Here is a 57,671-nt window from a genome sequence, read left to right as displayed (position 1 = left end):
TTCTTCCAGGAAAACTGCTGACACCAAGCGGGAAAATCGAATTGTATTCTGAAAAAATGAAGCAGGATGGCTTTCCACCATTGCCTACTTATGTACCGATTAAGCAAGATGAAAAGCTTCCCTATGTATTCATTCCGGCGCCGAATCATAACTTTTTAAATTCGACGTTTTCCAATAATGAAAAACATGTCCAGCTTGAAAAAGAAGCCCGGTTATACATGAATGCAGAAGATGCCAAAGCATCCGGGATTGAAGACGGAGAACAAGTACGCGTTTGGAATTCGCGCGGAGAATGCCGCCTTACTGTATCGGTCGGCAGCGGGGTGCTGCCGGGTGTGGTCGTATCCCAAGGACTGTGGGCAGATGCACCGGGAACCAAACAGCTCGTCAACTCCATGACACCCGACCGCTTGTCGGATATGGGCGGAGGAGCAGTCTTTTTTTCCGGTCGTGTGAATGTAGCAAAAGAATAAAGTATTAAAGCGAATTTGAGCTTTAAAAATAATTCATGACAAATGCTGTTTGTGGTACAAAGACAGTTGACAGTTACACGAGAAAGCAGGCTTTACAACGAAGAAGGATGTTCTGAAACATGTATTTTAGGAAGGAGAAGATAATCTGCCTAGTACTTAAAAGATAAAACACGTAAAAACCCTTGATTATCAAGGGTTTTTGTTTATACAGCTTAACCCTGACCTATTTTGCCCGCCAACCGCCAAAACATAGTGGTTTTTAAGGTATTATCGGACGGTAGAATCTGTTTCAATTTATTCTTAAAAGGTATATAAGATCTAATTATTTCTCCTCCCTTTGTCTGTCTGCAGAAGAAAACAAAAATAATCGTAGCCACAAGCCCCAGTAGTGACTGATCATAAAGAATATTTGAATCATATAGGCCACTAGCTGAATGCAAGATAATATTTATCTTTAAAAATAGACTATTGTGCAACCAAAATTTCCATTTGTTACATAGAGTAGTATGAGGATAATTTTAAACAGGTAGCCACTTTTCATTTCTACCTCATGATTACCTCAACAAAATTTAATGTGAAAGGAGGGAGATGTAACATGCCTAAACACATGCCTAAACACAAAAAAGAAGATCGGAAAGGAAAAGACTGGGAAGAAAAAGACGAGAAAGAAAAAGACAAGAAAGAGAAAGACGGGAAAGACAAAGACAAAGACAAGAAAGACAAAGACGGGAAAGATAAAGACAAAGACAAGAAAGACAAAGACGGGAAAGATAAAGACAAGAAAGACAAAGACGGGAAAGACAAAGATAAGAAAGACAAAGACGGGAAAGACAAAGATAAGAAAGACAAAGACGGGAAAGATAAAGACAAGAAAGACAAAGACGGGAAAGACAAAGGCAAGAAAGACAAAGACGGGAAAGATAAAGACAAGAAAGACAAAGACAAAAAAGACAAAGATAACAAAAAGAAATGACCTTGGATTTACACCCATTCTATATTCCGCTGAAGGATAACAAGCTTGTTGGTCTTAATAACAGGATTGTTATATCCTTAACAACGAATGTAACGTTATTCTCATTACTCTATTCAGTACAGTGAGTTTCTGCCTGAATTTGATCTCTCCATAGGAAAAATAACTAAAAATAAATATTTTAAACACAAATAAGCCTGTTAAAGATTAAAGATATGTTAAACGGTAATATACTTGGTATTACAAGAATACAAGTGTAGCATAACAGATATTATGTTGCATTCATAAATAAACTAAAAAGCAGGCTTCCTCCCTTGGTGATTAAGAGAGGAAGCCTGCTTTTTTTCTAAGTGCTAATAGCCAAAACGAATATAGGAAGATTAATATTATTAAGTAAATCGTCGGATGCTGGATGGGCTTGATTAAGAGGACAGCGGGTGTACTTGAGAAAGTATAAAGAGAAGCATAAAAAAAGCCGCGGGGGACTCCGCGGTATAAGAAACTAGGGCAAGTGGTCAATGAAAGACCATGTCTTTAATCATTTACCCGCTACGGTGAAATATAAACCATGTTCACCCAAATAAGCAGCATTAGCTAGCAGGAAATGTATTTCATGTTGGCAACGGTAACATGTAGAAGTGACATCGAAACAGTAATAGCAGCTTGACTAGAGCGCCATTTCTAAGCAGTTAAGAACCCTGGAAGAATCTTTGAAATGTCGCTCAGCCATTTAAATCAATAGCCGTAGCCGCCTTTGAATGAAGCACCAATGATGATTAAAAGAATGAACAGAACTACAATCAACGCAAAGCCGCCGTTGTAACCATAACCACTCATACCATTTCACCTCCTTTACAGAAAGGTAGTGAAGCAGTTCTATAAATCAATGTTTGTAATCGATTTATATTATTAGGATATGAGTAAAGAAGCATATTGGATTAAACATTTGTCTCTATTGTTAAACTTTTTTGCAGAGTAGAATAGTAGATTGCTTCATCTCATCGGTGAAATTGGGAAGGGGGGTATAAATCCAACCCTGTGTGAGTACGAATAACTTTTGTATGAAAGCCTCATTAATATAAAAATGGAGCTTTTTTTGTTTGGGCCTATAATTTAAAAGGAGAATGAACTTTGCATCCTGGACTCTTCCTTTTATGGATTCGGAACCTTCTTCTCCTCTGAGGCAGGCGTGGACAGATTCAGAAAGGAATTCTGTATAAAGCTTTATAAGGCAAGTTAATCGCACTAAAAAGTGGCAATATATCTTAATTTTGCTGGAAATTCATCTATTTTCACTGAATTTTCACTTTTCACAACTACAATCAATACATCACGCAATAGAAAGGGGAGATAAACAAGTGAATGAAAAAATAAAGCAAGTGCTTTTCTGGGGAACTGTAAGCGTTTCAGGGCTTGCTGGAGTCAACTTTTTTCTAAATCTCTTCGAAAGGTCTGAAGGTCATGAGCGATATGGATATGCCCACCAAATGGGGAGAGGCCATGGAGGAGGGCCAGCATTCCATGCAGACATGCATGGACCGCACCATGGCGGTGACTTTTCCTGGCTTGTAATGATGCTCCTCCTTACTGTAGCTGGGACTGCCGCGATATTCGCCTATAGGTGGTACAAGAAAAAAGACAAAGCTGATGCGTTTCAGCAATTTGTCACGAATGTCCCTGCTTCAAAAACAAGCCCTCCGATAAATCAAAGTAATGCGGACATTTTAGACAGCTGGGAGAAAGAACAAAAACTTGAGAAGGAGAATGAGTAATATGGGGATTTTTAAGAGATTAAAAACGATGGGCAGTGCTGGAATAAACGGCGTGCTCGATAGCCTGGAAAATCCTATTGCGATGTTAAACGAGTATATGAGAGAAATGGAAGGGGAGCTCAAAAAAGGGGAACAGGCATTAGCACAGCAAATTTACCTCGAAAATAAACAAAAAGCATTAATTAATGAAACAGAAAGCCTGGTTGCAAAAAGGGACAGGCAGGCAAGATTAGCTGTGGAACAAGGAGAGGACTTTATCGCAAAATTGGCCTTGCAGGAAAAATTGATTCACCAGCAGCAGCTCACTCTTTATACTGAGCAGTTGAATATTCTTCAGGGCCAAACCGAGACACTTTATGAAGAATTGAATCAACTAAAAAAAACCTATCATGAATTTCAACAAAAAAGATTAATGCTCATTTCGAGAGCCAATATAGCTCAATCGATCAAACGGATTCAAAAAACGAATGTGACATTCCATTCTGAAACGATCGCTAATGGGATGTCACGCGTAGAGGACCGTATCTTAATGATGGAAGCTGAAGCACAAGCGAGTAGACAGTTTACAGGAAGTTTAAGCACCCCTATCAAAAGATATATTGATCCAAGGTTAGAATATGAATTGGAACAAGTACTGCAAGTAGTGAAAAAGAGGTCAAATCAATAGAAGCTGCCCAGTAATCTTTTAAGATAAAAAACCCTTATTTCCATGCTTTCTTATACCTTTATTATCGCTCATTGAGTATGGGTAGCAGGGAACAACTATAATTGAATTAGCTATGTAATGTAATTAATCCCTGCCAAACTAGCTTCTTATCGGAAGCTGTTTTTTTGATTTTCTATGGTTCTACATTAAAAAGTTGAGACATATTATTTTTCGAAATTAGAAATGATAAGGAAGTGAGGGTATTTTGTTTAAAGTAAAACATATTCACGAAGATAAAATATACATGGTGTATAGTATTAGGACGATTTCGATTACTATGGAAATCGGTGAAAATATCGTTAATCATGAATTTCTGCTTTTTAAAAATGGCAAATGGTTATACGATTCTGCTGAAAACTATTTACCACTGGGTGATTAAAATATGGTCTATAGTGCCGGATCATTGCAGAATTTTTTCGAGAAAACTATTTTACAGTTCGGTTTTGTTTGACACCGTGTGTTTTGCTCACAAAAATCCCCGCTTTTCTTCCGCCATCTGGCCTGTTTGGTGAACCTCTCCACCTAAATCAAAGATTTTGATGAAGCATCCCTTATCTTGAATACGGTACAACATCAGCTGGTTAAGCTTCCTTCGGAAGCCCGAATGCATGATGGAGACTAATGAACGAAGACAAGGTCTGGGATGTCCTTATTGCCAGCTCAGGAACTTTTGCCTGAAGAGACAACCATTTCGTTTCCGAAGTGGATTTTTGAAAAGCCCGAATGAAATAACGGGCGCCGATGTTATAAGAAGCGGATAAATCCGCATGATAGACTTTGCCTGTTGAAAACGTGGCAAGGTCTTTTTTCCGGTTCCGTTCCACTTTTCCGGAGCCATCGAACGCTAAGGCGCTGGTGTTTCGCGGATTGATCCGGGAAATGCGAATACCCAGGCAGTGCGCCATTTCTTCCACTTTGTTCTGAATGGCTATTTTTCGCCACCCGTGAAGCTTAAAGCGAAGTTTCCGGGCTCCATAAAATCCTTTGGGGATTTTCATTCTGCCTAAGTACTCGAATACAATGACGTCACAGCCGTGCTTTGCTGCGAATTTTACAATATTATGGCTGGTGTGGCGGACAATATGCTGCTGGTACCCATTGATCTGCCGCCAAAAATTTGGTGCATGAATACGGCCGCTTGCCCGCTGGGCTTTCCGCAGTTTATTCGTTAACGTCTGCAGACGGTCTTTTTCTTTAGGCTGGTCAATAAATGTCCGGTCTAAGACAGTGCCCTTTGCATCGATAACCGAGCAAACCGCAGAATTCGTCAGTCCGAGATCTACCGCACACACTTTTTGCTCTTGAATAGGCGTTTTTGTTAGAGTAACTTTATTTTCATAACTGATAGAAAGGAAGAATTTCTTTCCACGCTTAATCAGCTTAGGGTTGTTCTCTTTCCATTTCCAGACACCGCGTTTATAAAGGTCCTGCTCTTTAAATTCGATATCTGTCCATACCCAGTCATTCTGGTGAAATACCTTGATTTGTGCAGTCGTATCAGACGTCCTGTTGAACATGTTTCCGCGATAAAAAACAGGGAATTCTTTATGTTCCGCCTGCAGGCGCGGAGGCTGTTTCTTAAACTTTTTTCCTTCGGAAAGAGCGTATTTCTGCTCTTCTTGCCAATTTTGATAGTTAGAGCGAAAGCTCTTTACTTTGCCAAAAGCAGAAGCAATGGCACTTCGGCGGAAGTAGGACGGAAATTTGTAAAAACGATCCTTAAACTCTTTGTATTTAGGTTGAGGGTTTGATTTGGTTGCGTGAATCAGTTTTTCTACTGCAGGTACAATTGATTTAGTTGTCAGTTCGTCGGTATTATCAAACTCTTTGTCGATCACTTGAATGATGAAAGACAGGGCATCATTATAAATATCCAGTGTAGCATTGAAGATTTCCGTCTGGTTTGTGATTTTGTGCAGCAGTGACTTCGCAACTTTCATGATCAAACCCTCCTTTCCATTTTTTAGTCCTTATAATACGTTGATCGTATCAAAATGGAAATCACTTGTAAAATAAAAAGAGAATCAGTATGAGTGGTTATAAGTAAGAACCGGCAATCGGTGTAATGAAAAAATATATAGAAGAACAGGGAAATAAAGACCTTAGCGCCTAACCCCCACTAAACCGAAGATTTTGAAGGGGAATGCGGCGCTAATTTTTTGTTCAATAAAATAGCGCTGCAAACTTTACATTTTGGTTTGCAGCACTTTAAGTTATTTAATCATTTTACGAATAGGTTTGTTCATTAGAGCGTGTCTTTCCTTAACCAGATTATTTAGTTATATTTCCATAGAATGTTTCTCTTTTTTTAATTGCGATAATGCTTCTTCTCCTGCTTTTAGCACCTCGATAATGCGGTTTACATCGTAAACGCTACCCTTCCAAGTGCCTCCGCTTACGGATTGTAAGGCTGCCCACAAGCGTGTATCGTCAGGTAGGTCTGGATCGGGCTTCATTTCTGGATGGACTTCACGCATCTCTAGAATAGCTTTCCCGTCTTCAGGGCTGTTGCCCCCATCGGAAAAACCAATCATATTCAAATGACCTTCCAGCTTTTTCGTATCAATTCGCACGTCTATAATATCCCCGGTACGAAGTTTTCCAATCGGACCGCCGGCGAGACCTTCAGGACCGATATGGCCAATGCAGGCTCCTGTAGAAACGCCGGAAAAGCGTGCATCTGTAAGGAGGGTGACATGCTTTCCGTAGGATAAATGTTTCAAGGCAGATGTAAGCTGATACGTTTCTTCCATGCCTGTACCAAGAGGTCCGCGGCCAATCACAGCCATAATATCCCCTTTATGAATCTCTCCATTTTTTATGGCACGGATCGCCTCTTTTTCGCTCGTGAACACTTTAGCTGTTCCACGATGGATGTACACACCGTTTTCATCAAGCATAGAAGGATCGATGGATGTTGACTTGATCACCGCGCCTTCAGGAGCAATGTTGCCTGTTGGAAACGTAACAGTCGATGTTAATCCTTTTTCTTTCGCTTTGGCAGGAGTCATAATGACATCGCTTGCATCGATCGAATCCGCTTCTTTTAAACGTTTTTTCATTTGTTGGCGTCTTTCAGATTGTTCCCACCAATCCAGCACGCTGCCTAATGTTTCGCCAGTCACAGTCATGACCGTTTCATCTAGAACGCCAAGGGGCCGAAGTTGAAGCATGACTTCAGGAACACCTCCTGCAAGGTACGCTCTTACAGTCGGATGGTGTACGGGTCCGTTTGGAAGGACACTGACGATTCGCGGCACTTGTTTGTTTACGTTGTTCCAGTCTTGCACGGTCGGAATATATAGTCCCGCAGCATGGGCAATGGCAGGAATATGAAGCAAAAGATTTGTAGAACCGCCGAATGCAGCATGAATCACCATCGCATTGCGAATCGCTCCGTCCGTTAAGATATCTTTTGTGGTAATCTTTTGTTCTTCCATTTTCATTACCGCTCGCGCAGATTGCTGCGCCATTTCCAGCCAGACGGACTGTCCGGATGGCGCGAGAGCCGAGTGGGGGATAGAAAGGCCAAGAGCTTCTCCAACTACCTGTGATGTGGCAGCTGTTCCAAGAAATTGGCATCCGCCTCCTGGCGTCGCACACGCACGGCAGCCTAAATCAGCTGCTTCCTGCATTGATAATTCATCATTCGCATAGCGGGCACCAATTGTTTGCACTTTTCCTGCATCTTCACCATGCGATGGTGGAAGAGTTACCCCTCCAGGAATAGCAATTGTAGGAAGGTCATGCATGCTGGCCAGCGCAATTAACATAGCAGGATGGCCTTTATCACACGTTGCAATCCCGATAACCGCTTTCCTTGTCGGAAGAGAACGAATTAACCTTCGATAGACCATGGCTGCATCGTTTCGATAAGGGAAAGAATCAAACATACCTGTCGTACCTTGAGAACGTCCGTCACATGGGTCGCTTACATAACCTGCGAAGGGAATGCCGCCGTTTTGGCTGATTTCTTCTGCTGCTGCTTTCATAAGGAGACCAACTTCCCAGTGACCTGTATGATAACCAAGCGCAATCGGCTTTCCATCCTCGCCGCGCATACCTCCTTGTGTGCTTAATAATAAGATTTGCTTTCCGTTTAATTTTCCGGGTTCCCATCCCATTCCTACGTTTTGGGACAAACCGAATAAATTTCCGCTTGGCGCTTCCCGAAGCATTTTATCAGTAAGAGGCAGGGACCCTGAAGGACCTGCTGCTTTCGTTTGGATCATAAATGTATCTTCATTTTTTTCCTTTAAAAGTTCATTCAGTGAGTTGTACATCATTTCCTCCTTTTAAAAAGTAGTTCAGAAATAGATATATTCTTTTAAGCGCTTTCATTTTTTAGCGAAAACAACTTTACATGAATATAATTCCGTTTTAAAATAATGTCAATACTATAAAACATAGTTTTATATTATAAAACAGAAAACGTTACTGAAGAGACACATTGCATATTTTTGAAATATTAGAGTTTATTAACAATTTTATTTTTAAACATTAAGATGGCATTATATTAAACAAATTAACTGAAAGCGATGAAAACATAGCCGTTTAAGCTGACGAAAACTTCATCTTTTGGCATAAAAATCTTCCGAAATAAATTTTGATAAAGGAGAGAAACACGAGAAATGAAAATTGTCGATGTTATCCCACATGTATTGTCACCCCCCTTGTCTGAACCATTTGCTTTCTCTCAAGGGTGGGTGGAAAAACGCAGTTCAATGATTGTCGAAATTGTAACGGATGAAGGAATTACCGGCTGGGGAGAATCATTGTGCCATGGACTTCAGCCGCCGGAAATTGCTGCTTCATTTGTCCAGTTCTGCTTAAAACCAATGCTCATCAGTCGTGATCCGTTCGATGTTGAAGTACTTTGGGAAGAGATGTATAACCAAACTCGTCCGTTTGGACAGCACGGGGCAGCAATTAATGCGATCAGCGGGGTAGATATTGCCTTATGGGATGTAATCGGCCGTTCTTTGAACAAACCAATACATAAACTACTGGGTGGAGCTTTTCGTACGGAAGTCCAGCCTTACGCAACGGGTTTTTACAGATTACAAGGAAAAGATCATCTTCAAGAAGGAGTCAAAGAAGCACAGCGCCACTTGTCCAAAGGATTTAAAGCAGTCAAATTGAAAGTTGGATTCGGGGTAAAGAGTGATATTGAATATATTTATGCGATTCGTGAAGCAGTAGGTCCGGATATCATGATCATGATAGATGCTAATTGTGCTTATAATTCGGCAGCTGCACGGCGTATCTTGTTAGAATGTGAACGGGCGAAAATTCATTTCTTCGAAGAACCGCTAGCCCCGGAAGATATTGAAGGATATCACAATTTACGAAATTTAACCTCCACCTATATTGCATCTGGTGAAAATATTTTTGGGAAAACAAGCTACCGTCACTGGATTTCTACTGGAGCATTAGATATTCTTCAGCCAGATCTCATGTCGGCAGGAGGATTTACCGAATGCAAAAAAATTGCTGCTATGGCACAAGCTTGGAATACAATGCTGATCCCGCATGTTTGGGGATCTGGTGTGGGACTGGCTGCATCTTTACAATTCATTTCCAATATTCTTCCTGCACCACTTTCGATGAATCCGCAGGAACCGCTGTTGGAATATGACCAGTCTGCCCATCCATTCCGAGAAGAATTAATTTACGGGGCAATCAGCATGGATAATGGAATAGTAAAAATCCCTCAAAAACCAGGCATTGGAGTGGAGGTTAACCGGGACGTGATTAAGGCTTATCGTAAAGACGTCTTTAAATAAAAGCATTGAACTACCGCCCACTTACCTAACGGTTGAAGTGGGGGATTCCTGGGCAAGAGGATGTTCGACCCCCAGTAATCAGGCTAACCCCGTATTCCAACGGTTTTATGACCAATCTTAAATAGACTGAAGTGAAAGAAGCCGAAGGGCTTCTTTTTTAATATTCAGGCTCGCATTCAGGTCCCGGTCGTGACACACACCGCAGGATGGACACTCCCACACCCGGACAGCGAGACTTTTTACATCCTTATGCTGGTGGCCACAGCCGGAACAGAGCTGGCTTGATGGGAAGAACGGATCGACTTTTATGATCGTTCGTCCGTACCACTTCGCTTTGTAGGCGAGCATTTCGTTGAACCTCGACCATGACGCATCGTGAATCCCCTTGCTTAGTTTTTTGTTTTGGACAAGATTCTTCACTGACAAATTCTCCACTGCGATCACTTGGTTTTCATGAACGAGCCTGGTCGTCAGCTTGTGAAGAAAATCTTCTCTTGTGTGTTTGATTTTTTCGTGCAGTTTAGCAATCTGGGCTTTATTTTTTTCCCACGATTTCGAACCTTCTTTTTTACGTGCAAACGCACGCTGAAGAAAGGCTAACCGTTTTTCGTATTTTTGGTAGTATTTCGGATTGGCAATGGATTCACCATTGGAGAGCACGGCAAACTCTTTTAATCCCAGATCAATGCCAACGGCATCCTTGGTGCTTGGTTTGTACGGAGAATAAGGCATCTCGCAAATGACTGAAATAGAATACCGGCCGGTACTGCTGCGGCGCACGGTGACACGCTTAATGTCACCTTCGATGTTTCGGGACTTTGAAAAACGAATCCAGCCGAGTTTCGGCAGCTGAACGCGATTGTCTACGATTTTAATATTGTGATTTGTCATTTTGGTTGTGTAACTTTGGACCGGGTTTTTCTTGCTTTTGAATGTCGGATGGCCCTTAAAGTCATACGCCGTTGGCGTATAGCCTTCTGCACATTTTTTAGCGGCTCGTTTTTTTAATTCTTTTTTCGGCTGTTCCTTATATTTTTTGAATCCTTCGTACTGGTATTCGATGCTTGCCTGAAGAGCAATACTGTCAGAACCAGACAACCATTTGAACGTTTCTTTTAGCCCAGGGAGGAGCTTTTTAGCAGCTGTTTCTGTATACCGTTTTTTTGTTTTTTCGAAACTCTTGATGTTTTCATTTAATATATAATTGTAGACAAACCGGCAGCAGCCGATCGTTTGGTTAATCAGTTGTTTTTGCTCGTCACTTGGATGGATTTTAAACCGAAAGGCTTTAAAATGAAGGTTCTTTGTTTCAACTGTTTTGGTTTTCATCATTTTCCCCACCCCCTGAACGTTTGTTCTATACCTGATTATACCATTTTAGCAATAGAGCGTTCAAGGAAAAAGAATGACTGAAAGAGCAGCGATTCATCCCCCACTTAGCAAGCTTGAAGTGGGGGTGTTCTCGCCAAAGATGATAAAAAAGATTCTGGATCCTCTTGGTAGGGTTCCGGGATTTTAAATTTTAATATTCATTGTTTCATTCTGTTCCCTCAAAAACAGTCGATTCTTCGAAAACTCCCGTAAAGGTTTTATATCTTCGGTACGAACCAGCTTGTTTAATACTGACAGCTGCATCCTAAAATCTCGAGTGCTTCCGCCGTATTAATAATGTGCTGGCTTAAAATTTGTTCAAGCTCTTTCCGACTGTTCACGTGGATCAACCTTTTTTCATTTTGAAATAACTAATACAGGGCCTGAAATTAGTGAAAAAGATAAAGAACACATTTTTAAAAGCGGCTTCTCAACTAAAAAGGCCTGACAGGGAAAAGTGAGGGACTAGGGCCTATTTATCGTTCAGGAAGTAGTAAATAGGTACGGCGGGGAAATATCAATGGATTCAAATAAAAACCAGACGGTTATGCGTGTGGAAATTCCAATAAATAAGGGGAAACTACCATCTCCCAAATGAAAGAAGCCGTATCAGTTATCATGCTGGTACGGCTTTTCACTTTATAAATATATTGTTCTTTTTGAGATTAAAAATAGCCCATTTTATAAAAGAGAGGTAGTTGAGATTTAAATTTTACTGATCTTATTTTTCCATAGCATGTTTTTTGTCTCTGGCTCTGTTAAAGGTGTCCCCTGTTAATGGGAATGTCGAAAAAGAAACATTTTTCACGTTTTTTGAATAAACTTCCGCTTTTATAGAAAAGATAGGAGTTACGGGGAACGACGTCTTTATTTTACGAGAAAACAACAAAGCAAAAATCCCTGGCATCTATTTACAGTAGGACACCTAGCACACTGCGTAAAAAAGGAGGTGCCTCTTATGAAATACGTACTTATGTTACTACTTGCGCCGGTTTTTATGGTACTAATAGGCGTTAGTGCTGGGTTAAGCTTATCCGCTATATGGGAAGAAGGATCTTATTCCAGCCTGTTTGGAAAAACCCTTGTCGCTTCTGAAAATACAGGTGGGGAGGAACCCGGTTTTTTGGGTGAACAGGCCATCAGCAAAGAAACCCTTCACTCGTTTTCCGTGACGGATTGGGACAATTTTACCCATCATGAAAAAATGCGTTTTGTTCAAACTGCGCTGCCTGCTTATGAATTAACCGGCCAGACTGTTTTAGACAAACCAGAAGGCTTTATCGGCATGATGGACGCGCGCTATGAAAGCTATCTGACCAACAAAGTCGGCCCTGACGATCATACTGACCTTTCTGAACTATCGCTTTTTCATGAAATGGAATTAGCGGGACAGCAACATGGCCGGCTTGAGCAGGGAGATGACCATTAAGCCAAGGATATGCATGCAGCCATCAAAAAAGACCTTATGGTACTTTTATTAAAAGGGGACTCACCCCATAGAGTGAGACAAATAAAAACACCTTTAAGTTGAAAAACGGGTACGGGGTCAGTCCCATGGAATACCTGAAAACAACTTAAAGGTGTTTTTTCTATGGGTACAAGAATTGGTTATCCAGCGGAAGTAAAAATGAAGGCTGTAAAAATGAGATTAGCTGGAGTGCCGATCAAAGAAGTCTTGAAGGAATTAAATATCCAAAACAGGACGGTCTTTAATAGACAAAGAACGTGAGCAATACGGACTTGAAAACGTCGTTGAAGTGACATCTAATCCTCAGCAAGCCGCTATTGATGTTCGATTCTGAAACGGGGAACAGCGGCAATTTACAGCCAAAGAAACATAACAATAAAACATAATTAACATTGTGCAAATTTCAACATCAGAAACAAAAAACAGGTAATTAAGTGATCCAATCCACTGTATACGGTGAGCCGGTTGCACAGGGTGTTTGGTGTCCTTTTTTATTTGCCGAAAGGGAGTGGGAGCAGACGAAAACAATGGAAGAGCAGATACGGCAATAGAAGAAAGTAAATGGGATGCCAACGTTGGGGAAAGAGAAGCAGAATAAGCAAAAATCAAAGAAGGACCTGCCTGCTAAAATGATAGTAATAAATTATGTCGCCCTCGAGCGGCATTTTTTATAGAGAAAAAATTCTGCGCGGGGTCATCTCAGTGGAAGGTGGGGAGCAACGATGCCTTTGCCTTCAACATGAGGAATTCCAAATGTGTTCACCTGAAGCTCAATCACTCGCTGCTCATAATAAGACTCCATTACAATCCTCTGCATTTCATCCAGTACCTGCTTATCCAGATAAAGAGGGGGCGCTTCTTTTTCTTCTTTTCGTTTCAGTTCAGCATACATTTAGATATTAAGGGGGGAGGTAGAGTAAATTTGTCTTTTGTTCTCTCGAAGGAAGTAGGTAAATATGCATATTTTAGTGGTGTTTATAATGGTAAGAAGTACGAAATTATATATAAGCGCTATGGAATAGGTGCGAACAATTATTATATTTATGATCGTTTAAATAACGTATTAGACGAATCAACAAAATTGTACAAAGAGGTCAATGAAGAATTTTTAAAGCATTGCCTCGATTTCTATAAGCTAGCGGAAAAACTCCAAAATAAAGAGTAAAGGGATCTTTAAAGAAATTTTATAAAAATGTAATAAACTAACCCGCCTGCTCATAACGAGTAGACGGGTATTTTTTATTGCCAGTGTTTTGGCCAGTTTTTGATTACTTGGCTTGGGTTCTTGGGTTTTACATTAACCGTACTATATTTGTTTTTCTTAGGATTGAAGACTAAATCACTAAAATGCCAACTGCCAGTGCTATTGTCGTATCCTGCTATTTGAAATTTATTGATAGCAATACGCTTCGCGCGTTTAGTATAACCTACATCAATCATTTTTGTTAGTACGCCATCTTTCATGTAGTACCATTGCGCAATTTCTAAATCCGAATGATCTGTCTCGGCAACGGCTAAAATATCTGGCTGCCCCTTGTACTTAGATGGGTAAACATGAACCATCTTGCGAGTAGAATTCAATTCGTAATCCTTAAAATAGAAACGTGACTTTTTGATATGGCTTGTGCCCACTTTGTGGGTGTAAAGAGTGTAGTTTCCTTTGTAAACAAGATCCCCCTCGTTGGCTCCTGCCCACACATAAGGCCACTTATCATAAGATGCATATCCCTTCTTCTCCCTTACGCCAGCAAAATAAACCTTGTATGCTACACCGTTTGCATCCTTAAGTGTATAGGTCACCCGGCTTTGACTCGGCTTGATCGGATTTGCTGCTTCTGCTGAATGGTATGTAGTTAAAAACAATGCAATAGCCGCAAACATTGTAATGAATAATTTTAACCTTATTGCCAATCAAATTCCTCCTTTTCCATTTATTATAATAAGAAGGAGAGAAGAACGTAAGGGGCTTACATTAATATTTATAAAAACTGTTTTTCATTCATGATAAATCAATCAGCAAACCGGACCGTTACAATATCTTTTATACAGTAAGAACCGTCATAAAACTTTAATCGTCCGTTCTCTGACTGCAGGCTTTGCAGCACGCAATAGCCATGTATGATAGAAGAAATACGTTTTGGAGACTAGGGGAGTTGGGGGGATTATCAGCACTCTCCATTCGTCATCAAAGGACACAAAAAATCCCTGAAACCTTGTTATTAAAGGAATCAGGGATTTTTTAAATTAATGTATCGTTTTGTGCTTACGTCCTAAGATGGAGAGCGGCTTTTTTGCGTTTTCAAAAGAAAAAAGTTCTATTATATCAATTAGGTGTCATCTTTAATTGACTTTGTGCATAGTCTATATTACATCGTGTAAAACATACTTTACATCATGTAAAAGCGAACGTACAAGGGGGGAAGTCATGACTTATCAAGAAAAGAAAAGCATTGTATCGCTGATCAGTGTTATTCTCATTTTCGGATTTTTTTGTTTATATATGTACCCGCAGCATCCCGAGGGAGGACTTCAGTCGACCGAAACATTTCGCTATTGGGGATCCTTCGTCCTTGTTTTAACTTTGGTTTCCATAGCCGCACACATCGTAATCAGCATTATTTTTAACATCCTCTTTAGGATAACGACCAGAGAAAAGGAACCAGCATTTGCGGATGAACTGGATAAGTTTATCGAATTGAAAGCACATCGAAACTCTTTTTTTGTATTTATCCTCGGCTTTCTTTTTGCAATGGGATCGCTGGTCATTTATCAGCCGTCACAGGCGATGTTTATGATCCTGATCGCTTCAGGATTTCTTTCCGATGTGACCGGCTCCGTTACGAAACTTTATCATTATCGGAAAGGAATTTAATATGGGCAAACATCTTGTCGGCAATCACATTCGAAAATTACGATTCAACCATAATGAAATGACCCAGCAGCAACTGGCTGACAAGGCAGGCGTAACAAGACAGACTATCGTAGCTCTTGAGAAGGGAAATTACTCCCCATCTTTGGAACTGGCTTTTCGCATTGCTCGCGCCTTTAACTTACCGCTGGAAGAAGTATTCTTTTATGGGGACAACTCGAAGCTGTAAGACCGATGATTGTTTCTGCTTTACCGTTTGAGAATTTGTGGAAAGAAGGAGATAGAAATGAATTCAAACAAAAAAGCAGCAAAAATTGTCGGTGTACTGTTTATACTTGCCGCTGTGACGGCGATAATTGGTGTTATTTTATATGATCCTATCCTAAATAGTCCTGATTACCTGACTAAAGGTGCTGAACAAGCCGACCAGGTGATAATGGGGGCGTTGATGGAATTAATTCTTGTCGTTTCAGCGGTTGGTACGGCAACCACCATGTTTCCAATTTTAAGAAGGTATAATGAAACGATCGCTCTTTGGCATGTCTGCTTCCGGTTTCTTGAAGCGGTTGTCATTACGGTTGGTGTCATCAGCGTGCTGTCGCTGTTGACCTTAAGCCGGGAATTTGCAGCGGCAGGAGCTCTGGATACCGCATCTTTTCAAACTTCGGGCACCGTATTAAAAGCAATACATGACTGGACATTCCTGCTTGGCCCCAATTTTATGCTCGGTATCAATACCGTGATGTACAGTTATATCTTTTATAAATCCAAGCTCGTACCGAGATTCATACCCATCCTAGGAATGACGGGGGCAGCCCTTGTTTTCCTTTGTGCCCTGTTAGTTATGTTCGGTGTTATTGAACAAGTTTCGGTTTGGGGTGCTGTTTTGGCACTGCCGGTAGCAGCTAATGAAATGATTTTAGCCGTCTGGCTGATTGCTAAAGGATTCAATGAATCTGCAATTGCCGCCATGTCTGTAAAAAAGAAGTAGGTGGGTATGTATACATTTAAATAATACGGATTACTTAAACCAACAGAAAAACCAGGCGCTATTCCTTCTCTATCAAGGAATGGAGCCTGGTTTTTTAATGCTAAATATTAAATGCATGGCTCAGAAGAAAGGATGCAGCCTTCAGTGATAAATCTCCTTCCTTATTTGAGTGATATCTCTTATCAGGTGCTGCTTACGTTTTTCTCTAGTAAATAGTCTTAACGGTAAAGAAATGCTGGTTCACCATGATTGCACAGAAGAAGTTGCTCTCAAAATGGAAGGATTAATAAAAGGGAAGAGGGGGATTATTGAATTTTCCTCAACCTTTTCCCTTCATGAATCTCTTGAATACCTTCTTCACAAACTCCATATGACCGCCAGGAACAGGTTTCACATATAACCTGAACATCAGAGGGGACCACAAACTTTCGGATACACGACTCAATATCCTTCCAGCTTAAAATTTGTCCGATTTTAAGCCCCATTTTCTCCAAAATAGCGGCATCCCTTTCATAAATACTGTTGTCCTGGCAATGGTATACACCTGAATTGGGGTATTTTTCACACAACTGATCAGGGCCATTTACAAGGTGAATGAGCGTATTAGGGTGATCTCTCAACGTTTGGTGCAAACGTGTCATATTTTCGACGTATTCTTCGGAATAGCCCATTCCCCGGTAGCCCAGAAGGCAAAAGAGGTGATGACCTCGCAGCTTATACATAGTTCTCCCTCATTTACAGGTTCAATTAAAGTTAATAGTCAACCCAAATGTATTATTTGTTAACACATATTATTCAGAATACCATATCACATCTGTTTGGTTCGGGATTTTTTATTTTATTAATCGAAGCTTTAGTTAAAAAGGGAATAAAGAAAAGAGCAAACAATGGGTCCTCTTTTACATTTAAAAAATATCAATTTGGTGGTTTAGCTGGGACTAACCATTAAAAGTATAATAACTCAAATTGTTGTTTAACAGTTCACTTAGACAGATAAGCAGCACTAATCTCAGCTAGATAGGAGTCGCCCGAATTTGTTGATTAAAAGGCTTTTTGATAACCGCCTTAAAAGAAAAGCCTGTTAAAAATATTATTGATTTTTTTGTTGAACAAATAGAACAGGTTAGTTGAAAAGGCACCAGACCGTCACTTAAGTTCTGACGTTTGATATAATAAGCGAAAAAACTTTCAAGGGGTAGGGAAATGGATACTTTCCTTTTGTTTTATAAACAGTACAAAGGTGATGTTAAGTCTATTGATTATATTAATTGGGCTTTGAAAATGTTAGAAAATGATTGTTCATCATTTTCCCTGAATATCCTCTCTACTCTAAGAGAACCACTTAATATTTTTGAGTCAGAAGATTACTTTAGAAGGGCTTTAAGTGAGTTGGATTTGCAGGAACCATCATATGAAGAGGGTGCTGTCTATTACATTCGGCATTTATCAAAAAAGATATTAGAAGATGAAGAAAATGCCTTGGATATAGCTTATCAAATATATGAAGTGGTTCATGATCTTGACTACCCTGGGGACCTAGAAGAATGGTGCTATATTAGTGATATGATAGATGATTTTCGGTATGGAGACAATCATTCAAATTTAAGCAAGGCAGCCTTAATTGTAACTATCGTGAAAGAAGCTGAGAACCAATTGAGAAGAAACAGTAAGTAATGATTCTTGTTAAATTAACAGGACAGGATCACTCAAGGAAAGGATTGTTAAAATGATAGGAGTTAACCATATGGAATTTAAAAATTATATGAAAGTCAATTTTCCAAACTTATCTCTTAGGCCTCCTTTATTTTATAGCTGGGATGTTGGTATTCGCTTTGAATTGGGTGTGAATTGGACCAAAGAGGATTGTGCTAAAGAATGTTTTTATCTCAAAGGAGTTTACGAAAGGGCCATCACCTTATTTAGATCCTTACATTCTCCAGAAGAAGAGATTTTTGTAGTAGCGAATGTAAATGATTTCGGAGATAATGGTACGTTCAAGCACAGACTAAACATTTTTTCTCTATATGTAAAGGATAAATCTGTCCTGTACAAGTTAAAGCACACGGAAATACCCTATGTTTTCCCTGAAGATGATGAAGACGGCAAGTACAAAACGCATAGATTTACTCTTAAGTGTAAAACATCAGACATTAAATATATTCCTCTGTTAAAAGCCATTTGCAACCAAGACATGGGAATAAAACCAAGCATTTTTCATGATATTTTTTTTATTAATGTTAAAAAAGAGACCATTTTTCATGTCTATGATGATAGGGGCTGTGATTTATTGGCTAAGTCAGCTGAAACAATAAAAGAGATGTATAAAAAATATAACCATTGGATACTGGAGTACGATAGAGAAGAGATTGACAAAGTATTTAAGTAAAGGTAAAGTCACTTTTTCACTACTATGCAACACTCATTTTACTAACATAATTTGCGGCGAATAGCTTGAAGATCTATCAAAGCTACGTACTGGAGGAAAGAAATGACTACATATCATGAAATGAAAGTTGAATCAAACTTTCAGGAAGACGGGCAGTATGATGTCCAAGTTAAAATTAAAAGTAAAGAAATAGAGGAGCTAGATATTTTATTGTCCGGCATAAAAGCATTAATTGACATAATCGATGTTATGTGTGAAAACGACAAACAAAAATATCAAGAGACTATGAAGAAAATTATCTATGAAGTTGCAGATGATATTGGGTTTACTACGGGAGCTTATATTGAAAAACTGGGAGCGGCGATTCAGTACAATAAGAAAAACGAGCCATTTGTTGAGGATGCCGTTAAAAAAGTACTTATTACAAAATTTTTAAATGATAGTATAGAGAACGAAATAGGTTAAAATCTACGCATAATGTTAAAAGGGGAAAGTAAATGTCAGTTATCTCGGCATCACAAGAGCATGACAGGTTTATTATAGAACCTTTTGTAGCTTGCGAAGAAGGTGTTGCGTTTAGCTGGGAGAAAGCCAGTGATTTTCATATTGGCGAGACGGTTTATTATCTAGATGGATTTAAAGACCCCGATTCTCTTTTTTCACAAAATCACCTTTCCTGGATGGTATGATCCAAGACAGAAGAAGGAAAAGAATACACAGCGAGCCAGCTTTATTTTGTGACAGGCGAGATCTGGATCAATTGAAAAACATTCTTCCAGCGATCTTTTAAGGCAAAATAGCAGCCCGTTCATAAAATATAAAAGCCTCTGGTTTTTTCCTTCTGAAGGAGAAAATCAGAGGCTTTTTTGTTTTTATAATTCTTAACTTAGATAAAAGATATAGCACTTTTTTAGCGTACTAACAAAACAGGGTAGCTGAAGAGAAGGAATGATACTATATCAGCGTCTTACGGACAAAGAGGTTTTGGCATTTTTTAAATCTTCAGCAAGCAGCTTCTCTAAATCATACGCCGGGTAATAGCTTCTCTGCAGCATAAAATCGAACGTCTTGGCGTGCAATTCGATCGCTTTTTGTAATTGTTTTTGAAAGATGACACGCAGAGCTGGAGTGGCAGTTTCCGTAATGGCGACCGCATAATTGCGTACAGCATTTTTTGCAAATATAAGTAGTTTTCTTCCATAGAAGGCGGTCAAGTTTACTCCCATCGGCTTGGGACTGAACGTTTCAAGGCTGTCTTTGAGCATCATCGGTATTGGTGCTTTTTCATAGAAAGGAAGCAGCTCAAGCGTATTTTGCTCAAGATTCCGGATCGCCTCCATATACAGGCCTCGCAGCGTCGGGTCCTGTACATTCGCAAGCTGCAATTTGAATTCAGTCAGATGATGGGCTGTCGTAGCTGCTATTTCATGCAGTTCAAGCGTCTCATGCCAGGCCAAGTGCTGGTGTACTCTTGATTTGTCGGCCAATAGGGATCCCTCCATTCTGTTCATGACATAAGTATATGCTCTGTTTTTTGAATGGAATGTTGTCCCATATAGGTATTTTCCCTAAGAAATTTTCTCTGGAGTAAATGAAATATGAGTGGAGAAGTATAAGAATCAGGAAAATGCAGATAAGGGCACTTTCATCACCGGGTTGAGACGGCAGTTACTGGGCATACTAATAAAAACTTTTTTAGATGGTGATGACATGAAAAAGAAAGTCATTTTGTTTTTAAGCATAACGTTTGTTGTCGTAATGGCAGCTGTGTTTATTCGAGACATTTCAAATGGAAATTCTTCTACCTGGCCGGATGCAATTGGCAGGGTTTTGTTCAGCTTACTGCCCGTTTTACTTTTGTTTTTAAAAAAGATCCCTTTCAACCTGTCTTTGATTATCAGCTATTATCTTTTTATATTTTGTACGTTTTTTCTGGGGGCCATCTTGAAATTTTATGACCGCTTTCGCTGGTGGGATACAATGCTTCATTTCTTTGGGAGTGTTTTTGCGGGTTTTGTGGGAATAGCTATCTATAAACTTCTTTTGCCAAACAGTGTAGAAAAAGGAATTTCGCGATGGATGATTTTTTTGTTTGTTTTAACATTCGCAGTGACGATCAGTGCTCTGTGGGAAAGTGCTGAATTTCTCGGGGCCGTTATGGGTTTCATGGAAGAAGACGATAATAAAGATACAATGACCGATATGCTGACGGGTCTAGCGGGAGCGATTGTTGTAGCCTGTTATGCTGCGCTTCGAAAAAGAGCTGTCTGAATGGAACTGCCGCCACCCACTTAACGGTTCAAGTGGGTGGTATTTTTATCATCTTCGGCGAGAACCCCTCCACTTCAAGCTTGCTAAGTGGGGGATGAATCGTTGCTCTTTTAGTCATTCTTTTTCCTTGAACGCTGTATTGCTAAAATGGTATAATTAGGTATAGAACAAATGTTCAGGGTGGTGAGAAAAATGGCAAAAACCAAAAAAGATGAAAAACAGAACCTTCATTTAAAAGCCTTTCGGTTTAAAATCCATCCAAGTGACCAGCAAAAACAACTGATTAACCAAACGATCGGCTGCTGCCGGTTTGTCTACAATTATATATTAAATGAAAACATCAAGAGTTTTGAAAAAACAAAAAAACGGTATACAGAAACAGCTGCTAAAAAGCTCCTCCCTGGGCTAAAAGAAACGTTCAAATGGTTGTCTGATTCTGACAGTATTGCTCTTCAGGCAAGCATCGAATATCAGTACGAAGGATTCAAAAAATATAAGGAACAGCCGAAAAAAGAATTAAAAAAACGAGCCGTTAAAAAATGTGCAGAAGGCTATACGCTAACGGCGTATGACTTTAAGGGCCATCCGACATTCAAAAACAAGAAAAACCCGGTCCAAAGCTACACAACCAAAATGACAAATAACAATATTAAAATCGTGGACAATCGCATTCAGCTGCCGAAACTCGGCTGGATTCGTTTTTCAAAGTCCCGAAACATCGAAGGTGACATTAAGCGTGTCACCGTGCGCCGCAGCAGTACCGGCCGTTATTCTATTTCAGTCATTTGCGAGATGCCTTATTCTCCGTACAAACCAAGCACCAAGGATGCCGTTGGCATTGATCTGGGATTAAAAGAGTTTGCCGTGCTCTCCAATGGTGAATCCATTGCCAACCCGAAATACTACCAAAAATACGAAAAACGGTTAGCCTTTCTTCAGCGTGCGTTTGCACGTAAAAAAGAAGGGTCGAAATCGTGGGAAAAAAATAAAGCCCAGATTACTAAACTGCACGAAAAAATCAAACACACAAGAGAAGATTTTCTTCACAAGCTGACGACCAGGCTCGTTCATGAAAACCAAGTGATCGCGGTGGAAAGTTTGTCAGTGAAGAATCTCGTCCAAAGTAAAAAGCGAAGCAAAGGGATGTACGATGCGTCATGGTCGAGGTTCAACGAAATGCTCGCCTACAAAGCGAAGTGGTACGGACGGACAATTATAAAAGTCGATCCGTTCTTCCCATCAAGCCAGCTTTGTTCCGGGTGTGGCCACCGGCATAAGGATGTAAAAAATCTCGCTGTCCGGGTGTGGGAGTGTCCGTCCTGCGGTGTGTGTCACGACCGGGACCTGAATGCGAGCCTGAATATTAAAAAAGAAGCCCTTCGGCTTCTTTCACTTCAGTCTATTTAAGATTGGTCATAAAACCGTTGGAATACGGGGTTAGCCTGATTACTGGGGGTCGAAGATCCTCTTGCCCAGGAATCCCCCACTTCAACCGTTAGGTAAGTGGGTGGTAGTTCAATGGAAACGATAAAGCATACGACTATGATTACTTATTCTATAGTTAACCCTTTTAACTCTTTGCCAAGAGTTAAGGGATATAGGCAAAAAAACAGCCAGAGGGGGCTCTGGCTGCACGGTGGTAACAGGGATATAAACTCAAGAGAATAGGACTGCCTTACACAAAACAGTATGGCCTTGTTCCAGCCATTTTATACAAACAAAATAAAAAAAGCTAAAAGTAAGTATTTAGCTTTAAAAATGTTATGAGCGCTGCGATTTTTACAGGCTCGACGAGGAAAAATTTGGTCGGTCATTCTCTACAAGGAAACTGGAGTTGGATATAATGGAAATAATAGGCGTATGTGCACTGAGAATATAAAGAAGTACTTTCTTTAAAGGAGAAAATAACGAGGTAAAAGGAGTCAGTAGATTAGACGAGTACCAAATATGCTGAACATCCAGAGAAAAGGAGGGGGCAAATGAATCATTCACTCAAAGAATTAACAGGGAATCATGTTTAAATTGTTCCAATGGAAAGAGGGCATATAAAAGGGCTGTGGGAAGCAGGGGGCCATGAAGATATCTGGACGCACCTGCCCCAGCACGTTAAAACGCTTCAAGAGATGTCTCAATTTGTAGAAGACGCATTAACAGCAAAAGAAACAGGTGCTGAATATCCATTTGTTGTGATTGAGCGGAAAACAGGAAAGATCATTGGCACAACACGCTTTTTGGCGATTTCACAAGCTCATAAAAGTCTGGAGATTGGCTGGACATGGTTTCATCCATCTGTATGGGGCACACCTATGAACAAAGAGTGCAAGCATTTGCTGCTCCGTTATTGCTTTCATGAGTTAGGTATCATCCGTGTCCAATTTAAAACAGATGATCGAAATATCAGGTCTCAAAAAGCGATTGAACGGCTCGGTGCAGTAAAAGAAGGTATACTTCGCAACCATATGATTCGAAGAGACGGGTCGTATCGTCTCGGTGTTTTACAGACCTTACGAGCGGAAAAGCCCACTCCTTCAGGTGTGGGATGATAGCGAGGTCGAACCGGGCATGTCTTCAGACATGTCAAAGGTTCGATTTTTTTCTTTTAATTTATCTCTCTTGTATACCAAACACTTGTTTGTTATAATTGATACAGCCTAATCTTTTGGAAAGGAGGAACGAAGTGGAAACCATTTCTTTAAAGCTGGAACTCATGAAGCCAACCCATGCAAAAGAACAGATATACTGCAAAATGACCGAATTAAACACCGACTTTTCTAATTGGCTTCTTCAATATGATGAACTTTCAAAAGCCACTTCGAAGGTCTACAAACTTTTTTCTACGGACAAATTGCCTTCGGCCATTGTTAACCAAACCATCCGGGAAGTGAAGTCACAAAAGAAAAATCAAAAAGCAAAAGCCTTCCGCCGTCTTTGGTGTACCTTTAACAACCAAAATTTAAAAGTTGAAAAAGAAAACAACTTATACAAACTCTCCTTTCCTACATTAGAGAAACGAGTCGGTGTTCCAGTTGTGGCAGAGCTCTATCAGCAGCATTGGCTTGATAAAATATTGTCCGGCGAAGCAAAATTAGGTGCCGGCAAGCTTTATGAGAAAAAAGGGAAATGGTATATGTCTGTGGCGGTTTCTTTTGAACCGAAGGTTGTTTCCTCTTCTTCTAAAGTGATGGGTATAGACGTAGGGCTAAATTATTTAGCAGTTGCTTCAATAGGGACAAATTCATTGTTTTTCAAAGGAAACGAGGCTGCTTTTATTCGAAGAACATTTTCTTCAAGAAGAAAAACCTTAGGAAGAAATAAGCTTCTTTCTGTTATTAAAGCCTCTAAACATAAAGAATCCCAATGGATGAAAAATCTGAACCATAAAATAAGCCGGCAAATCGTTCATTTTGCTGCAGAGAACGGTATTCGCTGCAGCAAAATGAACGATTTGACAGGTATTCGCCGTAAAGCCAAATCAAAAAAAGACGCAGGCAGAAATCTGCACTCCTAGGCACATTATCAGCTTCAGCAGTTTATTGAATACAAAGCCAAAATGGCAGGGATTCAAGTTGAATATGTGAATCCACATCATACCTCTCAAACATGTAAATGTGGCCATGTAGACAAAAAGAATCGAAAAAGACACACGTTTGCGTGTGTCAAATGTCAATATACGCTTCATGCTGATGCGAATGCGGCCATTAATATTTCAAAAGCTATCAGCGGCCTTTCAAAAAAGAAAAACAAGCAAGCAGCTTAACCTAGTCCTGTGGTAACAGCAGGACCGCCTGTAAGGTACATGTATGCCGAAGGCATACAAAACGAAGCAGGACGGGCTGATGACACCGCCCCTAACTGAAGGCGAGTTTTAAACAGAAATGGACTGAGAACGCGTTCGCACTTCAGAATCCCGCCCGTCTCACCGTAAGGTGAAGGGCTTGCGGCTTTAGCCGTGGGAGTGTCAAAGTATTATTGCAAGCAAATGGCCGGCTGCTGAAAGAGAGTTTTTCGGATCACTAAAAGCATGAGCAAGCATGGACTATACATATTGAATGAACAATAAGAGAAGGTGTCGGCTTCCCGGAAGATGGCCTAGTAATAAGTGGGCTCAAATCAAAGAATTTATTGAAAATCTATTTGCTTTAAAAAAAGCTTGTTTTGATCTATATCCGGTGGGACTGACCGCCGTTTTTGATCCTTGTCTCAAAAACGGGGGTCAGTCCCAAATGAATGTGGCTTTTTATGCACCGATCGTTTTTATGATGCTTTTGATTGTTGCTTTAGTAATAACAGTAGTTTGTAAAATGAGTTGGAAAAAGGAACTCCCAAGCCATACGTATACTCCCTTTGATTATATTGCCGGGCAGGCGATAGAAGAGTTTCATGAGGAAAGAGAAGAGTGTTCAAAGGAAGAAGAACCAAAAGGGAGCGGATAAATAATAGATGAGAAAAGTAGAAGTGTGTTTGTATCGGACAGAATGGCCCTTTTATTTGAGACCGAGACCGAAAAGCTCTCCATCATTTTAAAAGATGAGTTAATGGAGACTTTTCATATTGGCAGCACAGCGGTTCCAGATCTGAAAGCAAAGCCCATTATCGACATGATGCCAATAGTGAAAGATATAAGCAAAGTGGATACCTTGAATGAAGCGATGGTTGAAGCAGGATACGATCCTTAGGGGGAAAAATGGAATTACAGGACTCCGTTTTTTGGGGAAAGGGGACAGCTTGCGCACGTATCATGTCCATGTGTATCAGTCAGGAAGCCAACACATTGTACGACACTTAGCATTTCGCGATTACATAAGAGCCCATCTAGAGGTGTGCGAACAAAACATGGAAAACTCAAGAGTGAGCTGGCTGCTCAATATCCAAACGATATAGCAGACTATATAGCTGGAAAACACCATTTTGTTCAAGAAATCGAAAAGCAGGGATTTAATTGGTATGAGGCAACTTTACTGAAAAATCGTTAAACGACTATCCGGGTATTTAATTAGAACAAGCTGCGTGAACAATATAGGTGTTCATGCAGCTTGTTTTTTCATTCGTTTTTCTTTTTTAGGAGAGTAGCTGATACCGACGAAAACGAGGATGATGCCGAGAATTTGATAAAGATCAGGCCGGTAATGGAGAACCGATACATCCAGCAAAATCGCTACGATCGGGTCAATAAAAACAAGCAGTGCGATCGTTTGAGCCGATAGTTGGCGCAGGCTGCGGAAAAACAAATAAAAGACGAAGCCTGTATGAATAAATCCGGTGATCAGAATATAGATCCAATTTTCTAACGTAAGCGCGGTAAAGTTCGCCCAATCGACGAAAGGAACGAGCAATAAAATGCCAAGACTCGTTTGAATAATGGTAGTAGACAACGGATTAAGGGCTTGAATTCCCTTTCCAGTCAGAGAGGTCAGCGCGTAGAAAAGAGCAGCCAGGAAAGCCCACATTACACCAGTTGATAAAAACGCAGTGAAGCTTGTATGCTGGTGAATTCCTCCAACGAGCAGAGTGCCGAAAAAGCACACAAAGAAAAATACTACTCCTAAAATGGTCACTTTTTCTTTAAAAAGAAAAGAACCGAGCACAAGTACAATCACGGGAGCAAGATGATAAATAGACACCGCTACTGTAATCGGCATGACTTCAATAGAACGAAAGAAAAACACCCAGTTGGTAACAAGAAAAACCCCGCACAGCAGGGCGAGCCCGTACTCCCGGCGCGGTACTTTAGAAACGGGGGATTCAGTGTTTTTCACGAGCTGGAAGATTAAAATTGCTCCTAATAATATAGTGGCGCAAAGGCAGCGCACAAAAACCAGTTCAATCGATGGCAGGGCCGTGTTCTCCGAAAAAAGGCCGATTGAACCGAAGATTGCCATTGAGATGGCAAACATAAGTATAGCCTGCATAATGTGTTCCTCCTCAATGTTTAGTATAACGTAACCACTTTGTTTATGTAGGTGAAAATAAGAAACTCTGTTCCTGTATAACTGCTTTAAAGGACTATGTATTTTAATTTGTATGTTTTATAATAAAGGGATGGCTAATGGATAAATGATTATCTTTTTCTAAAATCAAGGAGACACCAATGAAGCAATTGTTTACTACTCGTAAGGTAAGTTTAGCCACCCTGTTAACCAGTCTTGTCTGTGCCTCAGTTATTTTAACTGTATTGATTATGGTAGTTTCATCTTACCAGTCGGAAAAAGATTCTCTTACGCGTACGTACCTTTCCCTCAATTACTCTAAATCCAGCAAAATCAGTCAATCTGTTGGTTCACTGTTTCATTCGATGAGATTAAGCCTTGAGGATACCGCCGAATTTCTTCAAGAGAAGGATACATTAAGCGATGAAGAAATTCAGGAACAGTTAGAACTTTTGCGAAACAGCAGCCGCTATTTTAACTCGCTTTCCTGGGTAGATGAAACAGGCCTTATGCGGAATATCGCGCCGTTAAGTACAGGATTAAAAGGGCAAGTGATTACAACAGGAGAAACCAAAAAGGTTCTTGATACGAAGAAGCCTGCCCTTACAGCACCTTATATCGGGCCTTCAGGCCGGCTGCTCGTTTCAATGAGCCAGCCGCTTTACGATAAAAATGGCACGTATAGAGGGATGATCGGCGGCAGCATCTATCTTCAAGAAGAAAACGTTTTAAATGAAATATTAGGGAACGATGCAACTGAAGAAAACGGTTCGTATTATTATGTGGTCGGTCCAGACGGCACCCTTTTGTTTCACCCTGATCAAGGCCGCATTGGAGAAGACGGTAATGCAAATACAGTTGTTCGTAAACTAATGCAGGGAAAAAGCGGAGCCGAACAAGTAACAAATAAAGCAGGCATACCCATGCTTGCTGCTTACAGTGCCATTCCAGAAATCGGCTGGGGTGTTGTACAGCAGACTCCAGTTTCATCCATGAAGGATGTTCTACAAAATCATATTGAGAAACTGGTGCTGCGTATTCTTCCGCCATTTCTTCTTTTGTTAGCGTTATCGATACTGATCGCCCGAAAGCTGGCGGCTCCTTTTATGCATTTAGCTGATTTGATGAATCGGCTTGCATCCGGAAAAGCAGTGCCAGTTCCGGATGAGCGGCCCCACTGGAATCGGGAAGCGGACCTTCTAACCAAGAGTGTGGCGATTGCGATCAGAGCGGTAAAAGAAAATAATCAGAAGCTCACCCACGCAGCGATAACGGATCCGCTTACCGGCATTCCCAATCGCAGAGAGCTGGATGAAAGAATGGAAAGCTGGGCAGCACAGAACCGACGATTTTCCCTTGTAATCATAGACATCGACCATTTCAAGCAGATTAATGATACATACGGTCATCAAATGGGCGATGAAACATTAAAACAGCTTGTTTCTACGATCCAATCGATCGTCAGAAAAACGGATATTTGCTTTCGTTATGGGGGAGAAGAGTTTATTATGCTGCTTCCTGACACTACTGGACTGGAAGCCTACAGTATTGCAGAAAAAGTAAGAATCGCTGTAGAAAATAAAATCAAAGCAGGTGGCCGGCCTGTCACCATTTCACTTGGTATTGCTGAATTTCCATTACAGTCTGCTTCTTTGGCAGAGTTATTTCAACTCGCAGATCAAGCTTTATATCAATCAAAATCTGAAGGAAGAAACCGAGCGACTATTTCATACCAAAAAGTGGAGGGATAACCTCCACTTTTTAATATGGCTTTCGAGCCAAACTTCTCTTTCTCGCCAGTGACTTTAGTGCTTCTGCATTCACCAGTATCGTACCGGCAATGATTGTAATGGATCCAATTAACGTCATCCGGGACAGCTCTTCGCCGTAAAACAAGAATCCTGCCATAACAGCAATCAATGGCGAAATATAAAGCCAGGTAGACGGGAATACCGGATTGGTTTTTGTGACTAAATAATAATACAGAGTGTGGCCGATCATAGAGCCGACAACGGTAAGATAGAGCAGTGAGAGCAGAAAAACCGGCTGGCTTAAAGAAGACAGCTGCTCGTTTTCTGTAAAGAATGACAGCGCAAACAGCAGCAGCCCGCCATGCATCATTTGGACGGCGTTCAAAGCGATTGGCGACACCGCCGTTTCTTTTGATCGCCTTGCGTAAAGAGTTCCGCCGGCGTAAAACACCTGGCCGAGTATAATAGCGAAGCAGCCGGACAGCCAGTGAGCATTCATGGATAAAGAAAGATTAGGCAGAATCAGCAGAAACACACCTATAATTCCTACCGCGCAGCCCATCATCGCAGACGGCTGCATTTTTTGTTTCAGACCGAATGTCTGCATGCCTAAAATCATCATAGGCGCAGTGGCAGACAAAACGGCCGCCGTACCCGAGGACACGAACTGTTCGGCCCAATACAGCGTAGCAAACGTGCCAAATGTAAGGCCGGTTCCAATCAGAAAAAGATCCCGGCTGACCAGCAGGACAAGGGGAACCCTTTCTTTGATGTGCATAAGGAGAAACAAAAGCGCCCCAGCACCAAAAAAGCGGAGCCCAGCTGAAAAAAATGGGGACGCACCAGCATCTACGCCCAGTTTAATCGCTAAAAAAGTAGTCCCGAAAATCAGGCACATCCATACATAGAACAAAAGAATCATCTTTACAACCTCCTTGCTCCCATCATAAACCTGCCTCAATAGAACAGTTTGAAAGAAACAGAACAGAACGAAGAAACTGCGTGGTACACTAGGGACAGAAGGGGGCGTGGAGTGTGAGTAAAGTCAAAAGAAAAAACGAGAACGGCTTTCTTTTTGAGCAGGTATATGATTTTATCCTGCAGCGCATTGAAAGAAGAGAATGGAAGGAGCATGAGAAGCTCCCGTCCATCCGCCAGCTGTCTCTGGAAATGAACGTCCACCGGCTCACGGTTTTTAAAGCGTTTCAACTGCTAAAAGAACAAAACAAAGTATATGTGGTCGATAAAAAAGGCTACTACGTAAAGAGCGGAACCTTCAGACAAGAAGAAGCAGATATGCCAATTGTGACTGCGTATCGAAAAGAAAACCAGCTTGCTGCCCTTCATGCTGCTTCTGTTAAATACCAATTTTCGCAGGCGTTTATCGATCCTAATTTGCTGCCAAACCATTACTTGTCTCATTATGTGAAAAAGGTATTTGACCTGTATCCGAAGGTGCTGGCAACCTATGCTACTGTAGAAGGAGACCCCGAATTACGTGAATCACTGGCGCATTACTTTATCATTTTCGGCGAGAACACTCCCACTTCAAGCTCGCTAAGTGGGGGATGAATCGCTGCTCTTTCAGTCATTCTTTTTCCTTGAACGCACTATTGCTAAAATGGTATAATTAGGTATAGAACAAACGTTCAGGGGGGGTGGGGAAAATGATGAAAACCAAAACAGATGAAACAAAGAACCTTCATTTTAAAGCCTTTCGGTTTAAAATCCATCCAAGTGACGAGCAAAAGCAACTGATTAACCAAACGATCGGCTGCTGCCGGTTTGTCTACAATTATATATTAAATGAAAACATCAAGAGTTTCGAAAAAACAAAAAAACGGTATACAGAAACAGCTGCTAAAAAGCTTCTCCCTGGGCTAAAAGAAACGTTCAAATGGTTGTCTGATTCTGACAGTATTGCACTTCAGGCAAGCATCGAATATCAGTACGAAGGATTCAAAAAATATAAGGAACAGCCGAAAAAAGAATTAAAAAAACGAGCCGCAAAAAAATGTGCAGAAGGCTATACGCCAACGGCGTATGACTTTAAGGGCCATCCGACATTTAAAAGCAAGAAAAACCCGGTCCAAAGCTACACAACCAAAATGACAAATCACAATATTAAAATCGTGGACAATCGCATTCAGCTGCCGAAACTCGGCTGGATTCGTTTTTCCAAGTCCCGAAACATTGAAGGTGACATTAAGCGTGTCACCGTGCGTCGCAGCAGCACCGGCCGGTATTCTATTTCGGTCATTTGCGAGATGTCTTATTCCCCGTACAAACCAAGCACCAACGATGCCGTTGGCATTGACCTGGGACTAAAAGAGTTTGCCGTGCTCTCCAACGGTGAATCCATTGCCAACCCGAAATACTATCAAAAATACGAAAAACGGTTAGCCTTTCTTCAGCGTGCGTTTGCACGTAAAAAAGAAGGTTCGAAATCGTGGGGAAAAAATAAAGCCCAGATTGCTAAACTGCACGAAAAAATCAAACACACAAGAGAAGATTTTCTTCACAAGCTGACGACCAGGCTCGTTCATGAAAACCAAGTGATCGCGGTGGAGAATTTGTCAGTGAAGAATCTTGTCCAAAACAAAAAACTAAGCAAGGGGATTCACGATGCGTCATGGTCGAGGTTCAACGAAATGCTCGCTTACAAAGCGAAGTGGTACGGACGGACGATCATAAAAGTCGATCCGTTCTTCCCATCAAGCCAGTTCTGTTCCGGGTGCGGGCACCAGCATAAGGATGTAAAAAATCTCGCTGTCCGGGTGTGGGAGTGTCCGTCCTGCGGTGTGCGTCACGACCGGGACCTGAATGCGAGCCTGAATATTAAAAAAGAAGCCCTTCGGCTTCTTTCACTTCAGTCTATTTAAGATTGGTCATAAAACCGTTGGAATACGGGGTTAGCCTGATTACTGGGGGTCGAAGATCCCCTTGCCCAGGAATCCCCCACTTCAACCGTCAGGTAAGTGGGTGGTAGTTCAAGAACATACATAAAACATACGCAGCACCTGAAAATGTTCTCATTACGACCGGATCTCAGCAGGCGATTCATTTGATTGCCCTGGCCTTTGTGAAACCAAGAGATACAGTGCTGTTTGAACGGCCGATCTACAGTGCCGCCATTGATACGTTTAAAAACCATGGAGCTAATATTATAGCGGTCGATATAACAGAAAACGGATATGATCTCGATTGGATCGAGTACTGTATGAAAACCTATAAGCCAAGACTTTTTTATATAAACCCGACGTTTCATAATCCGACCGGCTATGTAGTGCCGGTTTTCCAGCTGAAAAGACTGGTAGAGCTTGCTGAACAGTATTACTGCCTGCTCGTGGAAGACGATGCTTATCCGGATATTTATTTTGAAAAGCAGGCAGCACCGCCTGTTTATACATTTGATACGGCAGGATCTGTTATTTATGTTCGAAGCTTCTGCAAATATGTATCACCGGGCCTCCGGGTTGCGGCAGTACTTTGCCCGCCGGCTTTAAGGCAGTCATTGATCACCGTCAAATCACTGGCAGACAACGGTTCCCCGCTGCTGAATCAAAAGATCTTTCTGCACTTTTTTCACTCTGAACGAATGCAGCAGCATTTTAGCAAGCTGAGAATTGCTCTGCAAATCCGGAAAAAAATTATGGAAGAGGAACTGTCCGGGATCAATTGGAAGTGGGAAAGCCCTAAAGGAGGGCTGAATCTGTGGGTAGAGCTCCCTGACCATATAGATGGCAGCCATTTGTTGAAAAGAGCCATTGAGCAGTCGGTTTCCTTTGTGCCAGGCGTTTATTTTGATCCGTATGGCCAGGATCGCTCAAGAATTCGGTTAACCTATTCCTATATGAACGAAACAAAAATCAGAGAAGGGATCAGGCAGCTTGTTCATATAAGCCGATCCTTGAATGAGAAAACGTGAGAAAGCTTTGCTGCCGCACCAACTGAATGTAACCTTGTATGGCCAAGTGGCAGAACTCTTATTGTGCTCTATCTATTCAAAAAGAGAATGCCGCTTGCACCACATTTTGCTTCTGTATCATTTTCCTCTAACACGCGCATGATTAAGGCAGGAAATAAACCTCATGATAAGGCGCCTCTTTGAGTTTCGACTGCTTTAAACGTCCTTCCTTTACAAGCTCATTTAACCCCTGGCTGATTTCTTCCGGCGAAACACCTAATAAATCTGCCATTTTGACTGTAGAAAGAATCATCTGCTTTGGCTTTTTCGTGGATGAAACAATCATCGCCTGTACACGCTGCAATAAAACTCCTTTATCCATTTTCATTCCTTCTTTCTTTAATAAATTAAAAACACTCATAATTTCTCCTAAATCAGCAAACAATATTGCTTGTAAAGATTAGGAGGATTTTCCAATGGGATTTCAGCCCCCGAAAAAAATTGCACAGATCGCTGTTGAAACAGGCAAAACAAAAGCAGAGCTTCCGCTCCAAAGCATGCTCCCATTAGGTTTTTTAGGCGGAGCCTTTATTTCAATCGGCTACCTTCTTTCCATTCGGGTCACCGGTGATTTGCCGGCAGAGTGGGGATCATTTGCGTCATTTCTAGGCGCAGCCGTTTTTCCGCTTGGCCTCGTGTTAATCATTGTCGCGGGAGGTGAACTGTTAACCGGCAATATGGTGGCAGTCACGATTGCGTGTTTGCATAAAAAGATCACTGCCCGCCAGCTGTTTGCCAATTGGTTTTGGATTACAGTCAGTAACTTTGTCGGTGCGCTGTTTGTCGCCTACGTGTTTGGCCATCTGGTTGGACTAACCGAAACGGGCCCTTTTTTAGATAAAACAATCCACACGGCTGAGGCGAAAATAGAAACAGAATTTTGGCAAAGCTTTTTTTCCGCGATTGGCTGTAACTGGCTCGTAGGACTGGCGGTTTGGCAGTCGTATGGCGCAGAAGATATAAGCGGGAAAATACTGGCCGTTTGGTTTCCGATTATGGGCTTTGTAGCGATTGGTTTTCAGCACGTCGTAGCTAATATGTTCATTATTCCAGCCGCCATTTTTGCCGGCCACGCTGACTGGGGAGACTACATACAAAACTTCGTTCCTGTCTTTCTTGGAAATGCGGCCGGCGGCGCCCTGTTTGTGGCCCTGATTTACTGGCTTGCTTATTTAAAAGCTGACCCAACAACGCTCTCTGATAAAAAAGAGACCTACAAAGCATGATTGACAAGTTCAACGAAATGTAACGGAGGAAGACGAATGAATAAACCGGATTTTTCGATCGAAATCAACGGCAAATCGTACCGGGCAAAGCCTGGGCAAACCGTCCTCGAGGTTGTGAGAGAGGAAAACGTATTTGTACCTAGTATCTGCTATACGCCTACGCTTGGCAGTATCCAGACGTGCGATACATGCTATGTAAGTGTAAACGGCGCTCTGGTTCGATCCTGTGTAACGAAAGCAGAGCCTGGTATGGTTGTGGACACAGAATCGATTCTTGTACAGGAAGCGCAGTACGAGGGCATGTCAAGAATTTTAAAAAACCATGAGCTGTACTGCACGGTATGTGACAACAATAATGGAAACTGCACCGTACATAATACGGTTGAGCATATGGGGCTTTCCCATCAAAAGTATCCATTCAAGGCAAAGCCATACCCGCCGGACAATTCCCATCCTTTTTACCGCTACGAACCGGATCAGTGCATTCTGTGCGGACGATGTGTAGAGGCCTGTCAGGATTTGCAGGTAAATGAAACGCTGACAATTGACTGGAGCCGCGAAGTACCCCGGGTCATTTGGGACAATGATGTACCTATTGACCAGTCATCTTGCGTATCATGCGGACACTGTGTGAATGTGTGCCCTTGTAACGCTTTGATGGAAAAATCGATGCTTGGAGAAGCCGGCTACTTAACGGCCATCCCGCCTAAAATTCTTGGACCGATGATTGACATGACGAAAGAAGTAGAACCGGGCTATAAAGAGATTTTTGCCATATCCGAAGTGGAAGCAGCGATGAGAAAATCTCGTATTAAAAGAACCAAAACCGTCTGTACGTATTGCGGAGTCGGATGCAGTTTTGAAGTATGGACAAAAGACCGGGATATTTTAAAAATCGAGCCGCTTGAAGAAGCGCCTGTTAATGGAATCTCTACCTGTGTAAAAGGCAAGTGGGGATGGGATTTTGTAAACAGCGAGGAGAGATTGACAAAGCCGTTAATTCGTCAAGGCGATGAATTTGTTGAAGCTACATGGGAAGAAGCGCTTGACTTAATCCAGGAAAAGCTTGGCTATGTGAAAGAGCAGTACGGGCCTGATTCCATTGGATATATTGCTTCATCCAAATGCTCTAACGAAGAAAATTATTTGTTTCAAAAGTTTGCCCGCAGTGTAATGGGAACCAATAATGTCGATAACTGCTCGCGCTACTGCCAGTCTCCTGCAACAGCCGGGCTGCTTCGGACAGTCGGGCGCGGAGGAGATGCAGGGACGATTCATGATATTTCTTCAGCGGAGCTGATCATAGTCATTGGCGCGAATCCTGCTGAATCCCACCCTGTTCTGGCTACTCGTATTAAACGAGCTCATAAGCTCCACGGGCAGAAATTGTTGGTGGCCGACATACGGGAGCACGAGCTCGCACAGCGGGCGGATCTGCTTGTACATCCAAAGCCAAGCACCGATATTATCTGGATTAGTGCGGTTACGAAGTACATTCTGGATATGGGCTGGGAAGCCAAAGAATTTCTTCAAAACAGAGTAAATGGCCTGGATGAGTACGTAAAATCGCTTGATAAATTTACATTGGCTTATGCTGAAGAACAAACCGGGTTATCGCAGGAGACGATGATACAGATTGCCACCATGATTCACGAAGCTAAATCTGTTTGCGCCCTGTGGGCGATGGGCATTACCCAGCATAAAGGAGCCACAGATGCGAGTACAGCGATTTCCAATCTTCTTTTGATTACAGGAAATTATGGGCGCACAGGTACAGGAGCTTATCCGCTTCGCGGGCATAATAATGTGCAGGGAGCTTGTGATTTCGGTACAATGCCAGCTTGGTTCCCAGGCTATGAGCCTGTACAGGATGCGAGTGTGCGTGAGCGGTATGAAAAAGCATGGGGTACGCCGCTTCCAACAGAACCTGGCCATGATAACCACCATATGGTAGAAGCGATGCAGGACGACCGTTTGAAAGCATTGTATTTATTTGGTGAAGAAATGGCACTCGTCGATGCGAATTCTAATTTTGTACAAAATGCTTTTGAAAAACTGGAGTTTTTCGTTGTGCAGGACATTTTCTTCAGCAAAACGGCCCAGTTTGCTGACGTTATCCTGCCGGCAGCGCCAAGCCTTGAAAAAGACGGGACATTTGTGAATACAGAAAGAAGAATTCAGCGTTTTTATAAAGTGATGGAGCCGCTTGGAGATTCGAAGCCTGATTGGGAAATTTTCCAGCTGGTGGCCAACCGATTCGGTGCAAACTGGAACTACAAACATCCAAGTGAAATTATGGATGAAGCCGCTTCTCTCGCTCCACTCTTTGCAGGTGTTAACTACGAACGCCTGGAAGGGTTCAAGTCTCTTGTATGGCCTGTTGCAGCGGATGGAACAGATACACCTCTTCTGTATACGGAAAACTTTGCGTTTCCAGATGGAAAAGCAAGACTTGTTCCTGTTGACTGGACACCGCCATTCCAAGCAGGTGCAGACTTCGATCTACATTTAAATAATGGCCGTATTCTTGAGCATTTCCATGAAGGAAACATGACGCACCGGAGCAAAGGGCTGAACCACAAAGTACCGGATGTATGGCTTGAGGTTTCCCCAGAACTGGCGAAAGAACGGAATCTTGAGGACGGCACGTTAGTCGGCCTGACCTCTCCGTATGGGTATGTAGAAGTAAGGGTAATGGTGACCGACCGGGTGAAAGGCAATGAATTGTATCTGCCGATGAATACACGCGAAGATAACGAAGCTGTTAACTATTTAACGAGCAGCTACCATGATTATATTACGCATACACCGGCTTATAAGGAAATGGGTGTAAAAATGCAAGTGCTTGAACAAAAAGGAGAGCCGCCGCTGCCGAAACACAATCACCGGTATGGAAACAGGGTGCCGCAGATCAGCGTAAAAGTGGAAGAGAAGTGGAATCGGACAGACTTTACACCAATTAATGAGATGATTATTAAGGGGGATGAACATGGCACAAGCTATCCGGAAAATCAGCAAAAGAGTTCCTGACCAGCAGGAAGAACAAGCACAGGCTGCAGCCGAAATTATGCGTGAGCTTACGGAAAACAAAGAAGCTGTCCTTGGCATGATTCAATTAATGAAAGGCCTTCAGGAAATGGGGATTTACGATGCGCTGAGAGGGATGCTGGAGAACCGTACAGAAGTCGGTGCTATTGCGATTCAGCAGATCAACCAGCCCTTCATGCACAATGTGATTAAAAATGGCATGAACGGCGCTAAATTCCTTGGCTCGCTTTCGCCAGAACAGACCGATAAGATGATGAGAGGAGTCGGCCTCGGGCTTCAAAAAATGGCTGAGGCAGGCCAGCAGGAAGAACCTCAAAGCTTATGGAAGATGCGGAAAAAACTAAAAAGCCCGGAAATAAAAGCGTCGATCGCAGCTATGGCAGCTTTTATGGAAGGGCTGGGTACGGCTTTTGTTCAGCCTTCCCACCACGAACAAGATAAGAAAGGATGAAACAAATGCAGTCAGGTTCAATTATGGTGAAAGATATGCACAGCATGAGAGATGCAGATACAGTTTTAGATGCCCTTCTTTCGGTTTGGGGCATCGGGCAGGCGGAAATCAATTTAGAAAAGAATGAAGCCGTCTTTACGTACGATGAACGTATGGCGTCTTCCCAAGATTTTGAGCAGGCGATTGTTGATTCTGGCTTTACGATTTACTCGGATGATGAGAATAAACTAAATGTGAAGGAGATAAATGAGTCACATGAAAATATGTGAAATCTGTGGTGCGGTTGAAGAACCCAATCAAGAAGCAGACGCAGAAAACAATCCTTCTAGAGTGCTGCATATTTGTGAACAGTGCAGAGAAGAAAGAAAAACGGTGTTCGAATAATTAAATGTAGATACTCATTTAGAGGGTAATTAGTCCATTTTGATGGCTAATTATCCTTTTTATTTATTTTAAGTGTAACCTAAATACATTTGGACGCAGGATGAAAGGTGATTTTATTTGAAAAACCTATTCTAATGTAAACGGTCATTTTAAATACTAAATTATCAATCAAGGTAGTGCTGTAGTGAACCTCTCCACCTAAATCAAAGATTTTGATGGAGCATCCCTTATCTTGAATACAGTACAACATCAGCGGATTAAGCTTCCTCCGGAAGCCCGAGTGCATGATGGAGACTAATGAACGAAGACAAGGTCTGCGATGTCCTTATTGCCAGCTCAGGAACTTTTGCCTGAAGTGACAACCATTTCGTTTCCGAAGTGGATTTTTGAAAAGCCCGAATGAAATAGCGGGCTCCAATATTATAAGAAGCAGATAAATCCGCATGATAGACTTTGCCTGTTGAAAATACGGCAAGGTCTTTTTTCGGGTTTCGTTCCACCTTTCCAGAGCCGTCGAACGCCAGGGCGCTGGTGTTTCGCGGATTGATCCGGGAAATGCGCATGCCTAGGCAATGCGCCATTTCTTCCACTTTGTTCTGGATGCCTATTTTTCGCCACCCGTGAAGCTTGAAACGAAGTTTCCTGGCTCCATAGAACCCTTTTGGGATTTTCATTCTGCCCAAGTATTCAAATACGATGACGTCACAGCTATGCTTTGTTGCAAATTTGACAATTTCATGGCTAGTGTGGCGGACAATATGCTGCTGGTACCTATTGATCTGCCGCCAAAAATTTGGTGCATGAATACGGCCGCTTGCCCGCTGGGCTTTCCGCAGTTTGTTCGTTAGCGTCTGCAGACGGTCTTTTTCTTTAGGCTGGTCAATAAATATCCGGCCTAAGACAGTGCCTTTTGCATCGATAATTGAACAAACGGCAGAATTCGTCAGTCCGAGATCTACTGCACATACTTTTTGCTCTTGAATAGGTGTTTTTGTTAAAGTGACTTTATTTTCATAGCTAATGGAAAGGAAGAATTTCTTTCCCCGTTTAATCAGCTTAGGGTTGTTCTCTTTCCATTCCCAGACACCGCGTTTATAAAGGTCCTGCTCTTTAAATTCGATATTTGTCCATACCCAGTCATTCTGGTGAAATACCTTGATTTGTGCAGTCGTATCAGACGTCCTGTTGAACATGTTTCCGCGATAAAAAACAGGGAATTCTTTATGTTCCGCCTGCAGGCGCGGAGGCTGTTTCTTAAACTTTTTTCCTTCGGAAAGAGCGTATTTCTGCTCTTCTTGCCAATTTTGATAGTTAGAGCGAAAGCTCTTTACTTTGCCAAAAGCAGAAGCAATGGCACTTCGGCGGAAGTAGGACGGAAATTTGTAAAAACGATCCTTAAACTCTTTGTATTTAGGTTGAGGGTTTGATTTGGTTGCGTGAATCAGTTTTTCTACTGCAGGTACAATTGATTTAGTTGTCAGTTCGTCGGTATTATCAAACTCTTTGTCGATCACTTGAATGATGAAAGACAGGGCATCATTATAAATATCCAGTGTAGCATTGAAGATTTCCGTCTGGTTTGTGATTTTGTGCAGCAGTGACTTCGCAACTTTCATGATCAAACCCTCCTTTCCATTTTTTAGTCCTTATAATACGTTGATCGTATCAAAATGGAAATCACTTGTAAAATAAAAAGAGAATCAGTATGAGTGGTTATAAGCAAGAACCGGCAATCGGTGTAATGAAAAAATATATAGAAGAACAGGGAAATAAAGACCTTAGCGCCTAACCCCCACTAAATCGAAGATTTTGAAGGGGAATGCGGCGCTAATTTTTTGTTCAATCAGAAAGCCCCTAAATAAGCCCAAACAAACAGGCAAAAACCCCATTTGCAAAAGTTTTTTTGAAAAGGGGGTTTGTCTGCATCCTAAAAGCCTACACCAATGCAGGCTTTTTTTTATAGTATATTTTGGGGGTGAAAAAATGCCAAGAGTAAGTTACCGAAGTTCAGATGTTGACTTAATGGCAAGGATGATGAGAGCAGAAGCCGAAGCCGAAGGAAAACAGGGAATGTTGTATGTTGGAAATGTAATTGTTAATCGCCTTAAAGCAAATTGTTTGGACTTTAAAAATTTAAGAACAGTTCCCCATGTTATTTATCAAATACAAGGAAATAATTATGCCTTTGAAGCTGTTCAAAAAGGTAATTTATTTTATCAAAAGTCAAGAGAAGCTGAAAGAAGATTAGCCAAACAGGCTTTGGATTACTGGAGACAACAACCAGGGAAATATGCCCTTTGGTATTTTAATCCATATGCTCCATGCCCTCCAACATGGTATGACCAGCCTTTCGCTGGTCAATATAAAAATCACTGTTTTTATGAACCAAGACCTGGAACGTGTGATACTGTTTATACTTACTGAACGAACGAGTATGTCAGTTTAATAAAACCTAAAAAAGACCGAGTTTTTTCGGTCTTTTTTCTTTAGATAAAAATGAATAACAAAATTTAACAGGCTTTTGTAGCACTTATTTAAGTGATGTCACACATCGATATTTACATGTTCTGCTTATTTACATATAAACTATTGTCAGATGACTGTTTTGGCTCATAAAGCAAGAACGATCATATGTATATAAAGACTGGTGTTGATTTTCTTATTGAACGAACGGCGCGGGTTCGTTGAGCAGCGTTAAGGGGAAAAGTCGTTTTTTAATGGGAATTGGAAGACTATGAACTTCTTTTACAAGAAAAGGCGGGAATCCTTTTCTGCTTACAATCATTCTCGAAGGGGGGGAATACAATGAAAAGAAAGATAAAAATAATCAGTGGAGAAAGGAAAACGAAATTAACCGTCCAAATTGCAAATACGCAAGAAAAAATAGAAAAGGGCTTAATGTTTGTTGAAAAATTACCCGAAAACGAGGGAATGTTATTTATGTACGGGGGAAAAATATATGGTGGTTTTTGGATGAAAAATACCTTAATTCCTTTATCTATTGCTTTTCTTGATTCGGATGGAAAAATTCTCAAAATAATGGATATGGAGCCATGTAAAGAGGTAGAATGCCGTATGTATGATCCCGAACTTTCTTATCGTTATGCACTTGAAGTAAATCTTGGATGGTTTGAAAGAAATCAAATTAAAGAAGGGGATTATGTATTCTCAGATTAAATTTTTGTTCGAATTTTCCCTACAAGTTCTCCAAAAACAATGGGGAGAGTAAAGGGAATTCAAAAGCAGAAATTAAATCAAATCCCTAAGAAACTTTAATTTAATAATGTTATTTAGCTTTTTTTGCTTTTACATAGTTCTTTAATTCTAATAGATAAATTACAAAAGAAAAACCATGCTCTGTTAATAAAGAGCATGGTTATTCGCAGATTTTTAGGATTTTAGCGTTTTTTGACATGAAGCATAATGTTTTTTATATTGGTATAAGGCGTTTTCTACTAACAGGGGGTACGTTCTTTATGAAAAACAAGCCAGACTCACGCGAAAAAATTCTTCAAACCGCTTCACGTCTTTTTCAGCTTCAAGGGTATCATGCAACAGGATTAAATCAGATTTTAAAAGAAAGCGGAGCACCGAAAGGCTCTCTTTATTACTATTTTCCAAATGGCAAAGAAGAGTTAGCAGTGGAGGCTGTTCGTTATACAAGCCAATATATCGGTGGAATTATACAGGAGAATATGGAAAAAACAGATGACCCTGTAAAGGCGGTTCAGTTATTTATTGCACAAACGGCAAGCCAGTTTGATTATCCGGAAAGTATAGAGGGTGTGCCTGTCGGTTTGCTGGCAGCAGAAACGGCTTTGATCAGTGAGCCTTTGCGGATAGCTTGTGTTGAAGCATTTACAAAATGGGAATCTCTTTTTGCTCAAAAACTCGTGCAAAGCGGGATCGAACAAGAAGAAGCAGAGAAATTAGGGGTACTCATCAGTTCGATGGTTGGGGGAAGTGTAATGCGCTCATTGACAGACAAAGATAAAACCCCGCTTTTACTGCTGTCTGACATCATACCAAGTTTAATACCGAGAAAAGGATAGCACTTCTGCATCCTTTATGTTATTTTTATATAGAACGGTCTATTTATTTTTTCACTTATAATTATAATGACCGGTCTATATTTAAGGAGGGTTACTATGACTCAACTATGGACAAATACTTTACCAAAAGAAAAAATACCTTACTTGCTTCGCAGTGGAGAAGGAGAGCGTTACCTTTTTGGCCGGCAGGTAGCAACGGTAATGGCGGATGCCAAAAGCACAGGCGATCTTTTTGAAATGGTACTGCTATCAGGAGGAAAAGGTGATTCTTTTCCATTACACCTTCATGAAAACAGCCAAGAAGGAATTTTAGTCTTAGACGGAAAACTAGAGCTTGCGCTTAATGGAGAAAAGCACCTGCTGCTGCCTGGAGATTACGCTCATATCCCAGCAGGAACGCTTCATGGATATAAAATGGGAAGTCATCGAACGAGATTTGTATCTTATACGATGGGTGGAAATACGGCGCACCTTTATTCCATTCTGGGAGAATCGTATAACAAGATCGAGCATCCACCTTATGCTGTTGAGGAAGTAAGCCGTGATCGGTTCTCAAAAGCAGCTGCTTGTGCTGATGTGATTTTCCATAAGGATGATGACCAGGAAGGAGAAGCGAAGCTGGTTGAAAATGCTGTTTTGCCAGACAAGATGGTTCCTTATGTACTTGAATCAGGAGAGGGAGACCGGCTTTTAACAGGTGACCAGCTCCACAGAATTATCGCGACTCAGGACACGACGGATGGCCAGTTTATTATCGTTTCATCTGAAGGTCCAAAAGGAGACCGCATTGTAGACCATTACCATGAACAGCATACAGAAACTTTTTTCTGCCTCGAGGGACAGATGACGATGTGGGCAAACGGAGAAGAAATTCATTTAAGCCCGGGCGATTTCCTGCACGTTCCTGCCCATACAGTGCATTCTTACCGTTTGGATTCAGCTTATACAAAAATCGCAGGGCTGCTCGTTTCCGGTTTATTTGAGCCGTTCTTCCGTACGCTGGGCGATCCATATGAACATCATATTTTCCCAGCCCATCCGCAGGCACTTCGTTTTGACCGGGTTATTCAAAACATAGAGAAACTGGATTTGAAAATGGCCCATAAAGTGAACGCTTAAAAAGAGTTTATATACTTGTGTAAACAGAAAGGGAGAAAAGCTCCCTTTCTTATAATGTTTTTACACAAAGAAAGAAGGAAAAAGAATGAGTGAATCAATTTCACAACTAGAGGAAAAGCGAAGAGAAAGACTTATCTTTATTTTGGCTTTTGCTCTTGTGATTTCCGTAATGAATTCAACTATGTTTAATATAGCCATTCCGGCTATTACAGATGAATTTGGGCTGAAGCCTTCTCAAGCCGGGTGGATTGTCACCGGTTATATTATTGTGTATGCGATCGGCTCTGTGATGTACGGAAAGCTGGCAGATCAATACAAACTGAAAACGCTATTGACTGCAGGCCTTCTGTTTTTTGCTGTTGGATCGGTGATTGGCTTTACCGCAGCTAACTTTTGGATGATTGTAGCCGGCCGGCTTCTTCAGGCAGCTGGAGCATCCGTTATGCCTGCTACGTCCATGATTATTCCCTCCAGTTACTTTACCCCTGAAACAAGGGGGAGGGCGCTCGGTATTACTTCTGCAGGGATGGCGCTGGGAACAGCGATCGGACCGATCGTCGCTGGATTTGTGACCAGTTTTATCAGCTGGCACTATCTTTTTATCGTATCCCTCCTAGTGTTGGTAACTCTGCCATTTTTCCGAAAGTATTTGAATGATGAAGCGGAAAAGCAAAAAACAAATATTGACCTGGCAGGGGCTGCTTTTCTTGCGGGCACACTGGCACTGCTTCTGCTGGCAGTTACGAAGTCTGCGCCGCTGCTTGCTACAGCCGGAGCAGTTCTGTTTGTTTTCTTTTTATGGAGAATGAATAAGGCGAATGATCCATTTATCCGCTTTTCTCTTTTTAGAAACAAGCATTACTCTATTGGCATCCTTGTTTCTGCCTTAAGTTCCGGTATCGGGTTTGGCATTCCTTATTTAACTCCGCTCCTGCTGCAAACCGTCAATGGATTATCCCCCTTAATGAGCGGGCTTATTATGTTTCCAGGTGCGCTGGTGGCAGCAGTTCTAGGGAAAAAAGCGGGTTTATTAGCAGACCAAAAAGGAAATCACTTTCTGGCTTATATGGCCCTCTTAAGCTTTTTCCTTGGTTATAGTTTTCTGGCGCTGATTGCCGGATTGTCCCCTTTGATCGTCATGGCCGTTTTGCTTCTTGCCTGCATTGGGCAGACATTTATTCAAATTGCCCTTGGCAACACCGTATCACAGTCTCTTCCAAAAGAGCATGCAGGAGTAGGGATGGGCGTTTTTATGATGACAAACTTTATTGCCGGAGCTACATCTATTACATTCATTAGTAAAGCGTTAGAGATTCACCATACGGCGATTCAGCTGAATCCGTTTCTTCACAACCAGGAAAGCATTAACTACAGCAACATTTATGCGGTTTTGGCTCTTTTAATTGCTGCAGTGGCTTTTATCTACTCAAGTACCTTCAAAAAACAATCTGTGTAAAAAGTATTGCTTTTTAGAAGTTTATTAAACAAAACAAGCGAAACGCTAAAAATGCGTTTCGCTTGTTTGAGTTAACAGGATTATTGGCTGATTTGCTGCTTCGCCGCTGCCTCAATAGGCGCTTGCGCTTCTGTTTTAATAAACAGGGAAACGAGCAGGGCGATGACCATAACGGCACTTAATAAATCGAGCGCCAGCACATATTGCGCAGTTTTAGAAAAGCCCATCACAAGCCCTGGACCCGCGCTTGCGCCAAGGAAAAGAACGAAGGCGTTAAACGATACGGCACTTCCCCGGGCATTTCCGGCCAGCTGGCTGACCAGTGAAATCACAACAGGCGTAACTAGGGCGATACCGGCTACAAATACAACTGTTGACATAACAAGGATTGGAAGCGTGGGGCTGAACCCAGTCGCTAAAAGTCCGGCTGCTGCCATAGCTAAGCCGCCTTTTAAAACAGTACCCCGCCCGATTTTTTGGGCAATTTGACCAGCGAATGGAGAAAAAAGCATGCCCAGAATGCCGGCTCCGCGGACGGCCAATATTTCTCCAGATTGGAGGCCAAACCGGGCTGAACCCAGGTAATTGCCTAATACCGTATACATGCCAACGAGTGAAAGAAGCAGCACAAAGGTAATTGAGAAAGCGAGCAAAAGCTGTGTATTTCTTAAAAGCCCGGTCATATTGCCGAATTTACGAAGAATACTTTCCGCTGATCTAGGCGTTTGTTCTTTAGGGAGGCGAAATATAACAGCTATGGCCGTAATAAGATAAACAGCACCCAGAATAAAAAAGATAGCCTGCCAGCCGAACGCTTCACTAACCGTACCGCTGAACACCTGCCCGATAATACTGGCCATGAGAAATCCAGAGCTGATAAATCCAATGGCCGTTAAGCGTTTATGAGGAGGAAATAATTCTCCTGCATACACAAGGGAAATAGGTGCGAATGCTGCTGCAACCAATCCTTGCAAGCCCCGTAGAACAAGAAGGACATGAAAGCTTTCAACAAAACCAATACTGATTGTGATAACGGATAAAAGAGAAATGCTTCCAGCTAAAAAGACCTTTCGGCCATATTTATCAGAAAACGGGCCATACAGCAGACAGCCTAGCGCATAACAAAGTGAAAAAGAACTTCCAATCCAAGCTGCCTGAGCACTAGTAATCCCAAATGAGTCCATAAACAAGGTGGTTAAAGGGAGGGTAACATACATACTGCTTAACAGAACCAGCCCGCACCAAAACAATAAAAGGGTGATAAAAGAATGGCTCTCACTGTGAGGAGCAGAATTTGATAATGGGTTCAACGATAAAGAATCTCCTTTCTTTCTAAGTGTAATTCATTCAAAAACGATACGAACCGTTTCGTTTTTGTGCAAACTATAATATACTATCTTGTGTTTTATTTGGCAAGAAGAGAAGAAGCAGTCTCTTTCTTTTATCGGTCTCTGAGATAGTAGCGCAGCGGGAGTTACACCTGATAAAATAAAAAGGAATTCTTTAAATGAAGAAAGTATGTATAAATGAAAATGTAGATAAGAAAGCAGGGATTTTTTGAAAGACAGGTGCTTTTTAAAATGAAAAACAACAAAGGTCAAAGCAGGGCAGCCGGACGGCCGCGAAGTGAAGAAGCTAGAAAAGCCATTATTTGCACCGTTATAGAAATGGTTGAACAAAAAGGGTTTTCAGCTCTTTCAATTGAACGGGTAGCGGTAGAAGCAAACGTCAGCAAAGCAACGATTTACCGCTGGTGGAAAAACAAAGAGACGCTTTTAATAAGTGCTTTTTTAGAAATGACAGAAGCCAAATTCGATTATATTCCTTCACTAAAGCTGGAAGAAAATTTAATAAAACAATTAGAGGAACTTGCGAAAGTGCTGAAAAGCTCTTTAGGCAAAGCTTTGCTTTCTGTGGTGATTGAAAACCATGAGATTTCTGAACAGTTTTCTTCTTCCTTTTTATATCCAAGAAGAAATACAACAAAAAACATTTTAAAGCAGGGAATTCAAAACGGCCACATTTGTGAAGAAAGTGATATAGACGCTTCCCTCGACATGCTGTTTGGCGCTGTGTATTTAAAAGCAGCGATTTACAAGCAGGAGATTGATCAAGCATATATTACACATTTAGTAGAAGGTCTTTTAAAGGGAATTCGATCAAAATAAGCATAGACATAAGAGCAGTCGGGTGATTTAAGAACAAAGAGGGGATAAGCTCCTGTCTTACAGACAGTCAGGACAAGAGCTTACATCAAAGCTGGCTCAAGCCGAAAAGGTAAGCCGCTCTGCTTTCACTATTATGAAGCAGAGTTTTGTACTTTATTGGCAGCTAAAAATTCTCTAATTTCTTCAATTGACAGACCGAGGCTTTTTGCAGCTTTCATTAGTGCTATCCACTCAGTGTCCAATACTTCTTCTACAATCTCCTGATCAAGATCTTGATCCAGCATTGAATACCCTCCTGTGACGAAGCAGCTCAGCCATCATAGTCTTCTTATAAAAAGAACCTTAGATCTGTAGCTTTGTGTCCCAGCCTTTCGGCTAGTTTACCTTTTGTTCCTTTTTTGTTTTTTTTGGATAATATGACTTTTTTATCCTTGATTTCACATTGTAACAAAAGATTGGAAAAGATTTTGTCGAACCCTGAACCGGCAAAAATTTTTTTCAAAAGCCTATAAGGTGCCAATTGAAAATCAAAGACATTGAATAAAGCAGGAACCAAAGCATGCATTTTTTGGTTCCAGCTTTCATTTTAAACATGCTTTTAAAAGACCTTCATAATTGAAGGGGGACTTGGTTAACCACAGTTTCTGAACTTATCGGTGCATATGCAGCTTTAGTGTTGTATTTCTAAATTAAAATATTTTTTTAACGATTGGCCGAATGTTTCTTCTGTCATTTCTTGTTTGTTTTCTTTCCCGTCTGCCCATTCAGTTAATGAGGTGCTTGTTAAAGTAATGTTTCCTTGCTCCGTCAAGCGGGTAACCAATGGTTTTTTGTTGAAAGCAGAATCAGAATGGTGAACAATCGTTTCTTGCATAGGGTTTAATTCAGACACATTCGTTATTTCCGACTTTGAATCAAATGTGTATCCTTTTTTCCAGTGTGTGTGCTTGTGTTTTACTTTCATTTCAAGCAGATAATCACCAAAGGGGCTATTCTCGTGTTTAATACGGAATATGCCGTTAGGAGAAGAAACGGTTTCTCCTGTTAATGGAACAGGAACTAAAGGCAGGTTACCCCCAAATCCAGTATCAAGTAAGTATTTTTCCCCTTGATAAAAAAGAAGCACAGCCGCATGTGTCTGGCCTGTGCGGCTCCAATCCTGGTGCGGCTCGCTGTAAACAACGCCCCGCACCAAAACGGCCTTAAAACCATTCTCAATTAAAAAAAGGTAAAGAAGGCCATTCAGCTCGTAGCAAAGACCGCCTTCATTATGTAGAATTATTTTTTGAATCAGATTTTTCTCACTGATCTCTTTTGTTCTCCCAGAAAGAATAGAAAGATTCTCAAAAGGAAGGGCTTGGGCTGTTCGGCTCAAAATATCCTCTAGGTTCGCAAATGTAATCCGTTTATCTTCAGAAAAGCCAATCCTTTTACGGAAAGCTATATCTAATTCTCCCATTCATCCGTCTCCTTTCTTAGGTTTGGCCAGGGCATTAAATAATATTGTGGAAAGACTTGGGGGCTTCACCAGATTTTCTACAGAATCAGAAATATGGTTACACTTTACGTTTATTATTTCTTTCCTCATTAAAGAAAGGGCCGGGAAAAAATCTTTTCTCTTCGTGTATAAAGTTTTTCTAGTTCTTTATACTAATTAGGCTCTCGATCATTTGCAATAAAAAAGCTTTGTACTGTAAGTAGATTTCCCTGTTGTTTTTTTGATTGTTCACTTCAATTTTCCAATTTTCTTCTCCCTTTTTATCAGATGTCTTCATTCAAATCCAATTTAAGGTTATTTGTCAAAAACAAGAAATAAAATTTTTTTGAATAGAGGATTAACAACCGGCAAACGGGGTATACAAAGGTTGTGGCACTTTTCGTCCATGTAAATTCACATACTTAATGCTCCATTTAATAGATAAAAAACATACAGGAGAAAGAAAAGGAGAATGACATCATGAAGAGACAAAAATGTATTGCAATGATTCTTGCTGGAGGAAAAGGAAGCCGTTTAAAGGAATTAACCGAAACGCTAGCCAAGCCTGCTGTACCATTCGGCGGAAAGTACCGTATCATCGATTTTCCGCTTTCTAACTGTGCAAACTCCGGTATCCATACTGTAGGTGTTTTAACACAGTATCAGCCGCTGGCTTTAAATTCATACATTGGAATTGGAAGTGCGTGGGATTTAGACCGCCGGGATGGCGGAGTAACTGTTCTTCCACCGTACGCAGAGTCTTCAAAAGTAAATTGGTATTCCGGTACAGCAAGTGCCATTTACCAAAACTTCCATTATATTCAACAGCATAATCCAGAGCATGTGCTGATTTTATCGGGTGATCATATTTATAAAATGGATTACGAAGCAATGCTCGATTATCACGTAGAGCAGGGTGCAGATGCGACCATTTCTGTTATTGAAGTTCCGTGGGAAGAAGCAAGCCGCTTCGGTATTATGAATACAGATGAATCTTATAATGTTACTCGTTTTGATGAAAAGCCAGAACATCCTGAAAGCAACCTTGCTTCAATGGGCATCTACATTTTTAAATGGTCTGTTTTAAAAGAATACCTAGAGCGTGATGAGCAAAATCCGGATTCATCCAACGATTTTGGTAAAGATGTGATACCGGCTATGCTGGCAGACAATTTAAAATTAACGGCTTATCCATTTAAAGGATACTGGAAAGACGTAGGTACAGTAAAAAGCTTGTGGGAAGCCAATATGGACTTGCTCGACCAGGGCAAAGAGCTGGATTTGTATGATCCAGAATGGCGCATTTACTCCATTAATGCCAATCATCCGCCACAGGTAATGGGCCGTAATGCATCTGTTAAACACTCTCTTTTAAATGAAGGGTCTGTCATCGATGGCGAACTGGAACATTCAGTCGTTTCTCAAGGTGTACAAATCGAAAGAGATGCATTTGTAAAAGACTGCGTTATTATGCCGAATGCGCGAATTGGACGTGGTGCATACATTGAACGGGCTATTGTCATGGAGGACATTGAAATTCCAGAAAACACAGTGATTTATAATGATTCTGATGAGATCTTACTGATTACAGAAGCGTTTCTTGCTGCTCACAGTCAAGAAGGCGTAAAAGCGTAAATACTTCTTTGAAAGACCCTTTAAAGCAATGATTATTGCTTTAAAGGGTCTTTTTGTGGAGAAAAAAATTAATTGAAGGAAAGAGGTATAAAGCCTCCTTTTTTAAACGAAAACTGTATTCACACTAGGGGAACAAGGTTTACTATTTTAGGATAATTAATCGTAAAACTGTTACGAAAAATTAAACTATTCTAAATGTTAGTACAAGTATAGTTGTTAGTGTTTTTCCAGGAGATACAATTGTATTTTTTTAAGAAGTTTATTATTATAGAATAGGTAATTCAGTTACGGTAAATAACGAACCTTTCTAGCTGCATCATGCTTGCAGGTGAAAAATGAGAAGCACAATGCCTCCTTCACTATTTCCCTGGTGAATAAAAGAAGACAGGGTGGACTTTCCCGGCGTTCTGCTATTTATCGTGTCAAAGGAGGAAAAAGAAAGTGGCAAACAAAGAATTGAATAGAGGCCTTGAGTCTCGTCATATTCAAATGATTGCTTTAGGCGGCACTATTGGTGTCGGGCTGTTCATGGGCTCTGCCAGCACGATTCAATGGACAGGTCCTTCTGTTATGCTTGCTTATGCAATCACTGGCGTTTTTATCTTTTTTATTATGCGTGCAATGGGAGAAATGCTTTATTTAGAGCCAAGCACAGGGTCATTTGCGACTTTTGGCCATAAATACATTCATCCACTAGCAGGGTACATGACTGCCTGGAGCAACTGGTTCCAATGGGTGATTGTGGGGATGTCGGAAATTATTGCGGTGGGAGCTTACATGCAGTACTGGTTCCCGGATCTGCCTGCCTGGGTTCCCGGCATTGTAGCAATGGCGATTCTTGGTGCTGCGAATTTAGTTTCGGTTAAATCATTTGGCGAGTTTGAATTTTGGTTTGCACTCATCAAAATTGTGACCATTATTTTAATGATTATTGCTGGATTTGGCTTGATTTTCTTTGGACTTGGCAACGGAGGAGAGGCCATTGGAATCTCAAATCTTTGGAGCCATGGCGGCTTCTTTACAGGCGGCTGGTCCGGGTTTTTCTTTGCGCTGTCCCTTGTTATTGGGGCATACCAAGGAGTGGAGCTGATTGGGATTACGGCTGGAGAAGCGAAGGATCCGCAAAATACCTTAACAAAAGCGATCCAAAGCATTATTTGGCGTATTTTAATTTTTTATATAGGGGCTATTTTTGTTATTGTGACTGTTTATCCATGGGATCAGTTAAGCTCTATTGGCAGTCCATTCGTGGCGACGTTTGCAAAAGTAGGAATTACAGCGGCTGCCGGACTGATTAACTTTGTTGTAATCACTGCGGCGATGTCCGGCTGCAATAGTGGGATTTACAGCGCCGGCCGTATGCTTTATACACTGGCGATGAACGGGCAGGCACCAAAGTTCTTTGCAAAACTTTCCCGTAACGGAGTGCCTATCTTCAGTACATTAGGTGTTATGATCGGATTGGCTGTCGGAGTTGTATTAAGCTACATAGCACCAGAAAACTTATTCGTTTATGTATACAGTGCCAGCGTTCTTCCCGGAATGGTACCATGGTTTGTGATTTTGATCAGCCAGATTCAATTCCGGAAAAGAAACGAGGCCCAAATGGCAAATCATCCTTTTAAAATGCCGTTTGCACCTGTAACGAATTATGTAACGATCGCTTTCTTACTGACTGTATTGGTTGGTATGTGGTTTAATGACGACACGCGCATGTCGCTTGTAGCCGGAATTGTATTCCTTGTACTAGTTGTGGTCAGCTTTTTCGCTTTTGGTATTGGTAAGCGTGCACCACTGGATGTTCAAGAAGAAGACAATATAATCAGCAAGTAAGCCGGTTTTGAGCGGGCCCATATAAAAGATAAAATCTATAATGAGATTGACGCATATTCGAACAGAATATGCGTTTTTTTATTTCTTATTATAAATACTTAGCGTACAAGGAGGCTGTCATGAATAGAGTAAAGCCTCTTCCTATCAGATTTTTGCGGATTGAGTACTTTTGCTTTCATCCAGTACCAGGGTGAAGCGGCAGGATGAATGCCAGAGATTGCCGGTACAAGCATGTCTTCCTTGCAGGGAAGACAAAATGATTCATAAAACATTTGAATTTTAGCCGAACCCAAATGTGGCACAGTAAATGATTATGGCCAATGTGTAGACATTTTTGTAGAATGGCTGCTTTAAGTAATCATGCTTAGAAGTATATCGATAAATTTTAACCGATATACTTCTTGTAACATACATTTATATCGATTAAAATTTATCGTAATAAACAGGGGTGATTGGAGGAGTTATATGCCAGCGTTTAAAAAACAAGATATTGCTACAGTTCTTACATATTTAAGCCGAAAAAACATGGATAAAGAGGAATTGCTAGTTCTTCTTAGCAAAGAAATGTCCAATCCTAATGCTGTTATAGATGATTTGTTGAATGAAGAAATGATTATAAATGATAAAGGAGCTTTTTCCATTACGGAAAAAGGCTTTAAAAAAGCACGTCATCTGCACGGAAAACCGCATCATGTAAAGGGAAATGCTAAAACGAAGTCCACAAAACGAAGAGGACTCATTCAAGCAGCGATTCTACAGCTGCTTAAAGAAAAGCCGCGGCATGGCTATGAAATTATGAAGCTGTTGGAGAAACGAAGCGAAGGGATTTATTCTCCCAGCGCCGGGACCGTTTACCCTGCCTTACAGGATTTATTTGAAAAAGGGTTCATTTCCATTGACGAGCAAACAGATAAAAAAGTCTACACGTTAATGGACGATGGCCTGACATTTCTCTCTCAGATTGTTCATGATGAGGACGAAGTGTTTTGGGAGGAATGGCGCTTTCAGCTGTTATGGAAGCAATCAAGAGAAGCGGTGTGGCTTCGGGAAGAGATGGAGAAATTTCAATTAGAATTTCAACATGCCATGAGAAAAGTAATGCACGACCCTTCACTTGCGCCTGAACTTGCTGAAATCATAAGAAGCGGGAGAAATGGCCTTATTCATTGGTCTGAACAGCAGGCAAAACAACAAAGAGATCGGCAGGGAGGCAGCAGATGAAATCGATCAGAAAGCTGTTAAGGTACACAAAACCATATAAGTCTTTTATGATGCTTGCTCCGTTGTTAATGGCTTTGGAGGTAACAATGGATCTTTTACAGCCTTTTATGATGCAGAAAATCATTGACAGCGGGATTGCAAACGGTGACATGACCTACGTTGTGCAAATGGGCATGCTGATGGCGGGCGCTGCGGTGATCGGGCTGGCCGGCGGGGCAGGGTGCACAATTTACAGTACACGTGCGTCAGTGAATACTGCAACAGATATTAGGCGGGATGTTTACAAAAAAGCAGGTCAGTTTTCAAGTGAAAATCGTGACGTGATTGGTACAGGAAAATTACTCACAATCGTCACCAGCGATATTTCGCTCCTTCAAACGGCCATCATGATGACGCTTCGCAGCTTCGTGAGAGGGCCGCTTCTTTTTATTGGAAGCAGTGTAATCGTTTTTTTTCAAGCTCCCGAGCTTTTTCCGATTTTGCTTGTTTTGATTCCTATCCTATTGTTTCTCATTATCTTTCTTTCAAGAAAAGCGGGAAGCTGGTTCAGAAAAGTGCAGGAAGGAATCGATCAGCTGAATACAAAGCTGCAGGAAAGCATTACAGGCATACGGGTTGTAAAAGCGTTTGTGCGCCGGGATTATGAGATTGGGCTGTTTCAAAAAGTAAACGATTCATTAACGAAAACCACCATAACGGCAGAACAAATCATTACTATCCTTATGCCTGTTTCTATGTTTGTAATCAATATTGGCGTAGTGATCTCTCTTTTGCTTGGTGTCATACAGGTAAATGGGAGCAGCGTACAAGTGGGTGTTATCCTTGCCTTTATCAACTACTTAAATATTATTTTAATGGCTTTAACATCAAGCAGTATGGTGATCATGCAATTGATGCGGGCATTCCCGTCCGCTGACCGGATTCAGCAAGTATTAGAGACGGAAAACCAGGTTCGAACGATCGAACATCCGGAACGCATTGCCGGTGTAAAAGCAGCCATAGAGTTTAAGAATGTTTCTTTTTCATACAGTCAAAACGGCGAACAAGTTTTAAAAAATATTTCCTTTACAGCCTGGAAAGGAGAAAAAATTGGCATTATTGGCCCGACAGGAAGCGGAAAAACGACATTAGGCAAACTGCTGCCGCGGCTGTATGAGATGGATCAAGGTCAAATCCTTATAGATGGTATGAATATCAAGGATATAGAGCTGGCCTCTCTTCGCTCATCCATTGGCTATATTACACAAAAGCCTATACTATTTTCTGGAAGCATTGAAAGGAACCTTCAATTCGGTAAAACTTCAGCAGTTTATGAAGAGCTTGAAGCGGCATCTAAACAGGCATGTGCGTCAGAATTTATTGAGAAGTTTGAGGATCGATTTGATTATCAATTAACTCAGGGCGGGTCCAATTTGTCAGGCGGGCAAAAGCAGCGATTAGCCATTGCCCGAGCTTTTGTAAGGAAGCCGTCCATTCTCGTTTTAGATGATGCAACCTCTGCCCTGGATGCCAGTTCAGAAGCCATGATTCTTCAGACACTAGAGTCTGATTTCAAAGGTACTACAACGTTTATGATTTCCTCGAAGATTTCATCCATTTTAGATGCGGACCGGATTCTTGTAATGGACGACGGTGAAATTGTCAGCAATGGAACCCATAAAGAGCTGTTGGAAAGCTGTCCGCTCTATCAGGAAATTTACAATACGCAAGTAAAGAAAGGAGGCGCAGCTGTTGGCTCAGCAAATGAGTAGTATCACAAAAATGCAGCAATCAACAGGCGCAGGCGGAGGAGGATTAAAGGGCAGAATAACAGAACCGGCCGCAGAAACAAAGGATCTAAAAGGGACTTTCCGACGCGTCTGGAATTACATGGAGAAGCAGAAAACAGGTTTACTGTTATCAACATCATTTGCCGTCCTTTCCTCGCTTTTAAGTTTATTAGGGCCCTATTACATTGGAGTGATGATTGACCATTACGTTATCCCAAAAGATATGCCCGGTACGATGAAAATGGCCGGGGTGCTGCTTGGAATTTATTTAGCCGCCTCTCTCTTCACCTGGCTGCAGGCATATATCATGGTGAATGTGTCGTTGAAAACTATTCGCACTCTTCGCGGGGATTTGTTTGCAAAGCTCCAAACGCTTTCGCTGCGTTTTTTCGACCGTCATAAACATGGGGACTTGATGAGCCGGTTCACAAATGATATTGATAACCTTCATCAAGCACTGAGTCAAAGTGTCATCCAAATGGTTTCAACTGTCTTAACCGTTACAGGTGTCACAATCGCTATGTTCTCGTTAAACTGGGTATTGGCTATTGTTTCCTTTGTTACCATTCCGCTGATGATTTTCACGACGAAAAAAATCGTTGGAGTAAGCAGAAAAAATTTTTCAAACAGGCAAAAGGATTTGGGAGAATTAAATGGATTTATTGAAGAATCGATTAGCGGTGGTGAAATGATTACGTTGTTTGGCAAAGAGGATGATACTTTTGCGGAATTTGATATGGTTAATGAGCGGCTGCGTCATTCAGCCATGCGTGCAGACATGTTCTCTGGGTATCTCGGGCCGGTTAATAACTTTTTGAGTAATGTAGGGCTCGGACTGGTTGTCGTTACAGGAGCTGTGCTGGCATTGAAAGGGCTAACGACCGTTGGGGTCATTGCTTCATTTGTCACTTATTCACGGCAATTTTCAAGACCTATCAATCAGCTGTCCACTTTGTTTAATTCTATTCAAGCGGCGCTTGCAGGGGCGGAGCGTGTGTTTGAAACAATGGATGAAGTGCCCGATATGCAAGATAAAAAGGATGCCGCCGCTGTCTCCAGATTCCGGGGGGACATCAAGTTTACTGATGTTCATTTTAGCTATAGCGATGAGAAGAAAATTCTGCAGCATATTGATTTTGAAGCAAAAGCCGGTGAGATGGTTGCTTTGGTGGGGCCGACAGGATCCGGTAAAACAACCATTATCAATTTATTGATGCGCTTTTATGATGCCGATTCCGGTGAAATACTGATCGACGGCAAGGGAATTAAGGAGTATAAAATAAGAGATTTACGCAAAAGGATCGGAATTGTCCTGCAGGATCCTTATTTATTTTCGGGAACGGTCATGGAAAATATTCGCTACGGGAGATTGGGCGCGACCGATGAAGAGGTTATGCAAGCAGCCAAAACAGCGTCCGCCCACGGGTTTATTAAACATTTGCCGGCTCAATACAATACACTCATTACTTCAACAGGAGCCAATATAAGCCAGGGGCAAAAGCAGCTTCTTTCGATCGCGAGAGCTATTCTCGCAAATGCTGATATTTTGATTCTTGATGAAGCGACGGCTAATATTGATACTCGAACAGAAGTGGAGATTCAGAAGGGGCTTCGCAACCTGACAAAAGGAAAAACGAGCTTTGTGATTGCCCATCGATTAAAGACAATTGAACAGGCTGACCGCATTTTAGTGATTAAAGATGGAAAATTGATTGAGCAAGGCAGCCATGATGAGTTACTTGGCGAAGGCGGATTTTATTACGGGCTTTATTCTAAGCAGCTTAGGATTTAGTGTAATACAGACTTTTAGGATGGAGCCTTAGAATCCTCTTTTTTCAAAAGAGAAAGAATGACTGAAGCGAGTGGACACTTGTCCACCCGCTTCAGTCTGCTTTGCTCCGCTTTTTTTAAGCAGCTTCACCTGCTAAAAAACCAAGCATAGCCATATACATTTGTATACGACAAACGTTGGCGTTGGGAAACTGTCCACTATCAGCATCTAGAAGCATGCGCCACGCTACCAAAGACGGCTGGTTTTCGATAGCAGCTCTTCGCTGGTGAACGGTTTGCTGAAAAAGTAGCCCTGCCCGATATCACAGCCATTTTGAGCTAATACTTGATGCTGCTCTTCACTTTCAATTCCTTCAGCTGCTACAATTTATTGTTAGGGAGGCAGCGCTTTTAAAATTTGTATCACGAAAAGAAAAATCGCTTCTGAATTTGCGGAAAAAGAAGGGGCAGATAAAGGACTATACACTTTAGTATTTCTTTTAGAGGAGAAAACTATTCGTATATATGAAGGTATAGTAAACACACTTATACAATTAATAAAATAAAAAATATGATTGCGTAAAAGAAGATACAATGTTATATTGCTAATCCGCCGTTAAAACAATAGCGGAACTTATATAGAAATTGTCTTTGTTTTTTCTCTTTATATACTAATAAACTATGTTATTAAATTGAGAGCTGACATTCTGAAACTGAGAATATACTTGGGATTACACTTGTTAAGCATTTTTTAAAAAAAATTTGAGAAATTATTGACTCTCATTCGGATAAATGATATATTTATTTAGCTGTCACGAACGACAGTAATAAACATTGAACATTGAAAACTGAACAAAATCAATAAAAACGTCAACGTTTTAAATTTTTATCTTCCATTAAAACACCCCGTGTTTCAATGGAAACAAATGAGCAAGTCAAACACTTTTTGGAGAGTTTGATCCTGGCTCAGGACGAACGCTGGCGGCGTGCCTAATACATGCAAGTCGAGCGGACAGATGGGAGCTTGCTCCCTGAAGTCAGCGGCGGACGGGTGAGTAACACGTGGGTAACCTGCCTGTAAGACTGGGATAACTCCGGGAAACCGGGGCTAATACCGGATAATATCAAGAGCTGCATGGCTCTTGATTGAAAGGCGGCTTCGGCTGTCACTTACAGATGGACCCGCGGCGCATTAGCTAGTTGGTAGGGTAACGGCTCACCAAGGCGACGATGCGTAGCCGACCTGAGAGGGTGATCGGCCACACTGGGACTGAGACACGGCCCAGACTCCTACGGGAGGCAGCAGTAGGGAATCTTCCGCAATGGACGAAAGTCTGACGGAGCAACGCCGCGT

Annotated in this window: 54 protein-coding genes, 1 rRNA gene, 3 pseudogenes and 1 riboswitch (1 of these 59 running past the window's edge); of the genes and pseudogenes, 42 read left to right on the top strand and 16 right to left on the bottom strand. The window is 41.4% G+C overall.

What is annotated here, in order from left to right:
* A protein-coding gene (locus M3221_RS12805; protein WP_251272146.1) for a molybdopterin-containing oxidoreductase family protein crosses the window boundary here: on the top strand, positions 1-473 show its 3' end. 1,567 nt of this gene lie to the left of the window's left edge; 473 of the gene's 2,040 nt are visible here — the last part of the coding sequence; the start codon falls outside the window, past its left edge; the stop codon is at positions 471-473.
* Between the two features lie 595 nt (positions 474-1,068).
* Positions 1,069-1,446: a hypothetical protein gene (locus M3221_RS12800; protein ID WP_251272145.1), complete on the top strand. Its 378-nt coding sequence runs from the start codon at positions 1,069-1,071 to the stop codon at positions 1,444-1,446.
* Positions 1,447-2,178: 732 nt separating this feature from the next.
* On the opposite strand, the gene M3221_RS12795 is transcribed toward M3221_RS12800, so the two are convergent.
* Complete coding sequence (locus M3221_RS12795; protein ID WP_251272144.1) at positions 2,179-2,280, bottom strand: YjcZ family sporulation protein; 102 nt, start codon at positions 2,278-2,280, stop codon at positions 2,179-2,181.
* 521 nt (positions 2,281-2,801) lie between these two features.
* Between M3221_RS12795 and M3221_RS12790 the strand changes: the two genes are divergently transcribed.
* Entirely contained in the window at positions 2,802-3,215 is a 414-nt protein-coding gene (locus M3221_RS12790) for a hypothetical protein (RefSeq protein ID WP_251272143.1), read from the top strand.
* A 1-nt stretch (position 3,216) separates the two neighbouring features.
* On the top strand, positions 3,217-3,882 hold the full coding sequence (locus tag M3221_RS12785) for a PspA/IM30 family protein (protein WP_251272142.1): 666 nt from the start codon (positions 3,217-3,219) through the stop codon (positions 3,880-3,882).
* A 620-nt stretch (positions 3,883-4,502) separates the two neighbouring features.
* Here M3221_RS12785 and M3221_RS12780 read toward each other — a convergent pair.
* The gene (locus tag M3221_RS12780; protein ID WP_251272141.1) at positions 4,503-5,861 is read right to left on the bottom strand and encodes an RNA-guided endonuclease TnpB family protein; all 1,359 of its coding nucleotides are present in this window, start codon (positions 5,859-5,861) and stop codon (positions 4,503-4,505) included.
* A 339-nt stretch (positions 5,862-6,200) separates the two neighbouring features.
* Positions 6,201-8,153 (bottom strand): YjhG/YagF family D-xylonate dehydratase, encoded by a 1,953-nt coding sequence (locus tag M3221_RS12775; protein WP_396120281.1) that lies wholly within the window; start codon positions 8,151-8,153, stop codon positions 6,201-6,203.
* 399 nt (positions 8,154-8,552) lie between these two features.
* On the opposite strand from M3221_RS12775, the gene M3221_RS12770 reads away from it, so the two are divergent.
* Positions 8,553-9,707 (top strand): mandelate racemase/muconate lactonizing enzyme family protein, encoded by a 1,155-nt coding sequence (locus M3221_RS12770; RefSeq protein ID WP_251272139.1) that lies wholly within the window; start codon positions 8,553-8,555, stop codon positions 9,705-9,707.
* A 117-nt stretch (positions 9,708-9,824) separates the two neighbouring features.
* Here M3221_RS12770 and tnpB (M3221_RS12765) read toward each other — a convergent pair whose 3' ends face one another.
* On the bottom strand, positions 9,825-11,039 hold the full coding sequence (gene tnpB / locus M3221_RS12765; protein ID WP_251272138.1) for an IS200/IS605 family element RNA-guided endonuclease TnpB: 1,215 nt from the start codon (positions 11,037-11,039) through the stop codon (positions 9,825-9,827).
* Positions 11,040-12,036: 997 nt separating this feature from the next.
* On the opposite strand from tnpB (M3221_RS12765), the gene M3221_RS12760 reads away from it, so the two are divergent.
* Both M3221_RS12760 and M3221_RS12755 read left to right on the top strand, forming a co-directional pair.
* The gene (locus M3221_RS12760; RefSeq protein WP_251272137.1) at positions 12,037-12,507 is read left to right on the top strand and encodes a hypothetical protein; all 471 of its coding nucleotides are present in this window, start codon (positions 12,037-12,039) and stop codon (positions 12,505-12,507) included.
* A gap of 162 nt (positions 12,508-12,669) precedes the next feature.
* Positions 12,670-12,783 (top strand): annotated as a pseudogene (locus M3221_RS12755) (IS3-like element ISLmo1 family transposase); the annotation flags it as partial.
* Between the two features lie 457 nt (positions 12,784-13,240).
* Here M3221_RS12755 and M3221_RS12750 read toward each other — a convergent pair.
* Positions 13,241-13,438, bottom strand: a complete 198-nt coding sequence (locus M3221_RS12750; RefSeq protein ID WP_251272136.1) for a YolD-like family protein — start codon at positions 13,436-13,438, stop codon at positions 13,241-13,243.
* A 347-nt stretch (positions 13,439-13,785) separates the two neighbouring features.
* Complete coding sequence (locus M3221_RS12745) at positions 13,786-14,457, bottom strand: hypothetical protein (protein WP_251272135.1); 672 nt, start codon at positions 14,455-14,457, stop codon at positions 13,786-13,788.
* A 514-nt stretch (positions 14,458-14,971) separates the two neighbouring features.
* Between M3221_RS12745 and M3221_RS12740 the strand changes: the two genes are divergently transcribed.
* From M3221_RS12740 to M3221_RS12730, 3 genes are read left to right on the top strand one after another with little or no spacing between them, the layout of a single operon-like run.
* Positions 14,972-15,418, top strand: a complete 447-nt coding sequence (locus tag M3221_RS12740; protein ID WP_251272134.1) for a hypothetical protein — start codon at positions 14,972-14,974, stop codon at positions 15,416-15,418.
* A gap of 1 nt (position 15,419) precedes the next feature.
* Complete coding sequence (locus M3221_RS12735; protein WP_251272133.1) at positions 15,420-15,644, top strand: helix-turn-helix transcriptional regulator; 225 nt, start codon at positions 15,420-15,422, stop codon at positions 15,642-15,644.
* Positions 15,645-15,701: 57 nt separating this feature from the next.
* The gene (locus M3221_RS12730) at positions 15,702-16,406 is read left to right on the top strand and encodes a DUF4386 domain-containing protein (RefSeq protein WP_251272132.1); all 705 of its coding nucleotides are present in this window, start codon (positions 15,702-15,704) and stop codon (positions 16,404-16,406) included.
* A 305-nt stretch (positions 16,407-16,711) separates the two neighbouring features.
* Here M3221_RS12730 and M3221_RS12725 read toward each other — a convergent pair whose 3' ends face one another.
* On the bottom strand, positions 16,712-17,128 hold the full coding sequence (locus M3221_RS12725) for a DUF1284 domain-containing protein (protein ID WP_251272131.1): 417 nt from the start codon (positions 17,126-17,128) through the stop codon (positions 16,712-16,714).
* A 481-nt stretch (positions 17,129-17,609) separates the two neighbouring features.
* On the opposite strand from M3221_RS12725, the gene M3221_RS12720 reads away from it, so the two are divergent.
* The 4 genes from M3221_RS12720 to M3221_RS12705 all read left to right on the top strand — a co-directional run bounded on the left by M3221_RS12720 (position 17,610) and on the right by M3221_RS12705 (position 19,481).
* Complete coding sequence (locus M3221_RS12720) at positions 17,610-18,080, top strand: hypothetical protein (RefSeq protein WP_251272130.1); 471 nt, start codon at positions 17,610-17,612, stop codon at positions 18,078-18,080.
* An 88-nt stretch (positions 18,081-18,168) separates the two neighbouring features.
* Positions 18,169-18,792 carry a DUF3885 domain-containing protein gene (locus M3221_RS12715; protein WP_251272240.1) on the top strand — a complete coding sequence of 208 codons (624 nt, stop codon included), beginning with the start codon at positions 18,169-18,171 and terminating at the stop codon, positions 18,790-18,792.
* Between the two features lie 102 nt (positions 18,793-18,894).
* On the top strand, positions 18,895-19,257 hold the full coding sequence (locus M3221_RS12710; protein WP_251272129.1) for a hypothetical protein: 363 nt from the start codon (positions 18,895-18,897) through the stop codon (positions 19,255-19,257).
* Positions 19,258-19,289: 32 nt separating this feature from the next.
* On the top strand, positions 19,290-19,481 hold the full coding sequence (locus M3221_RS12705) for a hypothetical protein (RefSeq protein ID WP_251272128.1): 192 nt from the start codon (positions 19,290-19,292) through the stop codon (positions 19,479-19,481).
* A gap of 270 nt (positions 19,482-19,751) precedes the next feature.
* Here M3221_RS12705 and M3221_RS12700 read toward each other — a convergent pair whose 3' ends face one another.
* Positions 19,752-20,279, bottom strand: a complete 528-nt coding sequence (locus M3221_RS12700; protein WP_251272127.1) for a spore coat protein — start codon at positions 20,277-20,279, stop codon at positions 19,752-19,754.
* Between the two features lie 223 nt (positions 20,280-20,502).
* On the opposite strand from M3221_RS12700, the gene M3221_RS12695 reads away from it, so the two are divergent.
* The 7 genes and pseudogenes from M3221_RS12695 to M3221_RS26575 all read left to right on the top strand — a co-directional run bounded on the left by M3221_RS12695 (position 20,503) and on the right by M3221_RS26575 (position 25,944).
* The gene (locus M3221_RS12695) at positions 20,503-21,063 is read left to right on the top strand and encodes a DUF2238 domain-containing protein (RefSeq protein WP_251272126.1); all 561 of its coding nucleotides are present in this window, start codon (positions 20,503-20,505) and stop codon (positions 21,061-21,063) included.
* A 192-nt stretch (positions 21,064-21,255) separates the two neighbouring features.
* Positions 21,256-22,470 carry an IS200/IS605 family element RNA-guided endonuclease TnpB gene (gene tnpB, locus M3221_RS12690; protein ID WP_251272125.1) on the top strand — a complete coding sequence of 405 codons (1,215 nt, stop codon included), beginning with the start codon at positions 21,256-21,258 and terminating at the stop codon, positions 22,468-22,470.
* Positions 22,471-23,093: 623 nt separating this feature from the next.
* Positions 23,094-23,606 (top strand): GNAT family N-acetyltransferase, encoded by a 513-nt coding sequence (locus M3221_RS12685; RefSeq protein ID WP_251272124.1) that lies wholly within the window; start codon positions 23,094-23,096, stop codon positions 23,604-23,606.
* A 134-nt stretch (positions 23,607-23,740) separates the two neighbouring features.
* Positions 23,741-24,820 (top strand): annotated as a pseudogene (locus M3221_RS12680) (RNA-guided endonuclease InsQ/TnpB family protein).
* 292 nt (positions 24,821-25,112) lie between these two features.
* Positions 25,113-25,496: a DUF3951 domain-containing protein gene (locus M3221_RS12675; RefSeq protein ID WP_251272123.1), complete on the top strand. Its 384-nt coding sequence runs from the start codon at positions 25,113-25,115 to the stop codon at positions 25,494-25,496.
* Between the two features lie 24 nt (positions 25,497-25,520).
* Positions 25,521-25,739 (top strand): GrpB family protein, encoded by a 219-nt coding sequence (locus tag M3221_RS26580; RefSeq protein WP_311316141.1) that lies wholly within the window; start codon positions 25,521-25,523, stop codon positions 25,737-25,739.
* Complete coding sequence (locus tag M3221_RS26575; RefSeq protein WP_311316140.1) at positions 25,705-25,944, top strand: GrpB family protein; 240 nt, start codon at positions 25,705-25,707, stop codon at positions 25,942-25,944. Before M3221_RS26580 ends, M3221_RS26575 begins: the two co-directional genes overlap by 35 nt.
* A gap of 143 nt (positions 25,945-26,087) precedes the next feature.
* Here M3221_RS26575 and M3221_RS12665 read toward each other — a convergent pair whose 3' ends face one another.
* Positions 26,088-26,972 carry a DMT family transporter gene (locus tag M3221_RS12665; RefSeq protein ID WP_251272122.1) on the bottom strand — a complete coding sequence of 295 codons (885 nt, stop codon included), beginning with the start codon at positions 26,970-26,972 and terminating at the stop codon, positions 26,088-26,090.
* 179 nt (positions 26,973-27,151) lie between these two features.
* On the opposite strand from M3221_RS12665, the gene M3221_RS12660 reads away from it, so the two are divergent.
* Positions 27,152-28,741: a sensor domain-containing diguanylate cyclase gene (locus M3221_RS12660; protein ID WP_251272121.1), complete on the top strand. Its 1,590-nt coding sequence runs from the start codon at positions 27,152-27,154 to the stop codon at positions 28,739-28,741.
* 10 nt (positions 28,742-28,751) lie between these two features.
* Here M3221_RS12660 and M3221_RS12655 read toward each other — a convergent pair whose 3' ends face one another.
* The gene (locus M3221_RS12655) at positions 28,752-29,663 is read right to left on the bottom strand and encodes a DMT family transporter (protein WP_251272120.1); all 912 of its coding nucleotides are present in this window, start codon (positions 29,661-29,663) and stop codon (positions 28,752-28,754) included.
* Positions 29,664-29,776: 113 nt separating this feature from the next.
* On the opposite strand from M3221_RS12655, the pseudogene M3221_RS12650 reads away from it, so the two are divergent.
* The 3 genes and pseudogenes from M3221_RS12650 to M3221_RS12640 all read left to right on the top strand — a co-directional run.
* A pseudogene (locus M3221_RS12650) lies at positions 29,777-30,265 on the top strand (GntR family transcriptional regulator); the annotation flags it as partial.
* Positions 30,266-30,408: 143 nt separating this feature from the next.
* The gene (tnpB, locus tag M3221_RS12645; RefSeq protein WP_251272119.1) at positions 30,409-31,623 is read left to right on the top strand and encodes an IS200/IS605 family element RNA-guided endonuclease TnpB; all 1,215 of its coding nucleotides are present in this window, start codon (positions 30,409-30,411) and stop codon (positions 31,621-31,623) included.
* A 116-nt stretch (positions 31,624-31,739) separates the two neighbouring features.
* On the top strand, positions 31,740-32,669 hold the full coding sequence (locus tag M3221_RS12640) for an aminotransferase-like domain-containing protein (protein WP_311316144.1): 930 nt from the start codon (positions 31,740-31,742) through the stop codon (positions 32,667-32,669).
* Positions 32,670-32,811: 142 nt separating this feature from the next.
* On the opposite strand, the gene M3221_RS12635 is transcribed toward M3221_RS12640, so the two are convergent.
* Positions 32,812-33,030 (bottom strand): hypothetical protein, encoded by a 219-nt coding sequence (locus M3221_RS12635; protein WP_251272117.1) that lies wholly within the window; start codon positions 33,028-33,030, stop codon positions 32,812-32,814.
* Positions 33,031-33,124: 94 nt separating this feature from the next.
* Here M3221_RS12635 and M3221_RS12630 point away from each other — a divergent pair, with 94 nt between their 5' ends.
* The 5 genes from M3221_RS12630 to M3221_RS26315 are packed head-to-tail and all read left to right on the top strand — an operon-like array spanning position 33,125 to position 37,817.
* Positions 33,125-33,934 (top strand): formate/nitrite transporter family protein, encoded by an 810-nt coding sequence (locus M3221_RS12630; protein WP_251272116.1) that lies wholly within the window; start codon positions 33,125-33,127, stop codon positions 33,932-33,934.
* A 36-nt stretch (positions 33,935-33,970) separates the two neighbouring features.
* Positions 33,971-36,964, top strand: a complete 2,994-nt coding sequence (fdhF, locus tag M3221_RS12625; RefSeq protein WP_251272115.1) for a formate dehydrogenase subunit alpha — start codon at positions 33,971-33,973, stop codon at positions 36,962-36,964.
* A complete protein-coding gene (locus M3221_RS12620; protein ID WP_251272114.1) occupies positions 36,924-37,433 on the top strand; it encodes a helical membrane plugin domain-containing protein in 510 nt (169 codons plus the stop codon). The genes fdhF and M3221_RS12620 overlap by 41 nt, the downstream gene beginning before the upstream one ends.
* Positions 37,434-37,438: 5 nt before the next feature.
* Positions 37,439-37,702 carry a heavy-metal-associated domain-containing protein gene (locus M3221_RS12615; RefSeq protein WP_251272113.1) on the top strand — a complete coding sequence of 88 codons (264 nt, stop codon included), beginning with the start codon at positions 37,439-37,441 and terminating at the stop codon, positions 37,700-37,702.
* On the top strand, positions 37,689-37,817 hold the full coding sequence (locus M3221_RS26315; protein ID WP_285880367.1) for a hypothetical protein: 129 nt from the start codon (positions 37,689-37,691) through the stop codon (positions 37,815-37,817). The genes M3221_RS12615 and M3221_RS26315 overlap by 14 nt, the downstream gene beginning before the upstream one ends.
* A 257-nt stretch (positions 37,818-38,074) precedes the next feature.
* On the opposite strand, the gene M3221_RS12610 is transcribed toward M3221_RS26315, so the two are convergent.
* Complete coding sequence (locus M3221_RS12610) at positions 38,075-39,433, bottom strand: RNA-guided endonuclease TnpB family protein (RefSeq protein WP_251272112.1); 1,359 nt, start codon at positions 39,431-39,433, stop codon at positions 38,075-38,077.
* 367 nt (positions 39,434-39,800) lie between these two features.
* On the opposite strand from M3221_RS12610, the gene M3221_RS12605 reads away from it, so the two are divergent.
* From M3221_RS12605 to M3221_RS12585, 5 genes are all read left to right on the top strand, one after another.
* Entirely contained in the window at positions 39,801-40,241 is a 441-nt protein-coding gene (locus M3221_RS12605; RefSeq protein WP_251272111.1) for a cell wall hydrolase, read from the top strand.
* Between the two features lie 381 nt (positions 40,242-40,622).
* Complete coding sequence (locus tag M3221_RS12600) at positions 40,623-40,994, top strand: DUF192 domain-containing protein (protein WP_251272110.1); 372 nt, start codon at positions 40,623-40,625, stop codon at positions 40,992-40,994.
* A 299-nt stretch (positions 40,995-41,293) separates the two neighbouring features.
* Positions 41,294-41,869, top strand: coding sequence for a TetR/AcrR family transcriptional regulator (locus M3221_RS12595; RefSeq protein ID WP_251272109.1), 576 nt, complete (start codon positions 41,294-41,296; stop codon positions 41,867-41,869).
* 96 nt (positions 41,870-41,965) lie between these two features.
* Positions 41,966-42,988, top strand: a complete 1,023-nt coding sequence (locus M3221_RS12590) for a quercetin 2,3-dioxygenase (RefSeq protein ID WP_251272108.1) — start codon at positions 41,966-41,968, stop codon at positions 42,986-42,988.
* A gap of 85 nt (positions 42,989-43,073) precedes the next feature.
* On the top strand, positions 43,074-44,444 hold the full coding sequence (locus M3221_RS12585; RefSeq protein WP_251272107.1) for an MFS transporter: 1,371 nt from the start codon (positions 43,074-43,076) through the stop codon (positions 44,442-44,444).
* 80 nt (positions 44,445-44,524) lie between these two features.
* On the opposite strand, the gene M3221_RS12580 is transcribed toward M3221_RS12585, so the two are convergent.
* The gene (locus tag M3221_RS12580; protein ID WP_251272106.1) at positions 44,525-45,754 is read right to left on the bottom strand and encodes an MFS transporter; all 1,230 of its coding nucleotides are present in this window, start codon (positions 45,752-45,754) and stop codon (positions 44,525-44,527) included.
* Positions 45,755-46,024: 270 nt separating this feature from the next.
* Here M3221_RS12580 and M3221_RS12575 point away from each other — a divergent pair, with 270 nt between their 5' ends.
* On the top strand, positions 46,025-46,612 hold the full coding sequence (locus M3221_RS12575) for a TetR/AcrR family transcriptional regulator (protein WP_251272105.1): 588 nt from the start codon (positions 46,025-46,027) through the stop codon (positions 46,610-46,612).
* A 131-nt stretch (positions 46,613-46,743) separates the two neighbouring features.
* Here M3221_RS12575 and M3221_RS12570 read toward each other — a convergent pair whose 3' ends face one another.
* Both M3221_RS12570 and M3221_RS12565 read right to left on the bottom strand, forming a co-directional pair.
* Complete coding sequence (locus tag M3221_RS12570; RefSeq protein ID WP_251272104.1) at positions 46,744-46,896, bottom strand: anti-repressor SinI family protein; 153 nt, start codon at positions 46,894-46,896, stop codon at positions 46,744-46,746.
* A gap of 17 nt (positions 46,897-46,913) precedes the next feature.
* A riboswitch (cyclic di-GMP riboswitch) is annotated at positions 46,914-47,007 on the bottom strand.
* A 275-nt stretch (positions 47,008-47,282) separates the two neighbouring features.
* On the bottom strand, positions 47,283-48,071 hold the full coding sequence (locus tag M3221_RS12565) for an arylamine N-acetyltransferase family protein (RefSeq protein ID WP_251272103.1): 789 nt from the start codon (positions 48,069-48,071) through the stop codon (positions 47,283-47,285).
* A gap of 498 nt (positions 48,072-48,569) precedes the next feature.
* On the opposite strand from M3221_RS12565, the gene M3221_RS12560 reads away from it, so the two are divergent.
* From M3221_RS12560 to M3221_RS12540, 5 genes are all read left to right on the top strand, one after another.
* Entirely contained in the window at positions 48,570-49,724 is a 1,155-nt protein-coding gene (locus M3221_RS12560; RefSeq protein ID WP_285880359.1) for a glucose-1-phosphate adenylyltransferase, read from the top strand.
* A gap of 441 nt (positions 49,725-50,165) precedes the next feature.
* Complete coding sequence (locus tag M3221_RS12555) at positions 50,166-51,557, top strand: amino acid permease (RefSeq protein WP_251272102.1); 1,392 nt, start codon at positions 50,166-50,168, stop codon at positions 51,555-51,557.
* 465 nt (positions 51,558-52,022) lie between these two features.
* Entirely contained in the window at positions 52,023-52,778 is a 756-nt protein-coding gene (locus M3221_RS12550; RefSeq protein WP_251272101.1) for a PadR family transcriptional regulator, read from the top strand.
* On the top strand, positions 52,775-54,529 hold the full coding sequence (locus M3221_RS12545; protein WP_251272100.1) for an ABC transporter ATP-binding protein: 1,755 nt from the start codon (positions 52,775-52,777) through the stop codon (positions 54,527-54,529). Before M3221_RS12550 ends, M3221_RS12545 begins: the two co-directional genes overlap by 4 nt.
* 10 nt (positions 54,530-54,539) lie before the next feature.
* On the top strand, positions 54,540-56,339 hold the full coding sequence (locus tag M3221_RS12540) for an ABC transporter ATP-binding protein (RefSeq protein WP_396120280.1): 1,800 nt from the start codon (positions 54,540-54,542) through the stop codon (positions 56,337-56,339).
* Positions 56,340-56,564: 225 nt separating this feature from the next.
* Here M3221_RS12540 and M3221_RS12535 read toward each other — a convergent pair whose 3' ends face one another.
* A complete protein-coding gene (locus tag M3221_RS12535; RefSeq protein WP_311316143.1) occupies positions 56,565-56,705 on the bottom strand; it encodes an EAL domain-containing protein in 141 nt (46 codons plus the stop codon).
* 555 nt (positions 56,706-57,260) lie between these two features.
* Here M3221_RS12535 and M3221_RS12530 point away from each other — a divergent pair.
* Positions 57,261-57,671, top strand: a 16S ribosomal RNA gene (locus M3221_RS12530); the annotation flags it as partial.

It is taken from the genome of Domibacillus indicus (genome assembly GCF_023715895.1).
Lineage (GTDB): Bacteria > Bacillota > Bacilli > Bacillales > Domibacillaceae > Domibacillus > Domibacillus indicus_A.
This window is presented reverse-complemented; position numbering and strand designations above follow the sequence as displayed.

What these genes read in the sequence shown, in the direction of transcription:
- M3221_RS12800 (WP_251272145.1), top strand. Translation starts at nt 1,069, where the DNA reads ATGCCTAAACACATGCCTAAACACAAAAAAGAAGATCGGAAAGGAAAA.
- M3221_RS12795 (WP_251272144.1), bottom strand. Translation starts at nt 2,280, where the DNA reads ATGAGTGGTTATGGTTACAACGGCGGCTTTGCGTTGATTGTAGTTCTG.
- M3221_RS12785 (WP_251272142.1), top strand. Translation starts at nt 3,217, where the DNA reads ATGGGGATTTTTAAGAGATTAAAAACGATGGGCAGTGCTGGAATAAAC.
- M3221_RS12780 (WP_251272141.1), bottom strand. Translation starts at nt 5,861, where the DNA reads ATGAAAGTTGCGAAGTCACTGCTGCACAAAATCACAAACCAGACGGAA.
- M3221_RS12775 (WP_396120281.1), bottom strand. Translation starts at nt 8,153, where the DNA reads ATGATCCAAACGAAAGCAGCAGGTCCTTCAGGGTCCCTGCCTCTTACT.
- M3221_RS12770 (WP_251272139.1), top strand. Translation starts at nt 8,553, where the DNA reads ATGAAAATTGTCGATGTTATCCCACATGTATTGTCACCCCCCTTGTCT.
- tnpB (WP_251272138.1), bottom strand. Translation starts at nt 11,039, where the DNA reads ATGATGAAAACCAAAACAGTTGAAACAAAGAACCTTCATTTTAAAGCC.
- M3221_RS12760 (WP_251272137.1), top strand. Translation starts at nt 12,037, where the DNA reads ATGAAATACGTACTTATGTTACTACTTGCGCCGGTTTTTATGGTACTA.
- M3221_RS12750 (WP_251272136.1), bottom strand. Translation starts at nt 13,438, where the DNA reads ATGTATGCTGAACTGAAACGAAAAGAAGAAAAAGAAGCGCCCCCTCTT.
- M3221_RS12740 (WP_251272134.1), top strand. Translation starts at nt 14,972, where the DNA reads ATGACTTATCAAGAAAAGAAAAGCATTGTATCGCTGATCAGTGTTATT.
- M3221_RS12735 (WP_251272133.1), top strand. Translation starts at nt 15,420, where the DNA reads ATGGGCAAACATCTTGTCGGCAATCACATTCGAAAATTACGATTCAAC.
- M3221_RS12730 (WP_251272132.1), top strand. Translation starts at nt 15,702, where the DNA reads ATGAATTCAAACAAAAAAGCAGCAAAAATTGTCGGTGTACTGTTTATA.
- M3221_RS12725 (WP_251272131.1), bottom strand. Translation starts at nt 17,128, where the DNA reads ATGTATAAGCTGCGAGGTCATCACCTCTTTTGCCTTCTGGGCTACCGG.
- M3221_RS12720 (WP_251272130.1), top strand. Translation starts at nt 17,610, where the DNA reads ATGGATACTTTCCTTTTGTTTTATAAACAGTACAAAGGTGATGTTAAG.
- M3221_RS12715 (WP_251272240.1), top strand. Translation starts at nt 18,169, where the DNA reads ATGAAAGTCAATTTTCCAAACTTATCTCTTAGGCCTCCTTTATTTTAT.
- M3221_RS12710 (WP_251272129.1), top strand. Translation starts at nt 18,895, where the DNA reads ATGACTACATATCATGAAATGAAAGTTGAATCAAACTTTCAGGAAGAC.
- M3221_RS12705 (WP_251272128.1), top strand. Translation starts at nt 19,290, where the DNA reads ATGTCAGTTATCTCGGCATCACAAGAGCATGACAGGTTTATTATAGAA.
- M3221_RS12695 (WP_251272126.1), top strand. Translation starts at nt 20,503, where the DNA reads ATGAAAAAGAAAGTCATTTTGTTTTTAAGCATAACGTTTGTTGTCGTA.
- tnpB (WP_251272125.1), top strand. Translation starts at nt 21,256, where the DNA reads ATGGCAAAAACCAAAAAAGATGAAAAACAGAACCTTCATTTAAAAGCC.
- M3221_RS12685 (WP_251272124.1), top strand. Translation starts at nt 23,094, where the DNA reads ATGGAAAGAGGGCATATAAAAGGGCTGTGGGAAGCAGGGGGCCATGAA.
- M3221_RS12675 (WP_251272123.1), top strand. Translation starts at nt 25,113, where the DNA reads ATGAACAATAAGAGAAGGTGTCGGCTTCCCGGAAGATGGCCTAGTAAT.
- M3221_RS26575 (WP_311316140.1), top strand. Translation starts at nt 25,705, where the DNA reads ATGAAGCGATGGTTGAAGCAGGATACGATCCTTAGGGGGAAAAATGGA.
- M3221_RS12665 (WP_251272122.1), bottom strand. Translation starts at nt 26,972, where the DNA reads ATGCAGGCTATACTTATGTTTGCCATCTCAATGGCAATCTTCGGTTCA.
- M3221_RS12660 (WP_251272121.1), top strand. Translation starts at nt 27,152, where the DNA reads ATGAAGCAATTGTTTACTACTCGTAAGGTAAGTTTAGCCACCCTGTTA.
- M3221_RS12655 (WP_251272120.1), bottom strand. Translation starts at nt 29,663, where the DNA reads ATGATTCTTTTGTTCTATGTATGGATGTGCCTGATTTTCGGGACTACT.
- tnpB (WP_251272119.1), top strand. Translation starts at nt 30,409, where the DNA reads ATGATGAAAACCAAAACAGATGAAACAAAGAACCTTCATTTTAAAGCC.
- M3221_RS12635 (WP_251272117.1), bottom strand. Translation starts at nt 33,030, where the DNA reads ATGGATAAAGGAGTTTTATTGCAGCGTGTACAGGCGATGATTGTTTCA.
- M3221_RS12630 (WP_251272116.1), top strand. Translation starts at nt 33,125, where the DNA reads ATGGGATTTCAGCCCCCGAAAAAAATTGCACAGATCGCTGTTGAAACA.
- fdhF (WP_251272115.1), top strand. Translation starts at nt 33,971, where the DNA reads ATGAATAAACCGGATTTTTCGATCGAAATCAACGGCAAATCGTACCGG.
- M3221_RS12620 (WP_251272114.1), top strand. Translation starts at nt 36,924, where the DNA reads ATGGCACAAGCTATCCGGAAAATCAGCAAAAGAGTTCCTGACCAGCAG.
- M3221_RS12615 (WP_251272113.1), top strand. Translation starts at nt 37,439, where the DNA reads ATGCAGTCAGGTTCAATTATGGTGAAAGATATGCACAGCATGAGAGAT.
- M3221_RS26315 (WP_285880367.1), top strand. Translation starts at nt 37,689, where the DNA reads ATGAAAATATGTGAAATCTGTGGTGCGGTTGAAGAACCCAATCAAGAA.
- M3221_RS12610 (WP_251272112.1), bottom strand. Translation starts at nt 39,433, where the DNA reads ATGAAAGTTGCGAAGTCACTGCTGCACAAAATCACAAACCAGACGGAA.
- M3221_RS12605 (WP_251272111.1), top strand. Translation starts at nt 39,801, where the DNA reads ATGCCAAGAGTAAGTTACCGAAGTTCAGATGTTGACTTAATGGCAAGG.
- M3221_RS12600 (WP_251272110.1), top strand. Translation starts at nt 40,623, where the DNA reads ATGAAAAGAAAGATAAAAATAATCAGTGGAGAAAGGAAAACGAAATTA.
- M3221_RS12595 (WP_251272109.1), top strand. Translation starts at nt 41,294, where the DNA reads ATGAAAAACAAGCCAGACTCACGCGAAAAAATTCTTCAAACCGCTTCA.
- M3221_RS12590 (WP_251272108.1), top strand. Translation starts at nt 41,966, where the DNA reads ATGACTCAACTATGGACAAATACTTTACCAAAAGAAAAAATACCTTAC.
- M3221_RS12585 (WP_251272107.1), top strand. Translation starts at nt 43,074, where the DNA reads ATGAGTGAATCAATTTCACAACTAGAGGAAAAGCGAAGAGAAAGACTT.
- M3221_RS12575 (WP_251272105.1), top strand. Translation starts at nt 46,025, where the DNA reads ATGAAAAACAACAAAGGTCAAAGCAGGGCAGCCGGACGGCCGCGAAGT.
- M3221_RS12570 (WP_251272104.1), bottom strand. Translation starts at nt 46,896, where the DNA reads ATGCTGGATCAAGATCTTGATCAGGAGATTGTAGAAGAAGTATTGGAC.
- M3221_RS12565 (WP_251272103.1), bottom strand. Translation starts at nt 48,071, where the DNA reads ATGGGAGAATTAGATATAGCTTTCCGTAAAAGGATTGGCTTTTCTGAA.
- M3221_RS12560 (WP_285880359.1), top strand. Translation starts at nt 48,570, where the DNA reads ATGAAGAGACAAAAATGTATTGCAATGATTCTTGCTGGAGGAAAAGGA.
- M3221_RS12550 (WP_251272101.1), top strand. Translation starts at nt 52,023, where the DNA reads ATGCCAGCGTTTAAAAAACAAGATATTGCTACAGTTCTTACATATTTA.
- M3221_RS12545 (WP_251272100.1), top strand. Translation starts at nt 52,775, where the DNA reads ATGAAATCGATCAGAAAGCTGTTAAGGTACACAAAACCATATAAGTCT.
- M3221_RS12540 (WP_396120280.1), top strand. Translation starts at nt 54,540, where the DNA reads ATGCAGCAATCAACAGGCGCAGGCGGAGGAGGATTAAAGGGCAGAATA.